This is a genomic window from Fervidobacterium islandicum (assembly GCF_000767275.3).
Taxonomy (GTDB): domain Bacteria; phylum Thermotogota; class Thermotogae; order Thermotogales; family Fervidobacteriaceae; genus Fervidobacterium; species Fervidobacterium islandicum.
On the sequence record NZ_CP014334.2, the window covers coordinates 1,292,916 to 1,350,586 of the forward strand.

General features: G+C 41.5%; 59 protein-coding genes and 8 tRNA genes (2 of these 67 cut by a window edge). 20 read left to right on the forward strand and 47 right to left on the reverse strand.

Translation table 11 applies throughout. The features are described from left to right. The 7 genes in view from NA23_RS06115 to NA23_RS06145 are tightly spaced (at most 45 nt apart) and all read right to left on the reverse strand, a layout consistent with a single transcriptional unit that may run on beyond the window. Positions 1–162: the beginning of a hypothetical protein gene (locus NA23_RS06115; RefSeq protein WP_033191877.1), read on the reverse strand. 630 nt of this gene lie to the left of the window's left edge; only the first 162 of its 792 coding nucleotides appear in the window; it begins with the start codon at positions 160–162; the stop codon falls past the left edge of the window. A 15-nt stretch (positions 163–177) separates the two neighbouring features. Then, positions 178–2,199 (reverse strand): glycine--tRNA ligase subunit beta, encoded by a 2,022-nt coding sequence (glyS, locus tag NA23_RS06120; protein WP_033191878.1) that lies wholly within the window; start codon positions 2,197–2,199, stop codon positions 178–180. Continuing rightward, a complete protein-coding gene (locus tag NA23_RS06125; RefSeq protein ID WP_033191879.1) occupies positions 2,192–3,046 on the reverse strand; it encodes a glycine--tRNA ligase subunit alpha in 855 nt (284 codons plus the stop codon). The genes glyS and NA23_RS06125 overlap by 8 nt, the downstream gene beginning before the upstream one ends. A 45-nt stretch (positions 3,047–3,091) precedes the next feature. Continuing rightward, positions 3,092–3,988: an AEC family transporter gene (locus NA23_RS06130; RefSeq protein ID WP_249476982.1), complete on the reverse strand. Its 897-nt coding sequence runs from the start codon at positions 3,986–3,988 to the stop codon at positions 3,092–3,094. 11 nt (positions 3,989–3,999) lie between these two features. Then, entirely contained in the window at positions 4,000–5,427 is a 1,428-nt protein-coding gene (locus NA23_RS06135) for a hypothetical protein (RefSeq protein WP_033191880.1), read from the reverse strand. Then, entirely contained in the window at positions 5,400–5,636 is a 237-nt protein-coding gene (locus NA23_RS06140) for a hypothetical protein (RefSeq protein WP_052107178.1), read from the reverse strand. The genes NA23_RS06135 and NA23_RS06140 overlap by 28 nt, the downstream gene beginning before the upstream one ends. Before the next feature lie 34 nt (positions 5,637–5,670). Beyond that, the gene (locus NA23_RS06145) at positions 5,671–6,441 is read right to left on the reverse strand and encodes a C40 family peptidase (RefSeq protein ID WP_236938330.1); all 771 of its coding nucleotides are present in this window, start codon (positions 6,439–6,441) and stop codon (positions 5,671–5,673) included. Between the two features lie 373 nt (positions 6,442–6,814). Here NA23_RS06145 and NA23_RS06150 point away from each other — a divergent pair, with 373 nt between their 5' ends. From NA23_RS06150 to NA23_RS06170, 5 genes are all read left to right on the forward strand, one after another. Beyond that, positions 6,815–8,074 carry an ABC transporter substrate-binding protein gene (locus NA23_RS06150; protein WP_033191882.1) on the forward strand — a complete coding sequence of 420 codons (1,260 nt, stop codon included), beginning with the start codon at positions 6,815–6,817 and terminating at the stop codon, positions 8,072–8,074. 80 nt (positions 8,075–8,154) lie between these two features. Then, positions 8,155–9,069: a carbohydrate ABC transporter permease gene (locus NA23_RS06155; protein WP_033191883.1), complete on the forward strand. Its 915-nt coding sequence runs from the start codon at positions 8,155–8,157 to the stop codon at positions 9,067–9,069. After that, positions 9,066–9,878, forward strand: coding sequence for a carbohydrate ABC transporter permease (locus NA23_RS06160; protein WP_033191884.1), 813 nt, complete (start codon positions 9,066–9,068; stop codon positions 9,876–9,878). Before NA23_RS06155 ends, NA23_RS06160 begins: the two co-directional genes overlap by 4 nt. A gap of 111 nt (positions 9,879–9,989) precedes the next feature. After that, positions 9,990–10,994 (forward strand): alpha/beta hydrolase family protein, encoded by a 1,005-nt coding sequence (locus NA23_RS06165; protein WP_084384060.1) that lies wholly within the window; start codon positions 9,990–9,992, stop codon positions 10,992–10,994. Beyond that, positions 10,988–12,007, forward strand: a complete 1,020-nt coding sequence (locus tag NA23_RS06170; RefSeq protein WP_033191885.1) for an alpha/beta hydrolase — start codon at positions 10,988–10,990, stop codon at positions 12,005–12,007. Before NA23_RS06165 ends, NA23_RS06170 begins: the two co-directional genes overlap by 7 nt. A 6-nt stretch (positions 12,008–12,013) precedes the next feature. On the opposite strand, the gene NA23_RS06175 is transcribed toward NA23_RS06170, so the two are convergent. From NA23_RS06175 to NA23_RS06275, 21 genes are all read right to left on the reverse strand, one after another. Next, a complete protein-coding gene (locus tag NA23_RS06175) occupies positions 12,014–12,484 on the reverse strand; it encodes a hypothetical protein (protein ID WP_033191886.1) in 471 nt (156 codons plus the stop codon). 18 nt (positions 12,485–12,502) lie between these two features. Beyond that, entirely contained in the window at positions 12,503–13,621 is a 1,119-nt protein-coding gene (locus tag NA23_RS06180) for a prepilin-type N-terminal cleavage/methylation domain-containing protein (protein WP_033191887.1), read from the reverse strand. A 36-nt stretch (positions 13,622–13,657) separates the two neighbouring features. Further along, a complete protein-coding gene (locus NA23_RS06185; protein WP_033191888.1) occupies positions 13,658–14,221 on the reverse strand; it encodes a prepilin-type N-terminal cleavage/methylation domain-containing protein in 564 nt (187 codons plus the stop codon). Then, on the reverse strand, positions 14,215–14,625 hold the full coding sequence (locus tag NA23_RS06190; RefSeq protein WP_033191889.1) for a hypothetical protein: 411 nt from the start codon (positions 14,623–14,625) through the stop codon (positions 14,215–14,217). Before NA23_RS06190 ends, NA23_RS06185 begins: the two co-directional genes overlap by 7 nt. A gap of 29 nt (positions 14,626–14,654) precedes the next feature. Then, positions 14,655–16,460, reverse strand: coding sequence for an FG-GAP repeat domain-containing protein (locus NA23_RS06195; protein WP_033191890.1), 1,806 nt, complete (start codon positions 16,458–16,460; stop codon positions 14,655–14,657). Between the two features lie 82 nt (positions 16,461–16,542). After that, the gene (gene pepV, locus NA23_RS06200) at positions 16,543–17,934 is read right to left on the reverse strand and encodes a dipeptidase PepV (protein ID WP_033191891.1); all 1,392 of its coding nucleotides are present in this window, start codon (positions 17,932–17,934) and stop codon (positions 16,543–16,545) included. Positions 17,935–18,003: 69 nt separating this feature from the next. Next, complete coding sequence (locus NA23_RS06205) at positions 18,004–19,050, reverse strand: LacI family DNA-binding transcriptional regulator (protein WP_033191892.1); 1,047 nt, start codon at positions 19,048–19,050, stop codon at positions 18,004–18,006. Further along, positions 19,050–19,532, reverse strand: coding sequence for an RpiB/LacA/LacB family sugar-phosphate isomerase (locus NA23_RS06210; RefSeq protein WP_033191893.1), 483 nt, complete (start codon positions 19,530–19,532; stop codon positions 19,050–19,052). The genes NA23_RS06205 and NA23_RS06210 overlap by 1 nt, the downstream gene beginning before the upstream one ends. Positions 19,533–19,556: 24 nt before the next feature. Continuing rightward, positions 19,557–21,005, reverse strand: a complete 1,449-nt coding sequence (locus NA23_RS06215; protein WP_033191894.1) for a hypothetical protein — start codon at positions 21,003–21,005, stop codon at positions 19,557–19,559. Continuing rightward, positions 21,005–23,026, reverse strand: coding sequence for an alpha-glucosidase (locus NA23_RS06220; protein WP_033191895.1), 2,022 nt, complete (start codon positions 23,024–23,026; stop codon positions 21,005–21,007). Before NA23_RS06220 ends, NA23_RS06215 begins: the two co-directional genes overlap by 1 nt. 36 nt (positions 23,027–23,062) lie before the next feature. Further along, positions 23,063–24,040 (reverse strand): transketolase family protein, encoded by a 978-nt coding sequence (locus tag NA23_RS06225; protein WP_052107179.1) that lies wholly within the window; start codon positions 24,038–24,040, stop codon positions 23,063–23,065. Continuing rightward, entirely contained in the window at positions 24,037–24,867 is an 831-nt protein-coding gene (locus NA23_RS06230; protein WP_249476986.1) for a transketolase, read from the reverse strand. Before NA23_RS06230 ends, NA23_RS06225 begins: the two co-directional genes overlap by 4 nt. Positions 24,868–24,947: 80 nt before the next feature. Then, entirely contained in the window at positions 24,948–26,066 is a 1,119-nt protein-coding gene (locus tag NA23_RS06235; protein WP_052107180.1) for an iron-containing alcohol dehydrogenase, read from the reverse strand. Between the two features lie 5 nt (positions 26,067–26,071). Next, entirely contained in the window at positions 26,072–26,959 is an 888-nt protein-coding gene (locus NA23_RS06240) for a DMT family transporter (protein ID WP_145974453.1), read from the reverse strand. A gap of 44 nt (positions 26,960–27,003) precedes the next feature. After that, positions 27,004–28,443 carry an MFS transporter gene (locus NA23_RS06245; protein ID WP_033191896.1) on the reverse strand — a complete coding sequence of 480 codons (1,440 nt, stop codon included), beginning with the start codon at positions 28,441–28,443 and terminating at the stop codon, positions 27,004–27,006. Then, positions 28,440–29,285, reverse strand: a complete 846-nt coding sequence (locus tag NA23_RS06250) for a carbohydrate ABC transporter permease (protein WP_033191897.1) — start codon at positions 29,283–29,285, stop codon at positions 28,440–28,442. The genes NA23_RS06245 and NA23_RS06250 overlap by 4 nt, the downstream gene beginning before the upstream one ends. Next, positions 29,282–30,091, reverse strand: a complete 810-nt coding sequence (locus NA23_RS06255) for a carbohydrate ABC transporter permease (RefSeq protein WP_249476987.1) — start codon at positions 30,089–30,091, stop codon at positions 29,282–29,284. The genes NA23_RS06250 and NA23_RS06255 overlap by 4 nt, the downstream gene beginning before the upstream one ends. 76 nt (positions 30,092–30,167) lie before the next feature. Then, the gene (locus NA23_RS06260; protein ID WP_033191899.1) at positions 30,168–31,439 is read right to left on the reverse strand and encodes an extracellular solute-binding protein; all 1,272 of its coding nucleotides are present in this window, start codon (positions 31,437–31,439) and stop codon (positions 30,168–30,170) included. Between the two features lie 339 nt (positions 31,440–31,778). Then, entirely contained in the window at positions 31,779–32,261 is a 483-nt protein-coding gene (locus NA23_RS06265; protein ID WP_033191900.1) for a GNAT family N-acetyltransferase, read from the reverse strand. A 23-nt stretch (positions 32,262–32,284) separates the two neighbouring features. Next, a complete protein-coding gene (locus NA23_RS06270) occupies positions 32,285–33,046 on the reverse strand; it encodes a TSUP family transporter (protein ID WP_052107182.1) in 762 nt (253 codons plus the stop codon). A gap of 44 nt (positions 33,047–33,090) precedes the next feature. Then, positions 33,091–33,927 carry a VIT1/CCC1 transporter family protein gene (locus NA23_RS06275; protein WP_033191902.1) on the reverse strand — a complete coding sequence of 279 codons (837 nt, stop codon included), beginning with the start codon at positions 33,925–33,927 and terminating at the stop codon, positions 33,091–33,093. Positions 33,928–34,174: 247 nt separating this feature from the next. Between NA23_RS06275 and NA23_RS06280 the strand changes: the two genes are divergently transcribed. From NA23_RS06280 to NA23_RS06350, 15 genes are all read left to right on the forward strand, one after another. Next, positions 34,175–34,250 (forward strand) — tRNA-Glu (locus NA23_RS06280). A 20-nt stretch (positions 34,251–34,270) separates the two neighbouring features. After that, a tRNA-Val gene (locus NA23_RS06285) sits at positions 34,271–34,345 on the forward strand. 44 nt (positions 34,346–34,389) lie between these two features. Then, a tRNA-Phe gene (locus NA23_RS06290) sits at positions 34,390–34,465 on the forward strand. A gap of 111 nt (positions 34,466–34,576) precedes the next feature. Continuing rightward, complete coding sequence (gene rpmH, locus NA23_RS06295; protein ID WP_033191903.1) at positions 34,577–34,711, forward strand: 50S ribosomal protein L34; 135 nt, start codon at positions 34,577–34,579, stop codon at positions 34,709–34,711. Beyond that, positions 34,693–35,088, forward strand: a complete 396-nt coding sequence (rnpA, locus tag NA23_RS06300) for a ribonuclease P protein component (protein WP_033191904.1) — start codon at positions 34,693–34,695, stop codon at positions 35,086–35,088. Before rpmH ends, rnpA begins: the two co-directional genes overlap by 19 nt. Then, positions 35,060–35,332, forward strand: a complete 273-nt coding sequence (gene yidD, locus NA23_RS06305; RefSeq protein ID WP_033191905.1) for a membrane protein insertion efficiency factor YidD — start codon at positions 35,060–35,062, stop codon at positions 35,330–35,332. Before rnpA ends, yidD begins: the two co-directional genes overlap by 29 nt. Before the next feature lie 21 nt (positions 35,333–35,353). Then, positions 35,354–36,700, forward strand: a complete 1,347-nt coding sequence (gene yidC, locus NA23_RS06310) for a membrane protein insertase YidC (RefSeq protein ID WP_033191906.1) — start codon at positions 35,354–35,356, stop codon at positions 36,698–36,700. Between the two features lie 53 nt (positions 36,701–36,753). Then, positions 36,754–37,419 (forward strand): RNA-binding cell elongation regulator Jag/EloR, encoded by a 666-nt coding sequence (gene jag / locus NA23_RS06315; RefSeq protein WP_033191907.1) that lies wholly within the window; start codon positions 36,754–36,756, stop codon positions 37,417–37,419. Then, on the forward strand, positions 37,382–37,720 hold the full coding sequence (locus NA23_RS06320; protein ID WP_033191908.1) for a cupin domain-containing protein: 339 nt from the start codon (positions 37,382–37,384) through the stop codon (positions 37,718–37,720). Before jag ends, NA23_RS06320 begins: the two co-directional genes overlap by 38 nt. Positions 37,721–37,831: 111 nt before the next feature. Then, a tRNA-Pro gene (locus tag NA23_RS06325) sits at positions 37,832–37,908 on the forward strand. Positions 37,909–37,913: 5 nt separating this feature from the next. Beyond that, positions 37,914–37,989 (forward strand) — tRNA-Gly (locus NA23_RS06330). Between the two features lie 37 nt (positions 37,990–38,026). Beyond that, positions 38,027–38,103: transfer RNA gene (locus tag NA23_RS06335), tRNA-Arg, on the forward strand. A gap of 30 nt (positions 38,104–38,133) precedes the next feature. Beyond that, positions 38,134–38,209, forward strand: a tRNA-His gene (locus tag NA23_RS06340). Positions 38,210–38,238: 29 nt separating this feature from the next. After that, positions 38,239–38,315 (forward strand) — tRNA-Arg (locus tag NA23_RS06345). A gap of 118 nt (positions 38,316–38,433) precedes the next feature. Beyond that, positions 38,434–38,697 carry a stage V sporulation protein S gene (locus NA23_RS06350; protein WP_033191909.1) on the forward strand — a complete coding sequence of 88 codons (264 nt, stop codon included), beginning with the start codon at positions 38,434–38,436 and terminating at the stop codon, positions 38,695–38,697. A gap of 64 nt (positions 38,698–38,761) precedes the next feature. Here NA23_RS06350 and NA23_RS06355 read toward each other — a convergent pair whose 3' ends face one another. From NA23_RS06355 to recG, 19 genes are all read right to left on the reverse strand, one after another. Continuing rightward, a complete protein-coding gene (locus NA23_RS06355) occupies positions 38,762–39,877 on the reverse strand; it encodes an ABC transporter substrate-binding protein (protein ID WP_033191910.1) in 1,116 nt (371 codons plus the stop codon). 30 nt (positions 39,878–39,907) lie between these two features. Beyond that, on the reverse strand, positions 39,908–41,164 hold the full coding sequence (locus tag NA23_RS06360) for a TrpB-like pyridoxal phosphate-dependent enzyme (RefSeq protein WP_033191911.1): 1,257 nt from the start codon (positions 41,162–41,164) through the stop codon (positions 39,908–39,910). A 350-nt stretch (positions 41,165–41,514) separates the two neighbouring features. Beyond that, positions 41,515–41,814, reverse strand: a complete 300-nt coding sequence (locus NA23_RS06365; RefSeq protein WP_033191912.1) for a hypothetical protein — start codon at positions 41,812–41,814, stop codon at positions 41,515–41,517. Positions 41,815–41,831: 17 nt separating this feature from the next. Continuing rightward, a complete protein-coding gene (locus tag NA23_RS06370; RefSeq protein ID WP_033191913.1) occupies positions 41,832–43,031 on the reverse strand; it encodes a TIGR04013 family B12-binding domain/radical SAM domain-containing protein in 1,200 nt (399 codons plus the stop codon). Between the two features lie 27 nt (positions 43,032–43,058). Beyond that, entirely contained in the window at positions 43,059–43,298 is a 240-nt protein-coding gene (locus tag NA23_RS06375) for an extracellular matrix/biofilm biosynthesis regulator RemA family protein (protein WP_033191914.1), read from the reverse strand. A gap of 32 nt (positions 43,299–43,330) precedes the next feature. Further along, on the reverse strand, positions 43,331–44,395 hold the full coding sequence (locus tag NA23_RS06380; protein WP_033191915.1) for a DUF933 domain-containing protein: 1,065 nt from the start codon (positions 44,393–44,395) through the stop codon (positions 43,331–43,333). Between the two features lie 3 nt (positions 44,396–44,398). Next, positions 44,399–45,391 carry a tRNA pseudouridine(55) synthase TruB gene (gene truB, locus NA23_RS06385; RefSeq protein ID WP_052107183.1) on the reverse strand — a complete coding sequence of 331 codons (993 nt, stop codon included), beginning with the start codon at positions 45,389–45,391 and terminating at the stop codon, positions 44,399–44,401. Between the two features lie 9 nt (positions 45,392–45,400). Further along, positions 45,401–46,393, reverse strand: a complete 993-nt coding sequence (pheS, locus tag NA23_RS06390; RefSeq protein WP_033191916.1) for a phenylalanine--tRNA ligase subunit alpha — start codon at positions 46,391–46,393, stop codon at positions 45,401–45,403. Positions 46,394–46,423: 30 nt separating this feature from the next. Then, complete coding sequence (locus NA23_RS06395; protein WP_033191917.1) at positions 46,424–47,260, reverse strand: DUF368 domain-containing protein; 837 nt, start codon at positions 47,258–47,260, stop codon at positions 46,424–46,426. Beyond that, the gene (locus tag NA23_RS06400; RefSeq protein ID WP_236938331.1) at positions 47,253–47,903 is read right to left on the reverse strand and encodes a metallophosphoesterase family protein; all 651 of its coding nucleotides are present in this window, start codon (positions 47,901–47,903) and stop codon (positions 47,253–47,255) included. The genes NA23_RS06395 and NA23_RS06400 overlap by 8 nt, the downstream gene beginning before the upstream one ends. After that, positions 47,903–50,002 (reverse strand): type I DNA topoisomerase, encoded by a 2,100-nt coding sequence (topA, locus tag NA23_RS06405; protein WP_033191919.1) that lies wholly within the window; start codon positions 50,000–50,002, stop codon positions 47,903–47,905. Before topA ends, NA23_RS06400 begins: the two co-directional genes overlap by 1 nt. Before the next feature lie 65 nt (positions 50,003–50,067). Next, entirely contained in the window at positions 50,068–51,051 is a 984-nt protein-coding gene (locus tag NA23_RS06410) for a 3'-5' exoribonuclease YhaM family protein (protein WP_033191920.1), read from the reverse strand. After that, positions 51,048–52,142: an alanine racemase gene (gene alr / locus NA23_RS06415; RefSeq protein WP_033191921.1), complete on the reverse strand. Its 1,095-nt coding sequence runs from the start codon at positions 52,140–52,142 to the stop codon at positions 51,048–51,050. The genes NA23_RS06410 and alr overlap by 4 nt, the downstream gene beginning before the upstream one ends. A 43-nt stretch (positions 52,143–52,185) precedes the next feature. Further along, entirely contained in the window at positions 52,186–52,539 is a 354-nt protein-coding gene (locus NA23_RS06420) for a hypothetical protein (protein ID WP_033191922.1), read from the reverse strand. Between the two features lie 41 nt (positions 52,540–52,580). Beyond that, complete coding sequence (gene rpmB / locus NA23_RS06425) at positions 52,581–52,802, reverse strand: 50S ribosomal protein L28 (protein ID WP_033191923.1); 222 nt, start codon at positions 52,800–52,802, stop codon at positions 52,581–52,583. 139 nt (positions 52,803–52,941) lie between these two features. Further along, positions 52,942–54,357, reverse strand: a complete 1,416-nt coding sequence (pyk, locus tag NA23_RS06430) for a pyruvate kinase (protein WP_033191924.1) — start codon at positions 54,355–54,357, stop codon at positions 52,942–52,944. 140 nt (positions 54,358–54,497) lie between these two features. Further along, entirely contained in the window at positions 54,498–54,935 is a 438-nt protein-coding gene (locus NA23_RS06435) for a hypothetical protein (RefSeq protein ID WP_033191925.1), read from the reverse strand. Between the two features lie 19 nt (positions 54,936–54,954). Continuing rightward, positions 54,955–55,308, reverse strand: coding sequence for a glycine cleavage system protein GcvH (gene gcvH / locus NA23_RS06440; protein WP_033191926.1), 354 nt, complete (start codon positions 55,306–55,308; stop codon positions 54,955–54,957). Between the two features lie 68 nt (positions 55,309–55,376). Continuing rightward, on the reverse strand, positions 55,377–57,671 hold the 3' portion of the coding sequence (gene recG, locus NA23_RS06445) for an ATP-dependent DNA helicase RecG (RefSeq protein WP_033191927.1). It continues 42 nt past the right edge of the window; 2,295 of the gene's 2,337 nt are visible here — the last part of the coding sequence; its start codon lies off the right edge, out of view; the stop codon is at positions 55,377–55,379.

Here is a 57,671-nt window from a genome sequence, read left to right on the forward strand (position 1 = left end):
TGTGTTTTCCAAAGCTTCAGGAACCAATGCTAATCTTATTAAATAAGGCTGAGCAACAACACTCGATGGTTTTGCAACATGTAATATGCCTTCAGAGCTTGATCCCTGAGCATAGAGAAAAACAGACGTAATACACAAAAACGCTATCACAAATTTCCTCATGTTTCTCGCCTCCATTTAAGAGTCTTTCTCACGGTTGACCTTTTCTATCAGGCTTAGGTCTCCGAATTCGGAAAAAAGTGTATCTATTGTTTTTAGTAACCCTAATCTGTTAAGCCTTATATCCTCTTGTTCCACCATTACGAATACTTTGTCAAAGAATTTATCTATAAACGGTCTAAGTTCTGTTATCTTCGCCAATGCATCCTTATAATTAAGGTGCTTGATGTTATCAAGTACGACCGGTTTTACTTCAATGTACTTTTCGAAAAGTTCCCTTTCTTCCTCTTGAACGAATTTTGCAGAATCAAAATATGTAGAATCATGTTTCTTGCTTATGTTATGAACCCTTTCAAAACCAACCAACAGGTGTTCAAATTCTTCGGTTCCGACTAATTCCATGATCGCCTGCGCTGATAAAATTCCTCTCAGTGGTCTGTTCCAAAGTTCTCTAACTGCACGAGCTATATCGTATCTCAAACGTGAGTTGTAAAGCTCAAACCTGTTTTCAAAGAATTCATAAAGTCCTTGTGGTATCTCCCTGTTTAGTTCCTCACACGCTGCAGCTATGACTGGTTTCAGGTCTAAGTCCCAAGAGAACTTTTCAATAATCGCATAGATATCATCAACCTTGCTTCTTAATCCGTATGGGTCCTTTGAACCACTTGGAATGTTCCCAATAACAAAATTTCCAACAATTGTATCAATCCTATCAGCAATACCTACAACCGCACCCTCGATTGTTCCTGGATCGCTTGAATAGTGTTCTTCTATACCCCAGGCAACGTCTTTTGGTTCTCCATCTTTAAGTGCGTAGATCCTGCCCATAATACCTTGCAGTTCTGGGAATTCGTAAACAACGTGCGAACCAATATCAGCCTTGCTAAGTTTCGCTGTCCTTAATATTGTATCACTTCTCTTGTGCAAACTCAAAATGTCAATTATCACCTTGGCTATCTTCTCTATCCGCAATACCTTGTCATATAACGTCCCAAGCTCTTTCTGAAAGACCATCTCTTTAAGTTTCTCGTTGAAACTTTCAAGCGGAACCTTTACATCTTTTTCGTAATAGTACCTGGCATCTTCTAACCGCGCGTTGATGACCCTTTCATAGCCTTTCCTTGCATTACCCTTCACATCTTCTGGCATATCGATGAAAGCCAAGAATAAATTTGTCATTTTTCCGTGCTTTTTAACCGTGAAAGACCTTTGATGATGTTTTATAGTTGTCCTAATCAATTCTTCAGGAAGCTCTAAATACTTTTCCAAGAACTCACCTTGTATCATCTTTGGATATTCCGTCAGTATTGCCACTTCTTCTATCAGAGACCTATCCTTGTCGATTTCATATCCTTGTTTTTCAAATTCTTCGAGCTGTTTTACGATGAATTCCCTTCTTTCTTCTATGTATGGGATAACGTAGTACTTTGTTAGCTTTTCGACGTAATCTTCGTAAGATCCAACCTCGAAGTATTCATCCACAACAAAGCGGTGACCAACTGTTTTGTTAGATGCTTTCAAACCAAAAATCTCCATGTCGACAACATTCGCATTGTATATAGCCAAGACGTGGTGCGGAATTCTTACGAATTCGTATTTCCCGTCTCCCCACTTCATCGGTTTCCTAAACCTCATACCTTGAATTATCTGTGGTACAATCCTTTTTAGAACATCCTCAGTCTTCGCACCCTTTTGTACTTTGGTGATATATACATAGTTCTCTATAATTTTGACATCGTCAAGTGTTGATTCGTTCGATTTCAAAAACCCAAGCAGCGCCTTCGTAGGCTGACCATCTTTGTCGTACGCTACATTTACAGCTGGACCTTTTTTCTCAACAACCTTGTCTGGCGTAGATTCAGAAAGTCCGCCCAAGACAAATCCAAACCTTCTTGGAGCCACGAAAATTTTAAACGTTTCAAATTTAACCCCTTCATTATTTAGCACCTCAGGTATTTTTTCGGAAAGTTGCTGAATTATGCCCGGAACTTCCGTAGTTGGAAGTTCTTCAACTCCTAATTCAAAGAGGAATTCACTCATTTTTACCACCCTCCGCTTCGATGAATAACTTTGCACACTGGCTTGCCATAGACCTTATATCTCGTATAAACGTCTGCCTTTGGGCAACGCTTATCGCATTTCTTGCATCGAGCAAGTTGAACGTATGCGAACATTTCAGCAGCTGCTCGTAAGCTGGGAAGATCAAACCTTTTTCTATCAAACGGTCAAATTCTTTCCGGTATATGTCGTAAAGAGTAAAAAGCGCATCCGTGTTTGCTTCCTCGAAGTTGTAGATAGAAAATTGCCTCTCGTTTTCTTTAAAAAGTTCACCGTATCTGACATCCTTGTTCCACATGACGTCGTAAACGTTATCAACGCCCTGCAGGTACATGGCTATCCTCTCAATTCCGTACGTAATTTCCAGAGGGATCTCGGGCAGTGAGATCCCACCTACTTGTTGGAAGTACGTGAACTGCGTAATCTCCATTCCATCGAGCCATACTTCCCAACCAATGCCCCACGCTCCGAGTGTTGGGGATTCCCAGTTGTCTTCCACAAAGCGTATATCGTGCTCTCTTGGATCTATTCCAAGTGCTTTCAGAGACTCCAAATAAAGTTCTTGAGACCTTTCTGGATGTGGTTTCAAAATCACTTGATATTGATAGAATCTCTGCATTCTATTTGGATTTTCACCGTACCTTCCATCGGTAGGTCTTCTGCTCGGTTGAACAAATGCAACGTTCCACGGTCTTTTTCTCAAAACCCCGAAGAACGTTGAGGTGTGGAACGTACCTGCACCCATTTCCATATCGTAAGGTTGTTCAATAAAACAACCTTGGCTTGCCCAGAATTCATCAAGCGTCTTTATCACGTCCTGTAAGTACACTTTGAGTTCCTCCCTTCAAGTTTATAAATTCTCCAACCATTATATTCAAAAAATCCTTTCAATTACATACGCCCACAACGGAAGTGTTATCAAGGAAAATAACGTTGTAATTGCAACTGTCATTCCTGCTTTGGAAACGAGCTCCTTTTTGAAAGCTCCTATCACAACAACGCTATTGACCCCTATCGGCATTGCACATTCTAAAAGAAAAACTTTTGCTTCCAGTGGTTCAAAAAGAAGCGCTATCGGTAGTAAGACCAGCGGAACTAACAACAGTCTTTCCAAGACAATAAAAACATAATCCTTGATTGTCGAAGTCTCAAAATTAATCCTGGAGATACCCAACCCAACTTGTAAGAGCAAAAATGGAATTGCCATTTCCCTAAGCCAGTTGAAAGCTGTAAGCACACCAACCGGTAGTTGCTTGTACGAAATTCCAGCCATCCCTAGTCCCCAACCTAAAATGATAGCGTAAAGAAACGGCAGTTTCAGAACATTTTTCAACTCAAACTTCCCTCTAATCAATGCCGGTAAGAATGTGCTACCAAAAAATACGTTTATGAAAGAGTAAACCACGCCCAGCGCAAGGGCTTCTTCTCCCCAAAGTGCAAGTAATACGGGATAGCCAAGATAACCTGAATTAACATACACATTTCCCGTAAAGAAGATTTCCCTTTCTTCTTTGTGTAATATCGAAAGCAGGAACGATAAAATAAACATCACAGAAAAGCCAAGCCCGTAACGTAGGAGCACACCCGTTGTGGGGATGTAATCGTTCATGAAAGCAAAGGTCACAACTGGTGCCATCAACCAAGTAGCGATTTTATTAAATAAAGTTATATCGTCTTTGAACAACTTTCCGTACATGTAACCAACGAACATCATTATAAAAGAAGGCACTACAGCATTGAACGCTTGCCTTATCAATTCTATTTCCCTCACTTTTTTGAAATTCAGAAAGACTTGCTGAGCAACACTCCTATATTAACCGAAAAGAACGGTATATTGTTGCCGTGTTGCGGTCTCAAAAGTGGCTTTTTTACGTTATCAGAATCGATTTCAACAAGAGTTGAAACATTCCAAATAAAACCTGCACTTAAAGAAGCGAATAATTTAACTCCATCTGAAATAACAGGAGAATAAGAAATCTCGCCAACAGCACGATATTCTCTTACTGGATCGTCGAGAAGATGTGTTCCGGGTATGTACGTTGTTCTGTCATTCCACGCATTAACAGGTGACCTCTCACCAAGGACAACAAATTCAAAACTCGTGTTCAAATCAGGAATATCAGAAGGTACGTAGCTGAACATAAACGCGATGTTATTCTCTCCGTATTTATATCCTGCGTACACGAATTCAAGTGGTAAAATCATGCTGGTGTTGTAAACAAAATCCGTATAGTACGTGTACCCGTAAAACCTCTGGTTGCCAGACTCTGCCGATGGCTGGAACGTATACTTCGTGGCTCCTGCATGATAAAACCCGAATGTTCCGATACTCGTTTTCTGAACAAGACCCAGCGACCAAGCGATCTTATCAGGATTTTGGTAACTTTCCGGATGAAGAAATCTGTTCATATTTATGTCATCTACAAGGACCTGTGCGCAGTAATAATTCTTTCCATCATCGTAATCTAAGAAAAATCCGCTTATATAATTCGTCTCCCCCAGACCCTCAGGATAAGGCCTTCCCGCATCGTTTACGTATTGGATGAAAAACGAAGGAAGAGGATTAGCAAAATATTCAAAACTAAAATTCTGACCAGCGTATACACTTACATCCTGATAACCAAAGCGTAGATTACCAAGTCTCAAAGCGTACACCTTATAATTCGCACTTCTTAACTTTTCTCTTGTGTCCAAGCCAGCTTCTGAACGATTACATAATTCTATCCATCTGGTCACGTAAAAGAACTTTCCGTCGTCGTAAGTGAAATCCAAAACATTCCTTGGGATAGGTACGGAAGATATAAAGAGCGAATATGGACTATCCACTACATCTTGCAAGTGTGTTTTACCAACAGAGATGGAAAGTGAATTATTTTTGAAGGTTATAGAGCCTTCTTTGAAATTAAAATAGTACCCTGCATAGTAACTCTCTGAAAATGGATCGTTGTACACACCATCGTTTCTTGCCGACATGATGGCTTTGAATTGGAAAGCTTCTGAGGAGTGATTTATTCCGATATCGAAGTTAAAAAATCCCGCAGGAGTATTTAGCCGCTCAAGGTTATAAATCGTGAAGATGCTCTCCCCGATGTTGTAGCTTGCTGTAAGTGAAAATTCCACAGCAAACCCTGTTAATACTAGCCAAGGTTGTAAAAGCAAGAAAAATAGAAGAAGTGCTCTTTTTATGCTTCTGATTCTGGATTCTTCCATATGGTCTTGCCCCCGTGTGTGATTAACTTTACTTCCGATGGTATCGAAATGCCTTGGTTGATAACTTCTATTATCAAATCAACCGGAAGCGAGGTTTCAAACCAGACCTCTTCTATCTTGATCTCCTCCCAGCCTCTATCAGCAAACCTCTGTATAACCTTTTCAACTGCCTTCCTGTATTTCTCAAAATCCATTTCGTACTTTCCCATAACCCCACCTCCAATGTACTTCTTGCACACAATTTTACCATGTGGAAGTCACTCTGCAAACTTTCCTGATTCGAGATTTCAAAAACTTACCGTAATCTTCCTCATCCAGATCCGTCACAGCCACACACATATCGTGCCCATTCGCATGTATAACCTTCCTGTCACCGATATACATCACAACGTGACCCTCCATGTACATCAAATCTCCTGGTAGTAGCTTTTCTCTTTCCTCGACTGTGGCAACTGATGGGAGTTTATCTTCTTGATCACCCGCATCCCTTGGAAGGTCTATATTAAATGCTACATCGTACAGGCGATTCACAAAACCAGAACAGTCAAACCCATACGAAGACGTTCCACCCCAAACATACGGAACTCCAAGCAATTCAAATGCGAGTTCAACCACGGATCGAAAATTAATAACTGGTTCATCAACTAAAGTATAGGTCTTCCCATTAGGTAACAGAAAATCCCTGTAATTTTCGGTATATAACCTACTTCCAAAAGGCAGTATGAAATTTACAAAGCCTTGAACTTTGCAAAAAGGAGCTGAAACTTTGAGAACTTCGAGGTTTACAAACTTCTTTTCCTCCTCATCACTTAGGAAATACAACGTATTCCGATTTACGTATCCTTTGTAATCCAGCCTCGCATCCCGAACCAGAATATAATCGGAATCTTTTGGACTGTTTATGTCTTCCAAGACTTCCACGATCTCTCCAAAAACAAGCTGGTGTACTCTTTCACTTCTGAACTTCCTTTCAGCCCGAACATCTGTTACTGGTATCACAACAAGAGCGTTCAAATTCTCATCTCCCCGTAGTGAAAACTCATAAGTATTATACCATACCCTCATTTTAACTTGTTTTGTGTCCCTATTAACAAGATTTAACGAGAAAATTTAACAGAGAAAAAGGTTTATCTTCTTTCCGAACCACTTTTTGCGAAAAGCGATTGTTTTTGATTGATAACATAACTGCGAATAAAAGGTAGCGTTTTGGTATAATATAAGTGATTTGTTTCGGTAACGTTACCAACACTCTCAACACTCCAGTTGTCTGAAAGGACACAAGCAATGCAGGGAGGTGTGAACTGTACGGAGTGCTTTTATCGAAAGCCGAGTGGTGAAAACCTTATCAGTTTGAAACAAAAAGTCAAAAACTTAGGGAGGTGGCCATATGAAAAGGATGTTTGTTAGGATTTTGGTTGTTCTTTTGATCGGACTGTCCGCTCTGTTGTACGCTGAAAAGGCGAAGATAACCATCTGGGCATGGGATCCAAACTTCAACATTCCGATCATGCAAGAAGCTGCGGCAAGATACAAGAAAATCAATCCAGATGTCGAGTTTGAAATCGTGAACATGGCAAAGGCCGATGTGGAGCAAAAACTCAACACGATACTCGCATCGGGAGTTAAGACAGGTTTGCCAGAAATAGTATTGATTGAAGACTACAACGCACAAAAATACCTACAGTCCTACCCAGGAGCATTTGCTGATTTAACAAAGCACTTCACCTGGTCAGAATTCGCACCATACAAAGTGAAACTTATGACCCTCAACAACAAAGTCTACGGGGTCCCATTTGACTCTGGAGTTGCAGGGTTCTTCTATAGAATAGACTACATCGAACAAGCTGGTTTCAAACCATCTGATCTTGAAAATATTACGTGGGACAGATTCATCGAAATTGGCAAGGTCGTCAAACAGAAGACAGGAAAATTCATGATCGCTGCTGACCCGTACGACGGCGGATTGATGAGAATACTCTTACAATCAGCAGGAACATGGTATTTTGACAAATCTGGTAAACCTTATATTGCAAATAATCCTGTTTTAAAAGAAGCTGTAAGACTGTACAAGGAGATTAAAGATTCTGGCATCGCAAAAGAAGTCTCCGGTTGGAACGAATGGGTCGGCGCATTTAATAGGGGAGAGGTTGCGGCAGTTGTTACCGGAGTATGGATCATAGGTTCCATAAAGGCTGAAAAGAGCCAGTCTGGAAAATGGAGAGTTGCCCCAGTACCAAGGATGAACATAAAAGAATCAGTCAATGCTTCCAACCTTGGTGGTTCAAGCTGGTACGTCTTGCAGAACAGCAAATACAGAGACACTGCTATAGATTTCTTGAAGAAGATATATGCGCGCGATTCCGACTTCTATCAAAAGATATTAATTGAGCGTGGAGCGGTCGGAACTTGGCTACCAGCACAGGGCGGTTCAGCTTACAAAGCAAAAGACCCGTTCTTTGGTAATCAACAGGTTTTCCAACTCTTCTCAGAATGGATGAAGAAGATTCCACCGGTGGACTTTGGTGTTTACACATATGAAGCGGATGCCGCAATAATGAGCGTTATGCCAGACGTTTATAGCGGTAAGCTTTCCATTGATGAAGCGTTGAAGAAAGCAGAACAACAGTTCTTGAACTCAATAAAGTGAACTTTCAAAGATCCGGGAAGGTCTCCGGAGACCTTCCCGGATTTTTAATACCTCTCAGAATTCTAAGGAGGATTGGAAAGATGTCTGAAAAAAAGAAGACGCGTGGATTAGAACACATCTGGAGTAAGTGGGGATGGGTATTTATCAGCCTTATGCTATTAGGTATTATTCTCTTTGTTTTTTATCCTATCGCTTACTCTCTTTACCTCTCAACCTTCTCAACAAGAGGTTTTTTAAAAACTTTTGTGGGTTTTGGTAACTACATAAAGCTTGTCCAGGATACGTACTTTGTGCTTTCGTTGAAAAACATCCTTACAATTCTCGTAATCCAAGTCCCCATCATGCTCTTTCTTGCTTTAATCTTTGCCACTTTGTTGAACGACCCAAAGATAAAATTTAAAGGAATATACCGAACTGCACTCTTTCTTCCGGCGGTTACATCCCTTGTTGCTTATACGGTGATCTTCAGAGTAATGTTCAGTAACGATGGACTTGTTAACCATGTTCTTATGTTTGTTGGAATAATAAAAGAACCTATTAGGTGGCTACTAGATCCTTTCTGGGCAAAAGTAACGCTGATAGTAGCACTGACTTGGAGATGGACTGGTTACAATATGATGTTCTATCTCGCAGGGCTCCAGAACATCCCGATAGAAGTGTACGAAGCTGCTGAAATTGATGGAGCTTCAAAAACTGTGCAGTTTTTCAAAATTACAGTTCCATTGCTGAAGCCCATCATCCTTTTCACGACGATTACCTCCACGATAGGTACCTTGCAACTTTTCGATGAACCGATGAACTTAGCGGCTGGCGTTGTAACAGGGTCAAGTGTAGGACCTGGGAACTCGCTTTTGACTCCTTCTGTGTATATATACAACGTATGTTTCAAGTACTCTCCTAATTTTGGCTACGCTTCGGCTATTTCGTACGTTATAGTTCTGATCGCTGCAGTCCTTGCTTTCATCCAATTCAAAGTGGTAGGTGAAAGAGAATGAGTAGAAAATTAAGGTACACCTTCATATACATATTTCTTACGATCTCGGCATTTATATCCGTATTTCCTTTTTACTGGATGATCGTCGGGAGCACGAACAAATCCGTCGATGTTTTAAAAGGAAAACTCTCCTTCGGTACTGAATTTGTAGAGAACTTCAAGAATCTTTGGGAAAATTACAATCTGGGGAAGGTACTTGTTAATTCAGCTAAGATTTCCATATTTGTTGTTGTATTTTCGATAATTGTTTCATCTATGGCAGGATACGGATTTGAAATATACTCCTCCAAAGTTCGGAACAAGGTTTACAGTGCCATTCTGCTCACAATGATGATCCCTTTTGCTGCACTTATGGTTCCTCTTTTTAGGCTTATGTACTTTTTCAATCTCATAGACTCGCACTGGGGTGTTATATTACCAATGATACCTTCTGTCTTCCTCGTCTTCTTCTTTAGGCAGAATTTCAAACAATATCCGAAGGAAATTATTATGGCAGCCAGAGTTGATGGAGCAAATGAACTAAGAATATTCTTCTCAATAGTCCTTCCATCAATGAAGTCTGCTTATGCTGCGGCGGCAATATATGCGTTCATGACGAGTTGGAATGCGTATCTTTGGCCGCTTGTTATTATTCAAAGTGAACAGAACAAAACCATTGTGCTTATGATCTCAAGTATTGCTTCCGGATACACTCCCGACTTCGGGGTCGTGATGATGGCAGTTGTTATAGCTACTCTGCCTATGCTCGTTGTCTTCTTTGCCTTGCAAAAACATTTCGTCCAAGGCGTCCTTGGTTCCGTAAAACAATAAAGAGCAAGACAGAAATATTAAAAGGTTGAAAAAGTGGGCTCGGCCCACTTTTTTTGTTCCCACCGTGGTATAATTTTTACGAAAGACCGTTGAACAAGGATTGTGGAATATATGGATGAAAAGCCCGCTGGTAGTTTCTTTAGAAAAATGGAAAGAGTAGCGAGAATTACAAGACTAATATTGTTACTAAAGGGAATTTTGATACTCTTTTCCCTATTTCTTGCTTTTTCCAATTTCTTGTTATTTTTTATAGTAACTCTGATTCTGAACATTCCACTTATTAGAAAATCTATTCTCGGAAGACTCCCTACCGATACCAAAGAATTAAGAAAATCAAACATTTTAAATTGCAACGAAACCTTTGAGTATGCACCTAATTTATATCTTGATGTCTTCTACCCACCACCTCTCAAATCGATGAAGAAAACCGAAAATATAAAGGGAATTGTACTCTTCGCACACGGTGGGGGATGGATAAGCGGGTACAGAAGACAACCAAACAATATCTCCTGGTACAGGTACCTTGTAAGCAAAGGATTTGTGGTAGCAACTATAGATTATGAAAGAGGATACAAAGCCGGTATAGAAAAATTAATCGAAGAACTTCTCGAGGCTATAGATTTTTTGGAAAGCTACACGACAAAAAGGTTCGGACTTAACCAAAAAGTGTCACTGATGGGACTCTCGGCGGGCGGACATCTTGCTTTGTTAGCTGCAAGTCGCGTGCCTGAGAAGATAAAGAATGTCGTTGCTTACTACTCACCTTGCGACCTACTTGACATCTGGAGCTCAGCTTCTATTTTTGCAAGATTCGCAGCTGCAACAACGCTTAAGAGATTACCAAACAGAGCAAAAGATGTTTACGAACGATATTCACCTATCAACAATATCACCGAGAATTATCCACCAACTCTTCTTGTGCACGGTTTGAAAGATTCTGTCGTGCCATATATCTCTTCTGTAAAGATGTTCAAAAGGCTCAGAGAAAAGGGGCTGGTGGCGAAGCTCTTGATTCATTCGAAAGGTGACCACGGTTTTGAATTCGTATTGAGAGATCAAAAGACAATTGATATAATTCAGAAAACAGCATCGTTTTTGGAGGGAAAATTATGGTGAGCTTTGATTATAGAGGCAAAATAACTGACTTTACACAAGGATACATTATGAAATCAAAAAGATTTCGCGGTATTTACACTCGTTTCCACACATTGTACCCGAACCCAGAAAAGGGGACAGAAATTGTTGAATACTACCTTTTTGATCCAAAAGAGGATCCAGTCGGAATACTATTCATTTTACACGGTCTTGGCACTTCAAACATACCATTTTTACTCTGGATGGCAACACACCTTGCGAATGCTAATGTTAGGGTCGTTCTCCCAATCCTCCCGGGAAATTTCACAAGAGTAGCCCACGGTTCTGTGAGTGGAAAGGATTTCTTCGATGCAGACGTGGATAGAGCAACAAGGTTTTGGGAGCAATCGGTCGTTGATGTTTTGTCAGTCGTTGATCATTTAAAGTCTCAGAACCTTTGGGTTGAGAATTCTCACCTTTTTGGCTTCTGTCTTGGTGGCATGGTTTCAGTCATGATAAATGCTATCCGAGATGACTTCAAAAAGACAATTCTCATGACCGTAGGTGGAGAAATGGCAACCCTTATGTGGCATTCTCCAACACTTGCGTACTTTCGAAGGAGCATCGAGAAACTTAAGTCAAGCGAAAAAACGAAAGGAAAGATAAAACACTTTATCGATGACCAAAAGAAGATAAAAGAGATTTTCGAAGAACAACTTAAGACCTTAAAACAATTCAAATATGTGGAAGAAATGCAAGCAAGTGATATACATCCTTACTTAAAATTAGACCCCATCGCATATGCCCAGTTCGTTAACAGAGAAAAAATCATCTTTGTGGAAGCGTTATTTGACAAAGCGCTTCCACGAAGAAGCAGAAAACTTTTATGGGAAGCACTTGGTAGACCGAAGAGGTACATAATCCCCAGTGGCCACGTCACTTGGCTACCGTTTGGCTTTCTCGTTGGACGTTTCATACTGCAAAATATGGGAATTCGGGAATTTAAGAAACAGATGGAGTTATTGAAGAAAATAGAGCTTGAAGAAAAAAAGTGAACACTATTAAAATCCCGGCCAACCGAAATCGAAAGTTGCGCCAAAAGGTAATTTTTCGCCGTCTTTTTTTAAACCAAATTCCACGGATATGTACTTATCTTCTACGGAGTGCATTACTGTAGTAGACTCAATTATATAATTGATAATTCTTTCCGAACCAGCCAAATTTACCTTCAAATAGTCATCATCTATTATCAAAGCACTCCCTACCTTCGGATTTCCAATCGCATCAACAGGTTGTATGTTATCCCAAAGACCTCCGTTTTCGGTAAGGAATCTCGACCAAATGTTTGCTGCAGACATTATAGCGATACGGCTTTTTTGAGAATCAATAGAAGCTTCTACTCTTTGGCTGATATCTAAGACTTCTTTCATAACCCCTGAAATCATGACCGCTGCAATGGAAGACAGCAAAAGTAAGAGGAGCGCTACCGATATGTTGATGATACCTTCTCTAAAATTTCTGTAATTGAGCATTCTATCACCACCTACTGCCTACTTTGATGCTTGAGGAAAGACTATGAATTTGGTTTTGACTATCTCTCCAGTATTGCCTACCAAAGATCCCCAAGACATTTTCCATTTTATCTTCAGCTCAAGCCCTATGATGTCATCCTTTATTGTTTGGATTGCAGGACTGTTTTTGTAAGTATTCCAATCTGCCATGTTGTCGAATCTTATCCTTCTTTCTTCAATCCCTCCTTCTTCATTTCTGTATCTGTAGACCAGACTAGCTTCGACTTGCTCAACGTTCTCAAGTAGTGTTATCGGAAAATAGTTATTAGTCAAATCCAATGCAGGCATGAATCTTGTCATTGTAAATTTCTTTTCAGTGGAATTGTACTCAATTATGACTTGTCTGAATGAACGCGTAACATAACCGTTGTTAAAGACAGCGTTTTTGAAACGCGCTACAGGGTATACAAACTTATCTTCAGAGAGTAGGTCTAAATCTGTCGATACAGACTGAACAGCAAGATTAATTTCTTTTAAAGTAAACTTATCCGTCGGTTTAACATATCCACCGTTGAAAACCTGACCATTCAAATAATACCTTAGTTTCGCGTACCTAGGCCTGTACTCGGAACTTGAAGGTGACAACGCATTTGTAATTATTGCCCAGCCGGAGGGCCCCAAATACCCACTTTGGAGTGGGGAATAAGTGGGAGGATTGTCGTTATTTCTCTTCAGCACAACGGGATAAGTTATCACATACGTTACATATATCCTGAAACCGTCAGCTGTTTTTTCAATATCTATGCTATCGTACAACCATAGATGATCAGTTATCTGTTTATAATTCTCCCCAGGTCGAGTGTAGCTGCTTGCAACTCCCAGTGTAAACTTCGGCTTTTGAAGTTTCTTGTTAGGATCGTCTTTATACCGTTGATTGACAAGCAAAGATGAACCACTACCAGCCCATTTTAGTTCTCCTTCCATGACGTCGAAAAGAAAATTCACATAGGTATTTGCATAAAGTGACTGGAGCGTAGCTTTCGAAACTTTGTACGACCTCAAAGTCATGTCCACTATCAAGGTGAGAATTCCGAAAAATATCGTTATCACAACCAGACTTATCAATACTTCAACAAATGTATAACCCTTTCTTTTCATAGTCACATGTACCTCCGCAAGTAAGAAGCATGATTTTTATTTTTCGATTATCTTTGGATAAGAATCTTCGATTTTTACAAAAACTGACTTCCCTTGAAGAGAGAATTCAAAGGTACAATTTGAGTACGATACGTCAAAATTAGAGCCTGACAAATGTTTTACAAATATTCCATCTATCGTGTATAAATCTGTAATTCTCGTTACTTCACTTTCGTTGAATTTAAAAATCATTCCTGAGTAATCAGAGTCGCGGAAATCAAATCGTGCGATGTACTCTTCCTTACCATTATTATCCTTCTTATCGGTTTGACCATCAAAATCGTTGTCTATAAACGCAAGAAACTCTCTATCTTCGTACTTGATACACACAATAGAATTACCGTTGAACCCTTCACGTCGTGCATCGGAAAGTAGGAAAAACAGTTTTTGGGAAACAGATGTCAGCTTAGCCTCTGCAGGAAGGTTCTTCGCAAGATTATAAACTATCGGGGTTGCTATTCCCAAAATTAAAGCTATGATAAGCATAGCAATTATCATCTCAGTTAAAGTATATCCACTGCGGAAAATGGAACGGCGCGAACGTTTAGAAAAAATTACCATTGTTTCGGCACCACCCTTGTCTCAATGTAACGTCCCTTTGAATCTGTCACCCTAACGATTACAACAACAGTGTTAGCTAGGCTGGACATATTCAAAGGAGTTGTATCCGCCGGTTCAGAAGTTTGGATGAACTTGCCACGGTAATTTACTGTTTTTCGCGTAATAGTTACCGTGAACTTTTTACCATGGTATTCGATTTGCTTTGACGAGTCAGAAATCTGTGATTGGTTCTGCGTAATTATCTTCTCACATTCGTTAAGAAGAATATCACCGAGCTCAACAAGAGCCTGGTTCTCGTACGACTTTTGGAGCAAGTTGAACGAACTTACCATAGCTATACCTATGGAGAAAGTTATAATGATCATCGCTACAAGAGCTTCAACAAGCAAAGAACCCTTTCTCAAACTATCACCCCTACAACTCTCAAGTGATCTCAAAACTCACTTTTTAACCATCTGAACCCCTTAATCTCTACTCTTGCCGGTGCAGTCCAAATTCTGTAAGTTATCCTTTTCAAATGGGGAGCAGTGTTCTCATTGGCTGGTTTTAAAACTATTATTATTTGTGGATCTGGTGATGGAGTCTCGAGAACTGCTCTGGCTTTCACGGTTTGAGCTGAGGTTATCTGAACTGGATCAAGCATTCTTGGAAAATTATTCGGATCGATAAGTTCGGGTCGGTTAATATATGTTTTAGAATACCTCAACTCAACAGTCCCTTGACCATCTTTGGTAAATTCTAGTTCAACTTCCATGGCTTGCACAAAGTGATTCTGTAGCACACTTCTTGGAATACCTTTTACTACTGTCCCATCCTGAAGTTTGTAATCCACAACATTCGTCAGCTTGTCACTAACAAGTATTCCGGGCTTGATTTCGTACTTTTTCACAGTCTTGGTTACAATTTTGTAGAAGTTTCCGGAATTGTTCCCATCCGCTGCAACAAAGTCCGGTATCCCATCGTTATCAAGGTCACCTATAGTCCCAGCATCAAAGTCAAATGGAGGTTTGTTTTCACTCGAATAGCTTCCCCTAACAAGTTCAAGACTCACAAAACGCGGTTTTCCAGTTGAATCTCTGTCTTTTCCTCTAAACAAGTATATCGAACCACCGAAATTTGCATTTTGTCGCCAAGCATCCGTTCCAACGAAGATGTCTGGATAACCATCTCTATCCACATCCGTAACTTTAATTATTGTTGGAGCAAAAGATGGAAGGCTTTTTGGATTTTTGGAGTTTGGGATTGAACCATCCACCATAGCGGCACTTCCTAAATCTCCGTCGGTTTTCACGATAGCAACTTTTTTTGAAGGATCGTACTTTATCTGATCGTTGACCTTTTCACCATAATATATGAATATACCTCTCTTGTCGGTATTACCTGCTACTATGTCCGGTATCCCATCCCCATTTAAATCCGCAATGTCCAAGACCGCAGCACCTTCAGAAGCAGTTGTACCAATTTCTGAATCAGAGAATAGTAAGTATATTTGTGAAGTAGTAAAAAATCTCCTGTTGCCTTTTGTTGGATCATTCTTCCAAAACCAAACCCTTCCACTCATGTCAGCGTATATGATATCCTTGAAACCATCCTTATCAAAGTCAAAGCTTGCCATTGCACTAACAGTCCAGTTAGTAGAGAACTTACTATCTATTGAAATACTTTCTACAGTAATAACAGGATTTTCAGTCGCGTCTTTGATGAAAGCTGCTTTATTACTAGACTTCTTGGAACTGTAGAAGAATAAGTCGATTTTACCGTCATTATCAAAGTCATCAACGACCAAACTACCCTCACCATTAGATATGGATGGAATGATGTAAGAAGTTTTATCATCGAAATTAATATTTCCCGTGTTTGGCATAGTGTTTCTTTTTACAAAAACTTTCGCGTCGTAAGTTATAGCAATCATATCAGCGTATCCATCTTTGTTAAAATCCACAGCATAAGTGTGTGCTACTCTGGCAAACGGTCCGGCACCTGGTTCAGCATTTATGGTGTCAATTTTGAATTTATTTACAGCCACCAGTGTATTCTGCACAACTCTTACAGATATTTCTTTAGCAAATACACAACCAAACGCACTCTCTGGCTTTGATTGATCATAATTAGAAATGGGATAGTTCCCAACAAACATCGGTTTGCTCCAGTCAATTCCGTGCAGTTGAACTGAAATAAATATGCACAAGGTCAGAGTTAATGTTGATAAAATTTTCAAATTGATTGAAAAGCTTTTCATGTGCTCACCCCTTTCTTTAAGCAATCCCCCCTTTTAGGGGGGAATTGCCTTCCATTCTTTGTTATGTTATCTTATTGATTTATCATTCACTAAGCCAACAGTATATTAACTTTGTGTATATTCGTATGAACTTTTTAAACGATTCCAAAGACCAACATTCGTCTGGTTGATGCATGTGCGTATCTTCCCCCGGGAAGACCGCACCGTAAGCAACACCGTATGGAACGCTCCTTGCGTAAGTTCCTCCACCAATAGAAATTGGCTCGCTCATATCGCCTGTTTCTTCACGGTATATTCTCAGTAAAAGTCTCATGAAATCACTATCTTTTGACACATAGAGCGGTTTGCTATAGCTCATCCTCTCGACTTCAAAACCTTTCATAGCTTCTTTAATCTGCATTGTTATCATATCGACGTTGAAGAATATCGGATGTCTGATGTTTATCACTGCTGTTATAGTGTCATCTTCCAGTTTTAAAATCCCGAGGTTACAGGTCAACTTTTTGCTCACATCGTCCTGACCAGATATGCCAAGACCTATACCGTAGTAATCTTTCCCAAGACGTTCGTACAACACCCTAATTGTCTCATTTTCTGGTCCGAAATCGATCCTTGAAAGTAATTCCAGCATACCAGCTGCCGCGTTGATACCAGCTTCTGGGTGCGCACCGTGGGCAGATTTTCCGAGCGATTTCACAATAATACTATCACCAATAACCTCATATTCATACTTGCAAGAGCTGACATAATTAGAAACAAGGTAGGCTATTTCGTTCACCTTATCTGTCTCAATTACCGCAACGCATTCTTCGGGAACGACGTTAGCGGCTGTTCCTGCCCTTAGCTCAAGTAATTTTGTGGAATAATGTTTTGAAATCTTTCGCCTTATGGAGTAAGTAACAATACCTTTCTCAGCAAAAACTGCTGGAAAGTCACCGTCTGGTGTCACGGCAGCGTCCGGATATGGTTCTTTCGTAAAATAATACTTCAAGCACTGGGATCCGTTTTCTTCATTTGTTCCGAATATAACTCTCACTCTGTTTTTTGGTTTATCGACCAGTTCCGAAGCAATCTTTAATGCAAAAAGTGCTCCGATACTTGGACCTTTGTCATCTGATACGCCTCTCCCGTACATCTTTCCATCACGGATTACAAGCTCAAAAGGATCATTCGTCCATCTTTCTCTGTCTCCTTCAGGAACAACGTCAAGATGCCCAAGAATAGCATAAAGCTTGCCACCTTCACCATATTCAACATGCCCAGCGTAGTTGTCCACGTTTACACCTTTGAAGCCCAGCTCCTCAGCTATTTTTAATGTTTCGTCCAAAGCCTTTGCAGGTCCTTCGCCAAAAGGCATTCCATCCTTCGGCTCACCCATTACGGAGTTAATGGCTATAACCTTCTTGAGAGCTTCCAAGATTTGATCAAAATACTCATCAACCTTTTTGTTGATAATTGTGCTAATGTCAGACATATCCATACCACCCTTTCGCCTATTATTTTTTCCCTGATAATATTTTAACACAAATTGAAGAGATAGTTGTTACAGATCTTGTGGTATGCGATTCAAAGTAGAGTTCCTTAACTTCAATTCAACAGGCAGAATAATTTGAGAAACCGAACCTGTTTCCATGTTTTTTATCAAACTCTTAAATGCTTCCGAACCAAGCTTGAGTTTGTCGGTAGCCACTGTGGTCAAAGGTGGTTCAATTATTGAGGAAAAGCTTATGTCATCAAAACCAACGACTGAAACATCGTCAGGGACTTTGAATCCGAGTTCTTTCAGTGTTTTGATAGCTGCATAAGCAAAGATGTCGTTGTAGCACAGCAGTGCATCGTAGTTGAACTTTTGACCTTTCCTGATAACGAACGTTTTGAAAGTTTCGTATGCGCTTTCGAAACCTTCGTTTGAGTATATCACTTCTAAGCTTATCTGTCCTTCTGACATCTCCGATTTAAATTCTTCTAAAGCCCTTCTCACACCTTCTTCCCTTACCCGCGAGGCATATTTATGTTTTTGTGCATTCAAAAAAAGAATGTTTTTGTGCCCTGTGTCTAAAAGATATTTCATAGCTATATATCCACCGCGTTCATCATCGCTGCAAACGTAGTTTGTTTGTATCTTTTCGAACCTTGCTCCTATTACAACGTTTGGTATCCCTTGCTGAACTAATCTTATAATGTCGTCTATCTTTGTTTGTACCGCGGTGATAATCAAACCATCAACTCGCCTTTGTAGTAATGTGTTTATCGCTCTTTCTTCGTTTTCGTAGCTTCGATCTGTGTTCACAAGTAATATGGTGTATCCGTAGTTCCGAGCTTCGAGTTCTATTCCTTTTATTACTTCCGCGTAAAAAGGATTGGTGTTATCAACAACGACAACACCTATTAAATGCGTCTTCCTTGTTCTGAGCGCACTTGCGGTACAGTCCCTTGTGTATCCTAACTCTGCCGCAACCTTGAGTATTTTCTCTTTCGTTTCTTTTTTTACATACCCACGACCACTTAACGCTCGCGATACGGTATTTATCGAAAAGCCTGATGCTTCTGCTACATCTTTTATAGTTGCGAATCTTTTTCTTTTCACCATTACCTGAAATTCTCCTCCTCTATTTTCTGAACCTCTTTATACGCGTTTCTGAGAAACTCTTGACGCCATTCCGGGAACCCTTCGGTAAAGGAAGCCTCAAGCCATTTGTCCACAATGTCACACGCTTGCTCGGGAGCTATCACCCAACCACCCATCGTTAATACATTTGCGTTATTAACCACTTTTGCCATCTTTCCGGTATAACTACCTTCAACAGCAACAGCGTATATACCTTTGAACTTATTGGCAACGATGGACATACCAGCACCTGTGCCACAAATCAAGATGCCCCTTTTGTATTCACCAGATTGTATTTTCTTAGCTACTCGTGGTGCAACAACATAGTATGGAAGCCAGTTCTCAGGATCTAATGTTCCTACGTCTTCTACTTCGTATCCTTTTTCCTGAAGGTGTTTCTTCACAGCTTCTTTGAGGTTGAAACCCGATTTATCAGAACCGATAACTATCCTCTTTTCATCCATTTTATATTCCTCCTCTGAATTTCATTAATCCAAGAGTTTATAGTTCTGATAATAGTCTTTGTATGGAACTTTCTTTACGCCAGCAAGTCCAAACCAGTTCATAACTTCAATAACTTCACTATCCCAAATCCCTTTCACAACTGGAAAGTGGTGCTCCAATTTCCTAACAAGCAACGTGTTCATCAAATCCAGCGCATTAATCTCTTCACCAAAGTACTTCACCTTTCCAAGCCAGCCCCTACTCCCAAAGTAATCCGGCTTGCTTTCGTCGTCTATAAACTCACCTGTCAAGACGAAGTACTCAGACAGATTGTTCCCAATCCTTGCTATCGTGGCCGCCATTTTTGAAAATTTCATACTCGATACCGGTGCCATCTCCAACCATCCTTTGCCTTCTATGTACGGTCCTGGATTGAAGTGCCTTTCCAGAACCAAGGGTGCGCTGCTATAGTATTTGCTTCCAATCCCGCAGTGCCACAAGAATATACTGTTATCCGACATGTCAAAGCTCGATAAGTCCATCAATATCGCAGGATAACCTGATATGTATTCAAGCATTTTCATACTTAGCAGACTGACAACATCTCCTTCGCAGACGGTCGTATGCCCTTCGTCAGAAAGGAAAGCGTATGCTCCGCAGGGAACCATCCCAAGCTCACTCCTAAACCTTGGCCAGCAGCTGATGGCAAGCCCATCGTAGTTGCCTTTCTGAACAAGTTCCCTCACCGAACTGACAAGCCTCGCCATCTTTTCTACGAAACCCTCCGTGAACGTATCCGCAATCACGTACTTTTCACGGATTTCTTTTTCGACCTCCCTGACTTTACTTTCACTCTGCTCAAAGAACAGTTTTTTCAAATCCCCAAACTCTATCTCATCAACAGAGACACCGAATTTGGAAAATAATATCCTCGGATCGTAGAATAGGTTGTCAAAACCCGGTGCACGTCCACCAACGAGTGCATAATTTGAGCCTTTCACATTAACTATGGCCCTGAGTGCCCTTATCGATACTTCAAATCTTCTTCTGAAAAGCTCATCTTCTACAAATCCATAGAACCACTTAGCATCCTTGCTTAAATAAGGCATGAACCTATCCATGATGCTCATGTTTAAATTCATATTGCAGAACGAATTAAGTGGCAGCGGACCAGACTTGGTTATCTCTGGAACTGCCCAAAGACCAAGGTAAGCCTTTGTTTGAGCCAATGTTTGTATTAAATATCCTGACGAGAACGATGTAGACTGTACTAGCAAGAAATCTACACCTTGGTCCTCAATTTCTCTAAGTGCCTCAGCAGCATCTTTCTTCGTTACAACAAAATCTTTGCGCCAGTAGAATTCAAACCCAAGTTCTTGTGACAGTTTATTCAAGCCTTCTACGCTTTTGTTATATACTTCTTGCTTATTTCCTCTGTAATTTAACTGAATGAGACCAACAAGGCCCACCTTGAGCTTTCTTTTTGCTTGCATCACTTCATATCACCTGCTTTTTCAAAAACATCTTTCCATTCAGAATCAGCCAGGTAAAAAACTGGAGGATATCCAATTGGAGCCTCTATTTCGTAAGTACCACCGGTATATCTTTTGCCGCTCCACAAGTGCACCCATTCATCATCTGGAATGAAGACCTTCTTTGTATCCTGCCCACTTTCTATAACCGGAGCTACCAGCAGGTCTTCCCCGAATAGGTACTGATATTTCAACTCTTCTGTGTTTTCGATTCTGTACCTCAAGTTCAGTGGCATTATTATAGGCTTTCCTTCATAAGCGTACTTTTCGACAAGCTGTTTTATGTAAGGTTTCAATGCATAATGCACCATGCTCATCCTGGCAAAGTGCTTTAAAGTTTCTTCATCGGAATCGAACTGCCAGTTCTCATCCGGCCAGTTACCCTCATGGGTTCTCATAACCGGCGTGAACGTCGACTGCTCTGCCCATCTCATGAAGAGCTCTTTCGTGCGCTTAGTGACGACGATATCGGGCACGTTTTTCGCCAATGTAGTGTAACCGCCAATATCTGAATGCGTAAGTCCAATACCAGACATGGTCATAGAGAGTGCTGCAACAATTACAGACGGTAATCCGTCGTCTTTTGACCAATTCACAAGTTGGTCTCCGTGCCAGAAAAGGGTTGAATATCTTGCACTGTGAAGATTACCTGCCCTCATGAAAAACACAACTTCGCCCATTTTTCCGGCCTCTTCGACAGCTTCTGCATTAATCTTCGCCCAATCCACGGGGTACCTATTGTGATATAGCTCTGCTGGTGTTCCATCGTACAACACCGCGTCGGTTGGTAGATACTCTCCAAAGTCAGCCATCCACCCAGAAAGTCCAATTCCTATCATGTTTGATTTAATAACTTTTTTTATCCATTCTCTGGCTTCTGGGTTTGTAAAATCGACAAGTGCTGCAGGGAACGTGGTTACAACAACATGGTATTCTTCCCCGTTTGGTTTTCTAACAAGGTATCCTTTTTTCGAAGCCTCTTGGTAAAGCGAACCTTCTAAAGCCAGGAATGTGTTTATGTAGCCAAGTGTTCTGATTCCCATATCTCTAAGCTGGTCTATCATCTCTGGTAAATTGGGATACATATTCTCATCGTAAACCCAGTTCCACATCAGTTGTTTTCCAAACGTTGTGATACGTTTGCCTTCCCAGTCTTGAATCCAAAGACCTGTGATTTTCAATCCCTTCTCAAGTGCGCGCATGATTTTGGGAACAACTACATCTCGCCCACCTTGGAGTCCTAAAATCACGCCATCGTATACCCAATCAGGCAGAGGATTTGGAAGACCTATACTCTTGGTCAGCTTTACGACGGTGTCAATAAGCGAATTTCCAGTACCAAATTCGATTTTCTGAGGTATCTCATGTATTTCTAACTCATGAAAGTTCCTATGAGAGAAATCAAATTCGCTGTAAGCATAGCTGTGCACTATCGAATAATAATTTCTGCTGGAAACAAACGTTGGTTGCGGGAAGTAAGTTGTGTGCCAATCTCCGCCCGCATCGTCCTTAAAATTTGCAAAGTGAGTTATAATGTCTCTTTTGTTTCTCCCAACGCCTTGTTCTGAGACCCACAGTGGAACTCTCTTACCTCTTAGATTCAGATACGAGTACTGTTCCCCACATCCGTATATCTCTTCACTCTCATAAGTAGGTATGTAAATCCAAAATCTGTTCAAATTCTTTGAAGCCGACAAAATCTCAATGGTTAATTTATCAGCAATAAGACTGAATTTGCTCTTCAGTTCCTCACCACTTGGGGAAAAGAACAGTATCTCGCATTGATTTTCATTTTTCGAAAGCACCTTGAACTTTCTCAGAGGTATTTTCTCATTATAGTACTTTGAAATATTGAAATTCCCGTGCGACATCTCGTACGTATTCTCACCTCGACCCACTGCAAATATGGGAAAATCTTCGCTATGGGCAAGTTCAAAGTTACCTATTCTTAGCGTAAGAGAATTTTCGCTGATTTCAATCATATTTTTTCACCCCTGAAACATCAACAGAGTCATTTTTTAAATATTTAAAAGCTTTTTAGCAGCAGTGTAGATATCTTTTGCCGTCATCTTGTACTTTTCCAGTAGAAAGTCCGTCAGTCCAACTTCCCCGAAATGGTCCCTTACCCCTATTCTCGCAACTGGAACGGGGTAGTATTCAGTTACCACTTCGCAGACCGCACTTCCCCAGCCATTTAATATGCTGTGGTTCTCAGCAACTACAATTCGGCCCGTTTCCTTAGCAGCTTTGACAATAGTTTCCTCATCAACCGGCTTAAGCGTGTGCATGTTCAAAAGCCTTACGCTGATGCCTTCATCTTCGAGCATATTCGTAGCAATTATCGATTGTCCAACCATCAAGCCAGAGGCAATTATTGTTATATCTTTTCCATCTTTCATCGTGAATATCTTTCCAATTTCGAAATTTTCGTTGCCATTGAAGAACCTGTCTTTTCTTCTTCTGTAAAGTCTCGTATAGACTGGCCGATTATGGTAGATGATCTGTTTGAATAAACTTCTCAGCTGGTGTGTATCGGCTGGTTCAACTATAACCATGTTCGGTAAATTTCTCATTATCCCTGCATCCTCAAAGCTCATGTGTGTGCCTCCGTTGAGTTCCGCAGTAACTCCCGGGTCTGTTCCCACTATCTTAACAGGTAATCCTGCGTAAGCAATGGATATCGTTATCTGGTCATACGCACGTCTTGTAGCAAACGGAGTAAAGCTGTGTGCGATTGGGATTAACCCCATATTCGCAAGACCAGCAGCTATACCCATCATGTTAGCTTCGGCCACTCCGACATCGATGAACCTATCGGGGAACCTTTCTTTGAATTTTAACGTACTGTCTGACCTTGCTAAATCTGCGTTTAAAACTACTATCCGTTCGTCTTCCTCTGCCAAACTAAGCAATAATTCACCGTATACATCTCTGATTTCCCTTTCATCCTGCGTTGGTAATGGCAATTTCCTCGCCTCGATGTTCTTATTGCTCATTTCGTATCAGCCCCTTTGAACTGTTCCATCTCTTTCTTTAAAGTTTCAACCGCTATCCGCAGTTCTTCTTCTTTAATCGGCATATTGTGAGACGCTACCTTACCTTCTGCAAAGAACGCACCCTTGCCTTTTATGGTGTGCAGTATTATCATGGTTGGTTTTTCCTGTTGAGCCATTCCTTCGCGAATGGCGTTATATATCTGCTCAACGTTGTGACCATCAACCTCTACGACATGCCAATTAAACGCTCTCCATTTATCTGCCAGCGGTTCGAGATTGTTGACCTCGTGAATGTAACCATCTATCTGCATCTTGTTATAGTCAGTGAACGCGATTAAATTGTTCAGTTTGTTATGGGAAGCGAACATCGCTGCCTCCCAGATCTGACCTTCCTGCGATTCTCCATCACCTATAAGTGCGAAAACACGGATGTCCATTTTTCTAATCTTTGCCCCAAGTGCCATGCCAACCGCCGCTGACAAGCCCTGTCCAAGTGAACCAGCAGTCATATCCACACCGGGAGTCTTAAGCCTATCGCAGTGGCTCGGAAGATTCGTATTTGGTTTATTTAATGTATATATCCAGTCGTATGGAAAGTACCCAAGGTCAGCCAGAACAGAATAAAGCGCTGGACCAGCATGTCCTTTTGACAACACGAACCTATCGCGTTCATCCCATTTGGGGTTTTTGGGATCGATTCTCATAACTTTGTAATAAAGCACGGCCAATACCTCGGCTATTGACAGAGAACCGCCAATATGTCCCACGCCAAGGTGACCTATCATCTCAAGAGTAATAATCCTTATCTGTGTGGCCTTCCTTTTCAAAAACCTGACCTCCTCAGGTGTTAAATCCAGCAGGTGAACGTTCAAGATGAATCCCTCCTTCAATACGCTACCAAGCGCAATTAATATATGGTTTTCAAAATCTCCAAGACGTCTTCGTATTTCGGATTCCCTGGTGTTAGGTTTATAATATTTGCTTCAACCGAAACTTTTGCTATTTTCTCAAGCTCGTCTTCTTTTACACCATAGTCATGCAGTTTCAATGAAAAACCTGAGTATTCCATCATATGCTCAATTCTCTTTGCGAGTTCCTCAACATCTTTAAATCCAACGTATCGGACAAAATCATCCATCTTTTCTGAGATGAACTTGTAAGTCCAGCGAATTAAAGTAGGCAACGTTAAAGCACATGCAAGTCCGTGTTCTACGTTGTAAAAACTCGTAATCGGGAAACTTATTGCGTGTGCCGCCGTTGTTCTTGTTTGACTGAACGCTATACCTGCTATTGTTGCCGCAATCGCCATCTCGTCTTTTGCCCACTCTTCACCGTTAAGTGAGGCTTCGTAACTTTCAAATATCATCTTCGCTGATCTCAGAGCAAGACCTTCCGTGTAAGGTTGTGTACTAGTAGCCCAGTAGCTTTCAATGGCATGTGTAAGTGCATCAAGGCCTGTTGTTGCAGCAACTCTTTTCGGCATCGAGTAGGTTAAGACAGGGTCAACCAGTGCGATATCAGCCCAGAACGTTGGGCTTGTCATTGGCTTTTTTATATCGTTCAATGTGTAAACCCCAACGTTTGTTACCTCACTTCCTGTACCTGATGTCGTAGGTATAAGCATCAAAGGTAACCTTTTCTCAAATTTCTTCTTTCCCTCAACATAATCAGCCAATTTACCTTCACTGACAAGCAAAGAACTTACCGCTTTTGCCGTATCAAGTGTGCTTCCTCCACCTATCCCTATCACTCCTTCAAATTTGGGGGCACCTTTTGAATGCTCGTATACCGACTCTATAATTTCATCGATTAATTCACAGGGAGGATTTGGAATTATCTTGTTGTAAATAAAAACGGAGTTAAATCCTGTCATCACCTCTTTGAAGTATTCGTTTGAGCTCACATAAGGGTCGCATATAACAAGTACATTCGATACGCCGAATATCTCCGCAGACCTTTTCAGCTCACCTTTGCCATAAATAACTCTAACAGGATTGTAAAGCTGAAATTGACCTGTTCCGAACATCCTCGTCACCTCTTTTCTCTGCCTTTGGTGAAATAATTACTCATAGTAAGCAGAAAACCACCAAAGAGTATCACCAGAACAGCTATTAATTGCTTTGCTGTTACGGACTCACCAAAGAAGGACATCACAAAAATCACGTACGCAGGCATAAGCAACAGCACAGTTCTCACAAGCCAGACTGGGAAGATTCTCAAATTCCTGTAATAGACCACGTATATCAGGTACTGGAAAATACCACCCATAACAAGTCCGGCGGTTTCAATGTTTGCACCCAGCAAAGTGAAATTTCTGGTTAGCTCTCGGACCAACGAGTTTATCGAAAAGAGGCAAAAGAAGACAAGCGTAAAAAAGTTGTTGTAGAACGCAATAACAAAATCCGAACCGGGATTTCTCTTGTCTTCTTGTACACTGCGAATAACAAAGGCGTTTAAACTTATGAAAAACGCACTGAGCAGAAAAAAGATATCTCCGTAGCTGAATTTTATTAAATCCGTACTGCCTGAAACAAGTACAACTCCAAAGAGCATCAATACCATTGAAAGGATATCCACAAAACCAGGTACTTCCCCCAAAAACATGGAAATAACTGTGGAAAAAAGAACATCAGTTCTCAACAGAACGGCTCCTTTGGACGCTGTTGAATACTTAAAACCAAGGAAAGCTGTGATATCGAGCGCAAAGCCAAGTAGACCTATCAGAACAAGCCTTGGAAAAATGTACCCTACTCTGAGTATTTCCTTGATTTTCCCGGTAAAAGTCCCAACTAACAACATCGAAAAAAGTACAAACGTTCTTATGAAAACACCGTTGAAAACAACACCAAACATAGACAATGCTAATTTATTCGCTATATAATAACTTCCCCATACAACTACGAGGACCGGTAAACTCAATGCCTTTATAAACACCCTCTCCTTTATCGAAACTCAACTGTCATCTAAATCAATTCTTTTTGCAGTTCTTCCAAGACATGCTTGTTAACATCTTCATCCTGCCTTTTAGCTTCGAGCAACTTAACCAAAGTTTTATGCACTTCAGGCCTGAGCGGATACTTTAATGCAGAGTAAATTCCAAACAAAAGTAAGAGTATAGGTCCCACAAAGACTATCAACCGAATGGCTAAAATAACACTTTCAGGTTGCTGGGGAATCTCGTTCCCTTTGGGATTTACGTACCCCACTAAGCCAAGTATCAATAAAATAACTGCTTGAACGAGTGCAGATGCTACCTTTCTCAAGAACGTTGCCATTGAAGAAATATTTCCTTCTCTTCTTTCACCGAACTTCAACTCAGCTACGTCTGTAACATCTCCAAGTATCGTGTGTGGCATAACGGCAACTGCGGAAACACCGGCGCCTATGAGCGCAGCTACAGCTAACAGCATCTGAGATGGCCATTCAGGTCTGAAAAAGAACGTTAATGTAGCACCAACCATCCAAACTAAAGCACCTACAATATATGCGAAATTCTTACTTTTCTTTCTTGCAATCATAGCGTACACAGGAACGAAGATGATTTCTGTTATAAGCAACACACCCAAAACCGCTGAAACGAAATACGGCTTACCAATGTAGTATTTCATATAGTATGGGAATATAACAGAAACGGTGTCTATAGCAAGATAGGCAAAAAGGAACATACCAAGATAGAGCCTGAACGTCTTTATCTTGAGTGGTTCAATAATCAGTTCCTTGAAGTTCAACTTGGTTGTAGCAGGCTTGAAGTTCTTTTCCTTTGTGAATGCGAAAACCCCAAGGTAAGGCAATGCAAAGAACGTTCCAAAGATGATCGACATCGTTAAATACCCTTTCCTTGGATCGCCTGCACTTTTAACAATCATCATCGGTAGAACTGCGCACAGCAATGACGAAAGTAGCGAAAACGTTAACCTTAGCGAATTAATCGCTGTTCTTTCATTATAATCAAGCGTAATTTCTGCACTCATTGCTGTATATGGTATGAGAACCATCGTTACGACTGTATTGAGGAACATATATGAAAAGAGTGCATATAGAAACCTTGCAAAGGTGCTCTCAAAAGACACTGGATACCAAACCATAACAAAAGAAAGGAAGATAAACGGTACGCCGAATAAGAAGTACGGTCTTCGCCTTCCCCACCGCGATTTAGTCTTGTCACTTATATATCCCATGATCGGATCCGTCACGGCATCCCATATTTTACCGACCAGGAAAATCACCGATGCATACGCCGGAGGTATTTTAACCACATCGGTCAAGAAAATCGCATAGAAGAAGTTGATGATGTTGAATACACCACCGCCGTAAACATCGCCAAAACCAAAGAAAAACTTTGTTATGAAAGGAACCTTTTCGTTACCGTTTTCTCTCCTAACTTCCTTTGTAACCTTGCTCATCCCTTAATCCCCCCTGATATAAGCCCCTTTATGATGTACTTCTGAAGAGTTAGAGTTATCACAAAAACAGGAATTAACATAATTGTGCCTGCAGCTGTTAATTGCCCCCACTTTGGCGCATACTGACCGAGCAACCCATTAACAGCGACAGGTGCTGTTCTTGCGTTCACTGATGTCAAAATGAGCGCGTACAAAAACTCGTTCCATGACATCAAAAATGCAAAGACACTTGCCACTACGAGTCCTGGCGACACGAGAGGAAAGAAAATCCGCCAGAAAACTTGGTTTTCCGTAGCCCCATCAACTCTTGCTGCTTCCTCATAATCACGGGGCACTGCTGCAAAGAAAGGCAGAAGTAACCATACAACGTACGGAATATTGAAGCTGACGTGCGCCAAGACTATTCCCGTTAGTGTATCTCTCAATTTAAGGTAGTTGAACATCACGTAAAGCGGGATGACAAGCGAAATTTGAGGAATCATTCTAAAACCAAGAAACGTGTAAGCGATTATCTCTTTGAATTTGAACACATATCGAGTTAGTCCATAAGAAGCCATTGAACCAACGATGATAGAAATCGCAGTTGAAATTAAACCAACAACCAAGCTGTTTTTCAAGCTTAGCAGAAAATCTCTGTTTGACAGTACCTGCTTGTAGCTTTCCAGTGTTGGTTTGAAGTAAAACGGACCGCGTGCCCAGATATCGATATCCCTTTTAAATCCGCTGGTAACGACAACCATTATAGGCATTAATTCAATCATTAAGACGAATAACGAGACGATAAGAATCAAAAATGGAATAAGTTTTTTCCTTAATCTCTTTACACTCTGATTCGTTTTCATCCACGCTCACCTTCAAACTTCACGTTCCCTCTAACAATGAAGAAAGACAAAAATAGGGCCAAAATCAGTAAGACAACACCCATCGACGCTGCGTATCCGATGTTAAAAAACTCAAACGCTTGTTTATTGATGTAGAGAGACAGCAGCATAGTTGCGTTCCCAGGACCTCCACCGGTCATCACATAAACTTCTGAGAAGATTCTCAATGCGTCAACTAACCTGAGCAGGAATGCCGTTGCAATTGTCGGTCTGAGCTGAGGTAAAATAACCTTAAAGACCTTTGTCCAAAACGAAGCCCCGTCAATTTCGGCAGCTTCTATGATCTCCCTTGGCAGTCCGGTCAATCCAGCGTATATGAACATGAACATAAATGGCCACATGCGCCAGACATCCTGGACTATCACCATACCATAGGCAAAATCAGGTTCTGCAAGCCATGCCTTTATACCAAACCCGAGCTTTTCAAGAAAGAAACTAACCATACCGTACTCCGGTTGCAAGAGCAGTCGCCAGGTTAAGCCGGAGATGACAGGGAGTATGAAAACCGGTAGCAATAGCAAAGACCTTACTACAGCGTAGAACTTACCATCTCGATTTAGCAAAAGTGCCACGAAAAAACCTATTACCGTTTCTATTGGCAGAGCAATAACAACAAAACCGAACTGCAGCCACAACGAATGTAAAAACTCTCTATCTTTGAATAGTTGGAAGAAATTTCCCAGACCGATAAATTTCCTTTCGGCACTGTAAAATAAGTGCCAGTCAAATGTTGACATATACAGAGAGTATATTACCGGAAATATCAAAATTGCAAACACAATCACTAAGGCAGGAGTTAGGAAGAACCAATGGGGGCTTGCGCCCCCGAAATTCTTAATCTTTTTACTTCCCGACAAGCTCGTTGAGTTCATCTTTCATCTTCCTTACTGCTTCTTCTGGACTCATCTTTCCGCTGATAGCAGCTAACCAGTAATTTCTTATTATCTGGGAAGCCTCAGGATACTTTGTAAACCTTGGTCTTGCCACTGCATTTTTCATGGAATCGAAAATAGCTTTGAACCATGGTCTTTCTTTGTTGTAAGTTGGATTTAAGAGCAAGTCAGACCTTGCCGGTGTAAACCCTTTCGGTATGAGGTTTTGCCCAGTCTCATACGAAGCCCACCAATATGCAAATTCTGCTGCTGCCTCCTTATTTTTCGAAGCATTTGGCATAGCTAACACCCAGCATCCTCGGATAGCAGCGCCCTTTGCTGGACCAACTGGTGGTGCTGAATAGATGATTTTACCAGCTACAAGTGAGTTGTTCGGATCCTCATGTTGAGGAACAAGTGCTGGCCACTGGAACATGGTGAAGACCTTTCCTTGATTGAACGCTGCAATACGTTCGGAATGTCCCATATCAAGTGCACCCGGAGGTGAGAATTTTAACAACTCCTTGTAGAAGTTGATCGCTTCCACTGCCTTCTTCTCGTCAAGTGAGACGATAACCTTGCCGCCTTGGACGGTTAAAGGACTCGTTCCAAATGATTCAAACATGAATATCGCTTCTGCGGTAGAGCCTTCAGTTTGCTTTGTAAACGGTGCAAAACCGTAGATACCTTTCGAATGGAAAAACTCAGCCATGTCTCTGAGTTCTTTAAACGTCTTTGGTACACCAAGGTCGTATCCGTACTTTGATTTAAACTCGTTTCTGTACTTCGGATCGTTAACTAAATCTTTCCTAGTTATCCAGATGTAGACGTTTGCGTTGATTGGCATCCCTACAAAAACTCCGCCCCATTGAGCTGCTTCGAACGCATTAGGTGCAAACACACTAAGGTTTGGCTTCTTGTATATCTTTCCCATGCTCCAGCGGTCAAATGGTAACATAAGATGAGCAAGTGCTGGTATGAATGGCTCGTCTACCGTTACCAAATCGTAGTCCGTCTTGTCGACACTCACACTTACGCCTATCTTTTGGAGCAAGTTACCAGATGGTATCAGCTCAAGAATAACTTTAATCCCTGTCGCCTTCTCAAAATCTGGTATACCACTCTTGAGCGCCTGTGTAAGTGCATCATCCCAAGCAAGCACTTTAATCGTTGTGTTGTACGGTGCCGCAAAAACAACCGCAAAAATACTTACCAACCAGAGCACTAGAAATACCCTTTTCATCCACACCACCCCCTTGGAAGGTTGAGAACTAAGAAACTGTTTCCGAATACCAAATTACCGTTGCGTACCGTTTGTTTAGCTGGTTGTGAAAATATGTGGTAACGTTATCATATATATTTAACCACAAATACAACCTTAAAAACAAAAACTCGTATACACTAAAAAGAACGGAAAATCTCGCCTTGAAGGTTTGAATCGCTATTTATCTGTTCATTTGGCCTATATTCGTTGAATTTCACGAAAACATGGTAACGTTATCATATGTGAGAAAATGAAAAACATCGAAAAATCCTTACGCTTTGCCATAAGGGGACTTGTGTAGGTATAGAAAATTCGAATTCAAATTTCCCGGACCATGTATTTGTAGACCCCTGGGTAAGAGCCTTCGATTTCTATCGCATTTACGGTCTTTTTATAATATTCTACTGGTCCTGGGTCACCGATAATAGCGTATCCGTACCCTACATTCAACATATCGTGCAAACAGGCAAGCAGAAGTGCTTTGCCTACTCCTTTACCTCGGTAGGCTTCGTCTACTCCTGTTGGTCCAAAAAAGCCGCGGACTGTAGCATCGTAGCAGGCAAACCCAACAATTTTGTTTGTCTTCTCATCTATAGCTATGAAGGACGAGATGGGCTTGTTAGAAAACGTCATATCGGTTTCACTTGCCCAGTGATTACCAAACTTTTCCCTAACCCATTCAACGACAAAATATTTCTCAGGGCCTATGGGACGCTTGATGATTATTCCGTGTTTCCTCACTTCTTCCAATGCACTTTCAAGTTCTGGCAATTCGTACAATTTCACCAACATATCACCCATAAATCTCACCCCTTGCAGATCAATCAAACTAAGTCCATTAGGACCTTGGTGAATAGAATTATAAGAACAACTATCATGACAGGTTTGATAATCTTTGCCCCTTTTTTCAACGCAAGACCTGAACCAATCCAATTACCAGCAATTCCAAAGAGCGCTGCAGGCAACCCGATTGCATACATGACCTTGCCACCGACAATGAAAGTCAAAAGCGCACCAACGTTGGAAGCCAAGTTCACTATCTTCGCAGTCCCCGATGCACTTATATGATCCAGGGATAATACACTAACGTAGAGTATTATCAAAAATGTGCCAGTCCCCGGTCCAAAGAAGCCGTCGTACATTCCTATGGTTAGGCCAATGAGTCCAGAAATTAAAATGGTGCGGATTTTGGAAATATTTTCTACTTCATACGTTGCAGATCTCTTCGGATTTGCTAAAAGCACAACCACAGCCGCAAAAGGTATTAAGAAAGCCAAGATAACTTTCAAAACGCTATCACTTAGTACAAGAGCAAGCCTTGCGCCGATATGTGAGCCTATGAGTGAACCAATAACAGAAGGAACAGCAACAACGTAAACTATGGCTCTACCTTTTGCATACCTCAACGTGCTGAAAATCGTTCCAATCGTTGACGAAAGTTTGTTCGTTGCGAGTGCATTGTGACTCGGAAGGCCTATAAAAAGGTAAGCTGGAAGGGAAATGAGCCCTCCACCCCCGGCGATAGAATCGACAAATCCAGCTAAAAAAATCAAAGGATAAAGCACTATTAAATCTTTCAGGTTCACGCTAACCACTCACCTTATGTGATTAATGTTTAGTATTCAGCGTTTTATAGTGTAGTAATATGAACGATCTTCTCCAACACCCAACCTATCAGATACGCAACCGCTGCCGAAAGACCACCCACAAATAGCATTTCGATACCGCCTTTGTACCACTTTACACCGGTAACAATTTGGCGAAGCGCCCCAACAAAGAACAAAGTTGCAGCGGTTATGATACACGATGCCAAGAACTGATTTTGCGCCAAAATCTGGGATTGCGAAGCAAATACATACGCAATCAACGGCATGAAACCAGCGATGACAAAAGACAAAAACGTCACAACGGCACTTTTCAGAGGATTAGTGTCGTCCTCAAAGAGCCCTAGTTCTTCATGCAACATCGTATCTACCCAGATCTCCTTATTACTCGTAATTGCATCCACAAGATTTTCCAACTTCTCGCCACTTAGACCTTTTCTTTTGTATATCTCTTTGACTTCCAGCTTTTCGGCTTCTGGCATGTGTTCAACTTCCCACATCTCACGTTCTTTCTCGTATCTTATGTAGTCCTTCTCTGATTTCTCTGAAAGATAATCGCCTATTGCCATAGAAATACCATCCGCAAAAAGGTTCGCCAAACCAACGATAATGGCGATTTTCGGATTCAGGTTAGCTCCCGCTATTCCGGAAATTGCGGCAAACGTTGTCACGATACCATCACTTGCCCCGTAAACGGCTTGGCCAATGTACTTGCCTTGCTCAGTTTTGTGCCATGGTTCTTTTCCTATCTGTTCTGGTGAGTGGAGTTTTCTGTGAGTTTCCAGATCACCTTTTCGAAAAGCATCACTGGCAAGTGCTGGTCTTGATTTTGGTCTTAGCTTGGAGAACAACACTCTAAACACATCCAATACCTCCCTTCCATAGCACAGTTACAAACTTAATTTCATTATACCACAGGTCCGTCTCTTGAAACGTCAAAAAAGAAAGCAAAGAATATTTTCTCAGCTATCCGATACAAAATGTTAACCTTTTCTTTTCATACGAACATATTCAAACCCACTTGACAAAAATTTTTTCTTTGGTATTATTGGTAACGGTCACTGATTTCACGGACAAATCACGTGAAAAAAGTGAAGTTGTCAAATGAACGCCCCCATCGTCTAGCGGTCTAGGACACTGGCCTTTCAAGCCAGCGGCACGGGTTCGAATCCCGTTGGGGGCGCCAGTTTTTAAACAGGATTGGTTGGGTGCGTAGCTCAGAGGGAGAGCGTCTGCCTTACGAGCAGAAGGTCGTAGGTTCAAGTCCTGCCGCACCCACCAGGTGGAAAAAATGAATCGAAATGATTATATAAAAACTTAAAGGTGGCCAGGTAGCTCAGTTGGTAGAGCAGTGGACTGAAAATCCACGTGTCGACGGTTCGATTCCGTCCCTGGCCACCAGTTTTTTGTTTATATTAAGTGAAATAAATCAAAAAATCACGTGTTGAATAAACAGAAAGATTTGGTATAATCGGAATTAGACCTACTATAGAAAGAAGAGGAGGAAGTGCTATGAAGAGAACTTACCAACCGTCTCGCATTAAGAGGAAAAGAACACATGGATTCCTTGCAAGAAAGTCCACGCCTGGTGGAAGAAGAGTTTTGAAGAACAGAAGAAGAACAGGTAGATGGAGACTCACGGTCTGAAAAGGTATACGTTCAGAAAGAGAGAGCGCCTGAGACTCAGGAGGGATATATCCCTCGTTTTTAGATTCGGAAAGGCAATTCAGAGTGAGAATTTTGTAGTCCTTTACAAGAAAAACGGACTTGATTACAGCAGATTGGCTATTATCGTTAAACGGAAATTTGGAAAGGCGAACCGCAGAAACAAATTGAGAAGATGGATCCGTGAATGCTTTAGGCTGAACAAAGATATTATTCCAAAAGGGTACGATTTTATCGTTATAGCGAGGAGAGCCTTGTCTGAAAAATTTGAAAACAGCAGTTACAAAAGCGTTTGTGAATCACTTTTGGAGAACTTTGAGAGGTTAATTGATGCGGAAAGCAATACTGGCAGTTATTAGATTTTACCAAAATTACATTTCTCCTCTAAAACCTCCGACATGCAGGTTTGAACCAACTTGTTCCACATACACGTATCAAGCTGTGGAAAGGTTTGGTGTTTTCAAGGGACTCCTCCTGGGTTTCTGGCGCATTCTCCGATGTAATCCTCTCTCAAAAGGTGGATACGATCCTGTCCCTGAAGAGTTCTCAGTATTCCATGTACACCAAAAGAACGCTTCGAAAGAACATCAAAAAAATAAATAGCATCCAAAGGAGGCGGTCGAATTGAGAAAACTAACCGTCATTTTTTTGTTGTTAATAACGATGATAGTGGGGTTGACTGGTTTTGCTGGATTCTTTGTTGAAGAACGTGTTGATTCTATTGTCATCACGTCGAAATATCTTCAGGTAGAATTAGGTAAGGATGGTAATTTGCAAAAGGTTTCACATATGCTCGGCAGAGCATACCTGTTTTACGTAAACGACAACGATGGCTTCGATCTGTTTGACTCACAAGGCGAAAAACTCTCAGTCGCGACACCAACGTACCATATTCAGTACGCAGAACGATCAAAAGATTCGAAAGATTCCTATGAGAGTGTAAAAGTCATTTTCAACTACGAAAACGGGATTGAAAAGGTCTATTCTTTTGACAAAAGGTTTTACACTTACACTTTCGATGTAGAGATTCACTCTCCAGAGGAAATTAAAGTAGCACTACCATTAATTTGGGACAAATCAACGATTCGCTCAGCGGTAAATTTCTTCGTCTCATTTAGACCTGATAGGGATTATTCATCGATCGTTAAATTCTCAGGTAAATTGGATCAGACACATGTTGTCGGAAAAGACTTCAACTTCACAGTTTACATGGGACCTTACAAGAAAGTCGTTGTGAAACATGTTTTCAAAGAAGACTACGAAAGGCTGGCAACGCTTGTAAAAACTATTCCAGGTGTTGGAAACTGGTACAGTTTTATATCCGATGGCCTCAACGAGTTCTTCAGCTGGATAAACTCGTTCACAAAAAACTTTGGTCTAACGATTATCATATTCACCATTATAGTTAGGCTGGTACTTTATCCCTTCTACCACGCGCAGACCAAACAGATGATTCAGATGAGAAAACTACAGCCAGCCGTTGAAGCTATCAAGAAGAAGTACAAAGATCCACAAAAGCAGCAAGAAGAGTTAATGAAGCTTTACAAGGAAAACAAAATTAACCCCTCAAGTGGTTGTTTGATGTTACTTATCCAACTACCGATCTTTATGCTACTTTACGGAGTAATTCAAAGCTACCAGGAACTCTTCTCCGTATCCCCAGGTTTCTTGATCTGGAAAGACCTTTCCACTGGTGGATGGGCAAATAACTGGCTGTTCCTTGTGATAACGATAATTACAAGTTACTACCTTGCACTTATCACAAGTCAAGACAGCAGGACAGCATGGCAACAAATACTCATGGGGGCCATATTCCCATTCTTCTTCATAAGTTTACCAAGCGGTATATTCTTGTACTGGACTATGAACTCAATAATTCAGCTTGGTATAACTTACTACATCTACAAGAGGTACAAGATTAAAGGCATTACTCATCACGAACTCTGGGGAGTCCAGAAAAAGAAGGCATAAACCAGAAAATAAACATGAGAGAAAGTACGCAGTAAGACAAAGGGGTGGGTGACTTGAAGACGATAAACTACGTAGGAAAAAGTGTTGATGAGATACTTCAGCAGTTCAGAACCGAACACGACGTTCTGGACGGAGAGTACGAAATAAACGTTATCGACAAAGGAACTCATGGAATATTTGGACTTTTTGCAAGAGATGCGGTAGTAGAAATCACGATAACAAACAAGTACTATGAAAGAAAGCTCAGAGAATTTCTGGAAGAAATTTTCAAACGCTTCGGTGTCGATTACTTTGTCGAAATAGCAAGTCGCGGTAAAACATTCATTGCAACGTGTCACAGCGAAGAAATCGGAAAGCTAATCGGCAAGCACGGAAAAGGATTGGGCGCACTGCAACACCTTGCGAACATATATCTTAACAGATTAACAGACACAAAAGTCACTGTTATCATCGACGCAGGAAATTACCGCGAAAAGCGAAGAGAACAATTAGAAAAGATCGTTGAAACGGCGATTGAACGTGCTCGAAAATTCGGCAAGGTAAAACTGGATCCAATGTTTGCATTCGAAAGAAAAATCGTACATGAGCTTGCCAAGAAACACAAAGATATACATACTTACTCCGAAGGTTTGGAACCTTACAGGTACGTAGTAATAGAAGCAAAAAGGAGGGGGAAGAATAATGAAGATAGGAAACATTTCAGAAATGCAACCACTTGAAATTGACGGTGGTAATATATTGAAACGTGTTCTTATAGGTCCGAGGGATGGCGCACCAAATTTTGTGATGAGGCTTTTTACCTTAAAACCAGGTGCCTCCACACCGTACCATACTCATCCGTGGGAACACGAAGTATTTGTGGTTGATGGGGAACTCGAAGTTGTGAAAAAGGATGGTAGGATAAAGGTTTCAAAAGGCTCTTTCGTGTTCGTTGAACCAAACGAGGAACACCAGTTCCATAACTTCACTGATAAAGAAGCGTCCTTTATCTGCGTCATTCCAAAGGAAGGCGGCGAATAACACAACTTAATTAGTGCTCCACAATCAACACAAAATTAACGTAGTTTTATCTCTTTCGTTTACTTGACACTCAAAAACGACTGTGCTATAATAACTTTCGGTCTTTCGTGTCGGGGCGTAGCGCAGTTGGCTAGCGCGCCGGTCTTGGGAACCGGAGGACGCTGGTTCAAGTCCAGTCGCCCCGACCAGCGATGCGGGTGTAGCTCAATTGGTAGAGCATCGGCCTTCCAAGCCGAGGGTTGCGGGTTCGAGTCCCGTCGCCCGCTCCAGAATCTTTTGGTAAGCTTTGCACCAAAAAGTTGGTTTGCGGCCGTAGCTCAACAGGATAGAGCATCGGACTTCTAATCCGAGGGTTGTGGGTTCGAGTCCCGCCGGCCGCGCCAAAAGAATAACTCAATAGAAAACTATCTGTGGTGGCTATAGCTCAGCTGGCAGAGCGCCTGACTGTGGATCAGGTGGTCGAGGGTTCAAATCCCTCTAGCCACCCCAGTTTTTTATATAACATAATCATCAGGGACGCGCTCGTAGCTCAACTGGATAGAGCGTCGGACTTCGGATCCGATGGTTGCGGGTTCAAGTCCTGCCGGGCGCGCCAGATTTTGAAAAACAATAGCGTTCTATTTGCAAACACGGTCGAGAAGTACGGTTGCCATTCTCCAGTGCTTAAAACAAACTACTGAACTATCAGGCGCCAGAAAAGGGGAGGTAGAACTATGGAAGTACTAAAAGTCTCTTCAAAATCAAACCCAAACAAGGTAGCAGGTGCTTTGGCTGGAGTTATTAGAGAAAAGGGCAAAGCCGAGATCCAGGCAATCGGTGCTGGTGCTGTCAACCAGGCAGTCAAAGCAGTTGCAATTGCAAGAGGTTACCTTGCACCAAGTGGCTATGACCTCGTCTGCGTTCCAGCATTCACGGATGTAACGGTAGAAAATGAAACAAGAACAGCACTTAAGTTCATTGTCTTCCCCAGAGAATAAAACTAAAAATTAAAACTTACTAAAACAAAGCGGTCCAAACGGACCGCTTTTTGTTTTTGAAATACTATTTCAGAGATAAGGATGATACCTTGCTAAAGAATTTCATGCCATCGCTTTTGACAACCAGAATAACTACATCCTTCGTTGCGTTCCCGTCTTTGCCGATGCTGATTAAACCAGTAACTCCGTCAAAGTTCGTTATCTGCCTTACAGCAAGCGCTATCTTTTCAGGATCCGTGGACTTGGCATTTTCAATAGCTTTCAGCAAAATCATGTAAGCATCATATCCAAGTGCAGAAAGTGTTGATGGTTTTTCACCGTACTTTTTTTCATACAAACTCACAAATTTCTTTGCCGTACTTGTCTTTGCTGCGTCTGGATGGTAGTGGTCAGAAAAGTACAGCCCCTCAACTGCGCTTCCTCCTATCTTAATTAAGTCTGGAGCATTTGCCCCGTCCCCAGCAAGAATGGCTCCTTTGAATCCCAAAGACCTTGCCTGCTGTGCAACTAAGGCAATTTCATTGTAATAACCGGCAATCAGGATTGCTTGGCTACCAAAAGCTATCGCTTGGGAAATCTGTGCGCTAAACTCCTGGTCACCTGTCTTATACTGAACCTGTAGTACTTTACCGCCGTATTTTTTGAACCGCTCAATAAAATAATTCGACAATCCGACACTGTAGTCTTGTTCGATATCTGTAAAGACAGCTATTTTATCCAGCTTCAGATTCCTTGCAGCAAATTCCGCCAGTGCTGTTCCCTGAACGGGATCTATGAAACATACCCTTGAAACGAACCGTTTTCCCTGCGTAACGAGTGGGTTTGTGGATGCAGGGCATAGAAGTGGAACCTTCCTGCTCTCAGCTATCTCTGCTGCAGCCATAGAATTTCCACTCATTATCTCTCCTATCACGGCTACAACTTTATCTTTGTCTATCAATCTCGACATTGCGTTTGCCGCCTCTGTCTTCTCACTTCTGGTATCTGCATAGACAAGTTGGATTGGATCACCAAGAACCGTACGTTTTTCCTCGTGGGCAAGTTCTATACCCTTTCTCACCAAATCACCTGCAGCTGCAAGTGGACCTGTTAGCGGCAGTAAAACTCCTACCTTCACAACTGCAAAAATATTCAGACATATTAACAAGAAAGGTACTACAATCGATTTTTTAGCAACCATACAACAAAAGCCTCCTTTCTCAGCGTTTAACTATGCGTTAATATAAGCACTCAAGTCAAAATATCCATGACCAGAAAGTGTAAAAACAATCGTCTTTTTCTCGTTTTTCTTAGCTTCCTTAATCACATACGCAACCGCGTGCGCCGATTCGGGTGCTGGGACGATCCCTTCAACTCTTGCAAAGAGTTTCCCCGCTTGGAATACCTCATCTTGACTCACGGCAACTGCCGAAATGAGTTTTTCGTGAAGTAGTTTGGAAACGATAGGTGCTGCTCCGTGGTATCTTAATCCACCTGCATGGATTGCCGGAGGGACGAAATCTTTGCCGAGCGTGTACATCTTCATCATCGGTGTCAGACCTGCTGTATCCCCAAAATCGTACCGATATTCGCCCTTTGTTAGAGATGGGCAACTCTCTGGTTCAACCGCAATGATTTTTATGTCTTTTCCGTTAAGAACATCTGGGATAAATGGAAGTATTGTACCACCAAAGTTCGAGCCTCCCCCATGGCAGGCAACGACCATATCGGGTATGATTTTCAATTTTTTAAGCTGCTCTTTCAATTCAAGACCAATCACCGTTTGGTGTAACAACACGTGATTTAAGACGCTGCCCAATGCGTATTTTGCATCATTTTGCTTAAGTACAGTCTCTATCGCTTCAGAGATGGCTATTCCAAGTGTTCCGGGATGTTCACCATCAAACTTTTGGCCAAATCGCGTCAGACTACTTGGACTAGGGACGACATTCCCATCGAAAATGTTCATTAGCAACTTTCTGAAAGGTTTCTGGTAGAAGCTGACTTTAACCATAAAGATACGAACTTCTAAACCGAACTTCGCACCAGCGTACGAAAGAGCGCTCCCCCACTGCCCCGCTCCTGTCTCAGTAACCAGCGTCTTTGTCCCACTAATTTTGTTGTAGTACGCCTGCGCAAGTGCCGTGTTTGTTTTATGACTACCGGTTGGGCTTACTCCTTCGTATTTGTAGTAAATTCGCGTTTGAGTTCCGAGGTATTCTTCCAAAAACCGTGCTCGAACAAGCGGTGTCGGTCTGTAGACGGCGTATTCTCTCAGAACAGGTTCTGGAATGGGGATGAACCTTTCGTCACTCATTTCTTGCTCAAGCAATGGCTCAGGAAATATCGCAAGCAGCTTTTCAGGTTTCATCGGCTCACCCGTTGCAGGATCAAGTGGCGGATCAAGTTTGAACGGCAAATCTGCAAGCACGTTGTAGTAACTTTTAGGCATCTCCTCAGGTTTTAAATACACAACTTCTCTAAACATAAAACCCCCTCCTTCTCAAGCGTTAGTATCATCTTTTAAATAAAAAAAGCCGGGTACGATGTCTTAATTCGTACCCGGCGATTGTCCACATGATTTCGTTTTGTCGTTGCCTACAGTTTGCTACGGCAACAACAAGCTGGCGGACAACCACCGGTTGTCCACCACCACCAGAAATTCTTGGAAAATATTGGTTTTTGATTAACCGTTAGGTTCGAAGTGTTCTTTCCCATAATCATCCCGCCTTGAAGCATTATGAACTGATTTGCGCTGATTTGTTCGTTTTACGTATTTTATCACAAGGCTCTGAAAAAAGTCAATATAGGAAAAATTTCTTGGTTCACAATACATTCTCACGATTGTGCTTTGCATTTCTCAATCAATTCATTCATGTATTTATCCATCATCTCTTCAACCTTTTCTTTCATACCAGGCATTCCAAGGAAGGAAGAGTCAACCGTTATTATGATTCTGTCATTCTGAATTTCTATAGTGCCTTTCCCAAATATACTCACCTTCGCCTCGAAGATGTTCTCGCTAACTCTTGTTATCTTCACATTGAACTTGGAGATGTACGGCTCAACTTCTTTCATAGCAATTTCGTAAAGTCTTTCTGGATCGCAAGAATGAACGTACTCTCTTCTAATCGTCATACCTGCCTCCTACCCCCTCAAAAAGAGTTTCCCGCCTTGAGTTTTATATTTTGAGCCGCCTTCTTGGCTAGCTCCTCTTGTTTTAGCCAGTAACCATCGAGGATACCTTTGGCTGCGAGCTGTCCTAAGAATTTGTAGTGGTAATCTTGTAAAATACCGGGTCCGACACTGGCAAGTGGAGTACCTGGAAGTGGCATGAATGTGTGTGCGTGAATCTTAGAGTTGTACTTTTTCACAATTTTCTCTATGAAATTAAACGTCTGCTCTACGTCCTCTTTTGTTTCGAACGGAAAGCCAAAAATGAAGTCTACCTTCGCGTAAAAACCGTTTTGGGCCAAGATTTCAAGTGCTTCTTCGACTTTCTCAATGGTGTGACCCCGACGTATAAGGTTGAGAATCCTGTTGCTACCGCTTTGAGCACCTATTACAACATAATTATGGTTTACGTACTTCTTAACGACCTTGACCATCTCATCTGTGACACTCTCGGGCCTGACGTCAGATGGAAACGTGCCGAAGTAAATTTCCTTAACACCTGTGGACTTTACTTTGAAAAGCAATTCATCCACAATATCCGGTCTTGGTGTGACACCGTTCTTACTGCCGTATCCAAAGGCATTCGGGGTGATGAATCTAGCGATGGTCTTACCGTGTTTTACAGAAATTTTCTCGTATTCAACTATCTGTTCAATATCCCTGTGTCTTACTACCTTTCCCGCCAACCTCGGTGTTTGACAGTAACCACAATCAAAGGGGCATCCTCTTGAAATTTCTATAGGCATAAATAACTTCTTTTTCTCGCATATGGGCGGAAATTTATTCAGGTCAACTCGATTCTTTATCCCATCGAACATCCTGTTCTCAGGCCTCTCGCCCTTTAGGAACCTAACGATGTTCTCTTCTCCATCGCCAAGGAATACATAATCGAACCCGAGTTTCAACATTTCAAAAGGTAAAGCCGTCGTGTGAGGTCCACCTGCAATTACCGTGTAACCGTGGCTCTTAAGTAGCCTTAACTCTTCAACGACTGTATCCAAATCGAATGTCATAAATGAAAAAGCAACTGCAGTATCCGTTACCGGATACTGCAAGATTTCAGCAACATTTTTAGTTTCTAAGATTTCTATGTCGTTGACCTCACTTAGTATGGCTCCAACGATTGCTGTTACACTGTACCGATTATGCTTTGTTGTTCTGAATACAAGTCGTTTAAACATACTTTCCCTCTTTTGAAATACCTCCTACTAACCCCATATCTTCTTCCTTACTTCGAGTGCTGGTTCTGCAAGAAGTAGTGAATGCCCACTGTCCATGAAAATTATCGATTTGCACTCTTTTCCATACGACAAGTTAACCATCTTACCACCGATTTGGTTACTTGCCCTTATGCGCCTCGAAACCGTCGACGTGACAGGTACTACGGCGACCACCCTGTCTCTTACAACGTAGATGTTCTCGTTTATCCTCGCAACTGCTTCGGACATATTCCTACCCCCATTTCGCCGTCTTTACTTTTCTATACATTGAACCTTATTGTTATTATATCACCATCTTCAACGATGTAATCTCTTCCAACAAGCTTCATCAATCCTGCATCCTTTAGCGCCTTTTCAGAACCAAGTCTTATTAAATCGTCGTATTTTATAACCTCTGCGCGGATGAAGCCTCTTGCCAAATCACTGTGAATCACACCTGCTGCATCGACTGCAGTTGCGCCCTTTCTAAGGGTCCAAGCTCGGACTTCGTCTTTACCAACTGTGAAGAACGAAATCAGTCCAAATTGGGTGTAAAGTGCTCTTGAGAGCCTTTCGATCCCAGTTTCTTCTGTTCCCAGTTCCTTTAGAAACTCCATCTTCTCTTCTTCGCTCAACGAGTTCAGTTCCATCTCCAATTTTCCGCACAGTTCGACATAGGCAAATCCGTTGTCCTGGCAAAGTTTTAAGACTTCATCTTTTGTTTCGTAATTCTTTTCAGCGAATTGTTCTTCATCAACGTTGACCACAACACCTATGGGCTTCAACGTAGCGAGGGAAAAACCGCCAAGCATCTTCTTTTCTTCGTCTGTAAGCTCTATCTTCGACAACAGTTGCTCGTTTTCCAAGGTCTCTTGCAAACGTTTCAAGAGTTTGAGTTCTACTTCTTCTTTTGGCTCAAGCTTTCTCTTTGCGTTTTCTAATCTGCTGATTCTATTTGTTACCACGTCGAGGTCTCTGAATAAGAACTCGTCCAACGTGGCTTTAAGTTGATCTATTGGCTTTTCTACTTCGGGATACGGAACATTGTCACTTCTGAACGCTCGAACAACTATGAGCATTGCTTCGACGTTTTGAATAGCATTGAACACGGCTGTTCTTTCCTTTATGTCTTTTATCTTCAAAGCTGGTGTGTCGAAGAATTCCAGCGTTGCGTACGTTACCTTCTTTGGTTCGTACATTTTTGCAAGGATATCGACCCTTTTATCGTGAACTTTTGCGGTTCCTTTTTGATGCTCCTGAGAAAACAGGTCCACTTCAATCCCGGTGAGCAATGAAAATATCGTTGTCTTACCAACTTGGGACAGACCAACGATTCCTACCTTCATTTTCTATTCCTCCTTGAATACCTTTAATAATGTTGCGATTCGTTCGTTTCTATTGTGTCTTTTCAACGTCTCGATAAAATCCGAATTCCTCTCGGCCCGTGCAATTGCAATTAGTTTCCCGTTGTAAAACAACTGAACTAACTGGTCCTTCTTAAAGGTTTCATATTCCATAATGTCTTCCACTTTCGGCTGAACACCGTTGTATACTTTCTCCTGGCTTCCTACAATTATTTTTGGAAAATCAAGCACTCTCTCCAACGGGATTAAATTTTCCAGCACCACCCTTTGCAAATTCTCGAAAGTTTCAGAATCAAAATTTTTAGGTTCTGGAATCATAATTGCATCTTCAACTACGAACTTTCCAACGGATATCCTCCTAAGTTCCACCGCCGTTGCTCCGCAACCCAACTTGTAGCCTATGTCCATACACAGACTTCTTATATACGTGCCCGAAGAGACCTTCGTTGTAAACTCTATTTCAGGTAAGGAAATTTTTATGCCCCAAATATCGTATATCGTTACTTCTCGCGGAGGAAGGTTTATGATCTTCCCTTTCCTTGCAAGTTCATACAGCTTTTTTCCTTGATATTTCTTAGCGGAATACGCTGGTGGAACCTGTTTGTACGTACCCACAAAGGATCTTATCGCATGCAACACATCTTCTTCAGAAAGCTTCGATACTTCTTCAGAATGGTCTTCCATAACTTGACCGGTTATATCAAACGTATCTGTGATTATTCCCAATCTGAACTTTACTTTGTAGACTTTGTCTTCATGTTGTAGATACTCAAGTAGTCGCGTAGCTTTTCCTACACCAACGATAAGAAGTCCAGTAGCAAACGGATCCAATGTCCCGGCATGGCCGACTTGTCTTATTCGGAGTAACCGTCTTATTCGTTCCACAACGTCATGAGACGTCGGCCCTTTTTCCTTGTCTACCAAGAGTATTCCAGAAACTGTAGGTAGCACAACATCACTCCAAGTCTTTCTGCTCATGTTTTAAACTTACCAATTTTCCAGAAACCTAACATCGTTTCGCACCAAGTCTCTGATATCTTTTACACCGTATTTTACCATTGCAATCCTTTCTATTCCAAGCCCAAACGCAAGTCCGCGCCATTGTTCTGGGTCGTATCCGACGTTCTTGAAGACATTCGGATGGACCATACCTGCACCAAGAACTTCGAACCATCTGCCGTTAAAGTATATATCAACTTCGAAACTCGGCTCGGTGAATGGGAAGTAGCTCGGTCTTAACCTCACTTTTGTGTTTTCGCCCAAAAGTCTTCTTGCGAACTCTTCCAAGAAATACTTCAGGTGTTTTACCGTCACATCGTGATCCACGTAAAGTCCTTCCATTTGGGTAAACATCGGAAGATGTGTAGCGTCGTAATCCCTTCTGTAAACTCTACCTGGTGCAACGATGGCAAGAGGTGGTTTTCTTGAAAGCATCGTTCTTATTTGAACAGGAGAGGTGTGTGTTCTAAGCATGTATTCATCGTTGATGTAGAATGAATCGTGTGAATCTCTTGCTGGATGCCATTCAGGTGTATTGAGTGCATCGAAATTGAACCATGGCTGTTCAATTTCCGGACCTTCTACAACAGAAAAGCCCATGGAAATGAATATATCCTCAAGTTCTCTTTGAACTTTGGTGATTATATGCAGGTGTCCACGCGACCTGCGTGCCCCCGGCATCGTCGGATCAACCCACAGCTTTTTGTAAAGCAACTGTTTTTCATTTTCTATCAACTCGTCTTTTCTTTTTTCAAGCAAGCTTTCTATTTCATCTTTCAGCTCGTTAACAACCTTTCCAAAGTTAGGTCTCTCTTCTGGTGGTAGTTCTTTCAACTTCTTCATCAAAGACGTAACAATTCCAGATTTTCCCAAGTACTTTACCCTTAAATCGTTGAGCTGTTTACTATCCGATGCACTTGAAATCTCGCTTTTCGCACGTTCAAGTATACTTCTAAGCTCTTCAGAGTATCCTGAAACCATTTGTATTCCCCCTTATGAATTCTTTTTAAATTATCTCTCAAAATTACCAAGTGCGTAGACAACTATGCCTCCTACCGCAATCCAGATGAACATTCCCAAAGTACTCCCTGTACCGTGATACGCTGGAGTTATCGGGTACAAAGATCCGGCAAGCAGACCAAGTATGAAGTTCAATATGGATACCTTTGCCTTTTCAAACCAGATTTTCAATAGCTTCGAAATGGCTCCAACACCTATCAATACACCTGTTCCGAGAACTAAAAGAAAGAAGATATCGGAAGACGTAAATCCACCACTGGTGATTTTTGTCAATTTAGAAACCGTTTTTACTGCAGTCTCGTAGTATCCGATGAGCATGAGCATAAGTGAGCCGCTCAAACCGGGCAATACCATAGAAGCCCCCGCAATCGCACCGGAAAGTGCCAAAAGAAGGTAATCAGTAGCAGTCTTAACCGAAAGCGTGTGGTAGCGCTGGGCCTTTTCAAAAATGTAGGGAATTACAACTATAGATAGTCCTATTATAAACTCAACAAAACGGAAATGTGAGAACATCTTTCTGAAATTCCACAACGATAAAAGTATGAGACCGAAAAAGAAACTGTAAGTGTAGAACGGATAGTTTTGAAATGCCCATGTGAGTAACTTGCTACCCGTTACGATACCGATAAGAATCCCAATACCTAGGGTTACGATGAAAATCAAGTCTTTCTTATTGAATTTGAATCCCATTATGTCGTTTATAACATCTATGAACCTCTCGAAAATCCCCATTATCACGGCAATCGTTCCACCGCTAACTCCCGGGATCACATTTGCCCATCCCATAAAAACACCTACTATTATTGGTCTGATTATTTCATCATACATTACTGCACACCTCCTGAACAACAGTTCCCATTTTTAGCTCAATAGCTGTTAGTTTACCTCCGTAGACACATCCGGTGTCGATGCCTATCTTGTCTGCGTCCTTGTACACATCTTCAAACGGGGTATGACCAAAGATTACTATAAAGCCAAGATTGTGCCTTTTGCGTATGAACTCTTCCCTAATCCAAATTAAGTCCCTTGGTTCTTGCCTATTAATCAAAACATTTGGTCTTACACCACCGTGGACAAAGAGGTAATTTCCCTCTATGTGGTAATACTTCGTGTTTCTGTAAAAATTCATGTGCTCTTCACTTGTTTCAAGTTCCAGAAGATTTCCGTAACTTCTAATCGTAGCCTGCGCTCCGTTTAAGTTCCATAAAAAAATGTCGTCGTTATTGTCTACAACATCAAGTAACATCTGCTCATGGTTACCTCTCAAAAATACGCACTGTACTCTCTTGGAAAGATGGATCAGAAAATCAACTACGCCTTTAGAATCTGGTCCTCTGTCTATGTAATCACCAAGGAAGATTAATTTATCACCTTCACCTGGTGATATCTTCTCTATCAGTCGCTCCAAAGGTCTTAGACAACCGTGGATATCACCAATCGCCCAGAGTCCCATTCGAGAAACACCTCTCATTATTTCTTCTTCGCTTTTGATGAGGCACTTTTGGTACTTGATTTTTTGCTTCCTGAAGTTCTTCTCTTTCGGTAGAATTTTCTATTACCAGAGTTGGCTGACGATTCTTCACTTTGCACACTATTTTTTTCACCGTTCTCTTCTTGACTCTCTTGTTCTTCTAAAACGTACAACTTGTTTCCATCTATGACGCCGAACACATCCGATTTCAACGCCTTGTTCGTTTTGCAGTTTGGACAATGCAAATACAAGCCGTACTTCCCAACCTTGAGTTTGTAATTACCTGAGCAATCCTCACAAGTTATATCGGTGTCAAAGTCTATTGCAAAGAACTCGTTTTTGGCTCTCTCAAGGTCTTTGTTGAACTCCTTTAGGAACGACTTAACGACTTCTTTCCAATCCTTCTTGCCGTTCTCTACCTCGTCGAGTTCCTTTTCCATCTCAGCCGTAAACCCCTTGTCAACTATATCTGGAAACCTTTGCTCGAGATAATGGTTCACAACGAACCCAAGGATTGTAGGTATCAGTGTCTTTCTTTTCTTAACCACATAACCTCTGTCCAGAAGCGTTTGAATAATAGTTGCGTATGTACTCGGTCGTCCTATTCCTTCCATCTCGAGCGTCTTGACAAGAGAAGCTTCTGTATATCTATCCGGAGGTGTCGTCTGCGCTTCTGCAGATTTCGGTTCGACTAAGTATTCTTGGTCTACTTTCAACTCCTTGTGTTTTTCGCTCGGTTCGTTATCTATCGTGTACACTTTCTCAAAACCGTCGAATATACGTTCCCTTATGCTCGCTTCAAAAACGTACTTTCCACTCTCGAAATCGTAGCTGTACTGTTTGTAAATAGCGCTGCTCATCTGCGATGCGATGAACCGTTTCCAGATGAGTTCGTACAACTTATGGTGGTCCTTATCTAGTAATTCTTTCGCCTTTTCGGGTGTAATATTCACATCGACAGGTCTTATACATTCGTGTGCATCCTGCATCTTACCTTTCGTCTTTGAGCCCTTCTTTGATGCAACTTCTGAACTTTCGTTGAGATATTCTCTTCCGAAATTCTTCAAAATAAACTTTTCCGCAGCTTCTTTAGCCACGTCTGACACCCTTGTTGAATCTGTTCTCATGTAAGTTATGAACGCGGTATGACCTTCTTTTGTATCCACGCCTTCGTACAATTCCTGGGCAATTTTCATCGTTTTGGAAACTGGAAAACCGAGTTTGCTTGCAGCGTCCTGCTGCAAAGTACTGGTTATGAATGGTGCAGGTGGGTTCTTTCTTACTTCCTTGACATCGATGTCTACCAATCGTACGCTCTTAACTTTTTGAAGTACATCTTTCGAGATTTCTTCAGTGATATCGGTAGGTTTTATTTTCTTTCCATCGACCTTCGTTAAGTACGCTTTCAAACCAGCGATATCTATCCAGACCTTGAAATATTTTTGCGGGACAAATCTGTAGCGTTCCCTTTCACGTTCACAAATTATCTTCAATGCAGCTGATTGGACTCTTCCAGCACTCCTTGCATCCTTTATGATACGCCAAAGTAATGGGCTAATCATGTAGCCCACAATTCTATCAAGTACCCTGCGTGCAAGTTGTGCGTTTACCTTGTTCATATCTATCTCTCGAGGATTCTTAACCGCTTCTTTTATTGCACGCTCGGTGATTTCTGTAAACGTAATTCTATTCTTTCCTTTAACTCCGAGGATTGTTGAAAGATGCCAAGCTATAGCTTCACCTTCGCGGTCTTGGTCAGACGCAAGTAGTACCTCTTTCCCGGAAGTCATCTTCTTTATCTGCTCAACTACACTTTCCTTGCCTGGAATAATCTCAAAATCCAGTTTGAGTGAATTCAGGTCTACTCCAAATTGCTTTTGAGGCAGGTCTCGGATATGACCTTTTGAGGATATGACTTGATAATCGTTTCCGAGAATTCGCTCTATTGTCTTCGCTTTCGCAGGTGATTCAACGATAATTACTTTCTTCTTACCGCCTTTGGATTCTTCGTTCTTGCTTTGTCCTTTCAATTCAATATCAGCGCTCTGGTTATCCAATTCGTTTTTCTTATCTTTTTCAACGACTTTAGATTTTGCCATAGCTTCCACCTACTTCCTATCTTTCCGCGTCATAAGATATAAATCGAAAATCAAATTTTATGCTATTATTTGAGGAAGAACCTTCTACTGAGATTGGAATCGTATTCACTCCAACTCTTTTCTCTATCTTCCTTATCAATAATCTGCATCACTCTATTCACTTTAGAATCCATGTTTTCAACAAAATGGAGTACGAGTGCCTCGGGGGTTTTCGGCAAGACAGGCGAACCCCATTCAAATTCGCCGTGATGCGATGCGATAAGGTGCTTTAGTTTCAGCAACTTTTCGTATGGTATTCCCTTAGCTTTTTGAGACAACATTTCAACTCCGATGACTATATGCCCCATCAATTCACCTTCGGTTGTGACCTCTATGCCGTTGTAATTGACCATATACTCTTTGACTTTCCCAATATCATGCAGAAGCGCTCCTGTAACAAGAAGGTCTCTGTCGAGTTGGCCATAAATTTTGCAGATACTATCCACAAGTTTTGCGACGTTTAAAGAATGTTCCAGTAACCCGCCTTTGTATGCGTGATGTATCCTCATACCCGCAGGTGCACTTTTAAACATCTCTACAAAGTTTTTATCCTCAACGAAGAACCTTTGCAGAATCGTTTTGTAGTCCTCATCCCGAATGGTGTCGATTAGCCTGAGCAGTGATTTATACATCTCATCAACGTTTTCAACACTTTTTACAAAGCGTTCTATATCATATTCATTCTCGGAAAGTCTTCTTACAGCATCCTGTTCGTTCAAGACGTTAATTTGCACGCGCTCTTCGAAATATACCACTCTTCCTCTCACATTGACAACATGACCAACCTGGAGCTTTTCGTCATTTGATTCAGCGTTGTACCAATCGATCGCTCGAACACTCCCGGTTCGATCTTCCAAAGTCAAAAGCAAGAATTTTTTTCCGTCCTTGGATTCCTGAAGCTTCTTGCTTCTAATTTTGTATATCCCATCAATTTCTTTATCGATCCAGTTTTTTAATTCCTCCACATAGGGAGATCTGAGCTTTTCGAGAGCCTCTCTAAATCCGTTCACAATTCCAACCCCTCGTATTTTCTCGGTACCCGCTCTGAAATTCTGCAGGTTACCTCGTAATTTATAGTCCCTACCAATTTTGCAATCTCTTCCGCAGTAATCTGATTTGAACCTTGTTTGCCGATGAGAACAACTTCGTCTCCAATCTTTACGTCATCTAAATGGCTGACATCCACCATGAACTGGTCCATACAAACCCTTCCAACGATTGGGCATCTTTCTCCATGAATTAGAACGTATCCTTTATTGGATAAACTCCTCCAGTATCCATCAGCGTATCCAACAGGAATAGTCGCGATTTTCATTTCACTATAAGCTGTAAACGTCCTACCGTAGCTCACAGTATCACCAGGTTGTATGGTTTTCACATGCGAAACGATGGTTTTCCAAGTCAGCACGGGTTTCAATTTTTCACTCTGAACCGTGTCCCCTGGTTGCAGACCGTAGCTCGCTATTCCTACCCTGACGTAGTCAAAGCAATTCACAACTTTTGAAATCCCTGCTCCACTGTTGCAAACGTGTTTTATCTTAACATCGAGATCAAGTCTTGAAAATTCTTCTGCTTGTTTTTTAGTGAATGCAACATCCGACTCTTCCAAGCTGTCTGCTACAGCAAAGTGAGTATATGCCCCTTCGACCTCGAATCCTGCTTTTCTTACCGCTTCAAGAAATTCCTGCGCTTGTTCAGTAGGAACTCCCAACCTACGCATCCCCGTGTCTATCTTAATGTGACATCTTGGTTTCAGCACTTCCTTTGAATACCTCCAAAGCTGTTCCCAAGAGTAAAGTGTGATTGTGATGTTATGTTTGTAAGCTATCGTTAGCATATCTGGTTCTACGTAGTTGAAAACCAAGATGTTGGATTTCAAACCATGTTCACGCAGCTCAAGTGCTTCTTCCAAAAACGCCACGGCAAAATAGTCTATCCCAGCACGCTCAGCTGCCTTTGCCAAAACCACGGCACCATGTCCATACGCATTTGCCTTGACCACAGGCATAACTTTTGCCGGCGCGCAGTGCTCTTGGAAGAACTGAAGATTGCTAAGATAATTTCTAACATTTATCACTGCAAATGTCCTTCGACTTTCCACAAACAGCGCCTCCCAACCCTCGTATTAAGATGCAATTTCCCAATTAAAACCGACTTTTAGAAGTTTTACTGGGAATCATATGTATGTTTTCCATAGGAGGTAACCTGTACACCCTCCATCTTGTTCTTATCTTCGTTGCAAACAATCCATCCTCAACCTCAATTATATCACTTAACGGCACAGAAAAGTATATCGTTGAAAGTTCGCTGTTTGAGACTTCCAGCTTTAAGATAAGGCTTTCTACTAAAAGTAATAACAGACCGGCGTAGCTGGACATAACTAGAAAGAGCACCAAACTCGATAACTGCAAAGAAAAAAGATAGAGCACAACTGGTGTGCTCGATATAACTGATGATAATATTAGCAATTTATACCACTTCTTCACTCTCATGACCATAATCATCTACCTTCAAAAAAAGCGGGGTGTTTCCCCGCTTTTTATGCCTCCACTGAAACGGATTGTGATTTGCTTACGTACCTTTTGACCTTTCCAGCCTTCAGACAGCTTGTGCAGACGTTCATCCTTTTTACAGTTCCGTCATCAAGCAAAACTCTCACTTTCTGGACATTTGGCTTGAACCATCTGTTCGTGTGTCTGTTGGAGTGGCTGACGTTTTTACCTGCTCTTGGTTCTTTTCCGCAAATTTCGCACTTTGCCATGACCGCTTCCTCCTTTATTTTGATTTTAATTGCTTTATATTTCCTGTGTTTCAAACAACACGGTAGAAACCACTACGTGGTATATTATACCAATTCTCTTTGCAAATTCAAGTAGGATTTTTTGTAGCTTTCGTTAATTTTATTTGATTTCTTGGACTTGGACTGTATTAGTTGTTCCGGGTTTTCCCCATGGAATACCGGCAACGATAACAACCTTATCACCGGTCTGGACAAATCCGAGTTCTTTTGCCTTTCTTGTAACCTCTTCTATCATCTCGTCCGTTGTTAAGCTCCTTTCGAGCATTACCGGAACCACACCCCAAACCAAAGACAACCTGCAGAAGGTTTCGTAGCAGTTTGTTGCAGCCATTATAGGTATCGATGGTTTGTATTTAGAAACATGTATAGCAGTTGCCCCTGTACCCGTTGCCGTTATTATGAGCTTTGCATCGATGTTCTTAGCCAGATTCGTCGCTGCATAGGAAATGGCACTTGGCAAATCCAAACTCGAGGAATACTCTTTTAACCAGTCGAGCCTAAACGTTTCGTACTCTTCCATGTAAGCCTCCGTGTTCTTAGCAACCTCATCCATAACTCGGACCGCTTCACATGGATACTTACCGATGGAGGTCTCCGCTGATAGCATTACCGCATCTGTTCCGTCCAAAATAGCGTTGGATATATCCGTTACCTCGGCTCTCGTTGGAGTTGCACTATTTATCATACTTTCAAGCATCTGCGTTGCAGTTATTACGGGCTTTTTGTAAAGATTGGCAACCTCTATTATCCTTTTCTGAGCGATTGGAACCTGCGCTATCGGTATTTCTACGCCTAAATCTCCACGCGCAACCATAACAGCATCAGCCTTTAGAACAATTTCTTCCAAGTTGTCTAGCGCTTGAGCAGTTTCTATCTTAGCTACGATGGGAATACTTGTTAACTTCTTCGCATCTTCAACGTCTTTCGCCTTTCTGACAAATGACAGTACGAAGTAATCTATGCCTTCCTCGTTCCCGAGTTGGATGAATTCTTTATCCCTTTCTGTGATGGATGGTATAGAAACATCGACGCCCGGAAGATTAACACCACGCTTGTGAGTGATTGTTCCTCCACGTTCAATCGTGCACAATATCGTCTTACTTGACTTATCGACACTCTTTACACTTAATGCCACAGCTCCGTCATTTATTAGAATCTTCTCGCCTGGCTTGATTTCTTCATACAACTTATCGTAATTTATCCAGAAACGCTGTGCGTTCCCGACGAATTCTTCGCCGCAGATAACCTCAACCTCTTTTCCATCCTCAAGCGTTACATATTCCGTTTCAAACTTACCAGTTCTTATCTTCGGACCTGCCAAATCAAGAAGTATAGCGAACTGATATCCTCCTTCTCTTACCCTCTTTAGTCTCTTAATTCTTTCCCTGTGGACATCGATAGTTTCATGAGAAGAGTTCAACCTAAAGACATTAACTCCGCACTCTAAGAGTTTAACGATATTCTCTTCTGATTCACTTGCTGGTCCTATAGTTGCAACTATCTTCGTTTTTCGCACGTTTACACCTCCAATCTACGTTTTTCTAATGTATGCTTTACATTTCCAGTTCGTACCTTTTTCATATTATACCACAAAAACGAAAGAAAAAAGCCCGCATTTAACAAGATGCGGGCTTTCATTTCTATCGAAACGCAAAGTTACTCTATGTTCCACTTCATTATACCAATAACAATCACAGCTACGTAAGTCCAAGTGATTGAGAACAGCGGTATGAGTGCTGCGCTCTTCACCCAGAAGAAATCAATGATATTCAGAACTATCATTATCACACTCATCAAAACCGCTTTCCTCATACCTTGCCTAACTCTCAGCTCTCCAAAATCCCTTGCGATAAGGAACGTAAAAACTGCCAAAATCACGTAGGCTACAGGTGATATGGAGAGTCCGAGTTTAGTGAAGAAAGCTTTGAAGTCTCCTGAAAAGAACCCAACGGAAATAAGTATGTACACTGCGGATACAACGTTTGCAATATTCATTGAAGCCTTGGCTTGCTGTACCACGGCAAGTAGTATAGGTACCGCTAAGACGATGTTGGCAATGAACATCAAGACAGAATAAGCATTCACGTTTGTCATTTGACCACATCCTCGAAACTTACAGTGTAGCTTTGTACTCGTCTTCTGTCAAAAGCTCATCAAACTCAGCTGGATTAGATGGTTCGATTTGAACTAGCCAGCCCTCGCCTTCTGGGTCTTGGTTTATTAGTTCCGGAGTTGCGTTAACTTTATCGTTAACTGCTACTATCTTTCCACTGACTGGTGCGTATACATCGCCAGCAGCTTTGACACTCTCAAGAGATACTATTCTTTCTCCTTTCTTAACTTCTTTACCAACAGCTGGAAGTTCAACGTAGACAATATCCCCGAGTTGTTCCTGAGCGTAGTTCGAAACTCCAACTTTTCCTGTTTCGGTATCAATCCATTCGTGAGTTTTTGCGTACTTTTTCATCCCGTCATACCTCCCTTGAGTTTTATTGTGAATTAAGTTGCTAATTAATTATAACATACTTTGAAAGTTCATCCAACATCTAAAAATTTGATTCGCTCACCGTAAATCTTGTATACCTCTCTTATTATCTCACTATCTGGATAATTTTCAACTATACGCTTGGCATCTTCACGAGCTATGAGCATCAGCTCTGTATCCGACACGATGTCTGCGACCTTAAACTCAGGCAGTCCGTGCTGACGTGTACCGAAAAATTCACCAGGTCCTCGCAATCTTAGGTCGTATTCTGAGATTTTGAAGCCATCGTTGGTGCTCGCGAAGAACTGGAGTCTATCCCACGCCTCTTCGCCAGCTTCACTCACAATAAGGAAACAGTAACTTTGCTTCTCACCTCTACCAACACGTCCCCTAAGCTGATGCAGTTGCGCAAGTCCAAATCGCTCGGCGTTCTCGATAACCATTATGGTTGCATTTGGAACATCTACTCCGACTTCTATAACCGACGTTGAAACCAAGATCTTTATTTCGCCTCGAGCAAACTTAGCCATAACATCGCTTTTCTCTTCATCCAACATTCGTCCGTGAAGCAATCCCATGGGGATATCGGGGAATGCCTCTTTACTGAGAGTTCTGTACATATCTTCCGCAGCTTTTGCATTGATGGCTTCCGATTGTTCGATTAACGGGTATACAATGTAGGCCTGGTCTCCGTTTTCAAGGACCTGCTCTCTAACGAATTTATAGACTTCTTTCGCCCTTGTATGTCTCAATGTGAACGTCTTGATTTCTTTCCTACCAGGTGGCATCTCGTCTATAACGGAAACGTCTAAATCACCGTACAGAGTGAGTGATAGTGTTCTTGGGATGGGAGTTGCCGTCATGATGAGTGTATCCACAACTTTACCTTTCGATATCAATTCTTCCCTTTGTTTTACTCCAAATCTGTGCTGCTCATCTATTATCACAAGCCCGAGGTTTGCAAAGTGTACGTCCTCTTGGATGAGTGCATGTGTTCCAACCACAACGTCCAAATCACCGTTTTTTAGAGCGAATTTTATCTTATCTTTTTCTTTCTGAGAAGTGGATCCTATGAGTAGTGCAACCCTTATACCGAGGTCTGTTAAATGATTGAAGAGCTTTTGAAAATGCTGAATGGCAAGGATTGAAGTTGGAACCATAAATGCACTCTGATAACCGGCTTCGTAGTTATCTATTATCGCAAGCTCAGCAACCAGCGTCTTACCACTGCCAACATCTCCCTGGAGTAACCTGTTCATTGGATCTGGGCTGCGCATGTCTCCACGGATCTCCGAATGCGCCCTTTTTTGAGCATTTGTGAGTTTGAATGGTAATTTTGAGATGAATTCTTCGGCAAGTTTTCCAGAAAAATTTTTTGCAATACCGCCAACTTGTTTGACGTTTTGCTTTGACAGATACAAAGCAATTTGGAACAAAAGCAGTTCTTCGTAAGCTAAGCGTCTTCTGGATATTTTGTAATGAAAGGCACTCTTTGGAAAATGCATTCCAGTGTATGCTTTCCACACATCGATAAGTCTTCTTTCCTCAATTAGTTCCTTAGGTAACATCTCCTTCAAGTTACATATGCTCGGAAGATTTTCATATACGATTTTTCTAATTGCCTTTTGCGTTAGATTTTCCGTTAACGGATATATCGGAAGGATCGCCCTTTCGGGTGTTTCACTTACAGAAACTTCCGCGTTTTGGATCTCCATGGCTCCAAAAAATCCTCTTTTAACAGTACCAGTAACGTAGATTTCCTTACCCACAAGCTGTTTCAACTCCAGCTCTTTGAACTCCTGATTGAACCACTTTAGAATCACCTGATTGATTCCATCCTGCAAGAGTGCACTGATAATTACCAGGTCTCCCTTCTTGGTTTTTTCAATGCTCTTCAAAATGCCTTTGGTTGTTATTTTCTCGTTCTCGCGAACGTACATCAAAGGGATAATTTTTCTTCTATCTTCATAATCTCTCGGGAAAAAGCTCACCAAATCCCCTATGGTTTGGATGCCGAGTTTTTTGAGTAGTTTCTCACGCGCTGGTCCGACACCTTTTGCGTATTTTATCGGCACTTCCAATGGCTTACCAGCTTCTGTACCTTCGCATGTAATAGAATACGTCAGGAAATTGTACTTAAAGCGTTCCACCATTCCGCACACCTGGGAAAGCCTTTTCAATGCACGCTCTGTTGAGAGTTTTTTGGCTTCAATTATATAATTCTTAAAATCTTCGAGCTTACTGCGGATTTCATCTTCAAAAAGAAGAGGGTCATCTATCCTTTCGTAATTATCTTCAATGTACTCTACTAGTGCGTTGAAAGATTCTTCACTTACGTCTCTGGC

What these genes read in the sequence shown, in the direction of transcription:
- glyS (WP_033191878.1), bottom strand. Translation starts at nt 2,199, where the DNA reads ATGAGTGAATTCCTCTTTGAATTAGGAGTTGAAGAACTTCCAACTACG.
- NA23_RS06135 (WP_033191880.1), bottom strand. Translation starts at nt 5,427, where the DNA reads ATGGAAGAATCCAGAATCAGAAGCATAAAAAGAGCACTTCTTCTATTT.
- NA23_RS06140 (WP_052107178.1), bottom strand. Translation starts at nt 5,636, where the DNA reads ATGGGAAAGTACGAAATGGATTTTGAGAAATACAGGAAGGCAGTTGAA.
- NA23_RS06150 (WP_033191882.1), top strand. Translation starts at nt 6,815, where the DNA reads ATGAAAAGGATGTTTGTTAGGATTTTGGTTGTTCTTTTGATCGGACTG.
- NA23_RS06155 (WP_033191883.1), top strand. Translation starts at nt 8,155, where the DNA reads ATGTCTGAAAAAAAGAAGACGCGTGGATTAGAACACATCTGGAGTAAG.
- NA23_RS06160 (WP_033191884.1), top strand. Translation starts at nt 9,066, where the DNA reads ATGAGTAGAAAATTAAGGTACACCTTCATATACATATTTCTTACGATC.
- NA23_RS06165 (WP_084384060.1), top strand. Translation starts at nt 9,990, where the DNA reads ATGGATGAAAAGCCCGCTGGTAGTTTCTTTAGAAAAATGGAAAGAGTA.
- NA23_RS06170 (WP_033191885.1), top strand. Translation starts at nt 10,988, where the DNA reads ATGGTGAGCTTTGATTATAGAGGCAAAATAACTGACTTTACACAAGGA.
- NA23_RS06175 (WP_033191886.1), bottom strand. Translation starts at nt 12,484, where the DNA reads ATGCTCAATTACAGAAATTTTAGAGAAGGTATCATCAACATATCGGTA.
- NA23_RS06180 (WP_033191887.1), bottom strand. Translation starts at nt 13,621, where the DNA reads ATGAAAAGAAAGGGTTATACATTTGTTGAAGTATTGATAAGTCTGGTT.
- NA23_RS06185 (WP_033191888.1), bottom strand. Translation starts at nt 14,221, where the DNA reads ATGGTAATTTTTTCTAAACGTTCGCGCCGTTCCATTTTCCGCAGTGGA.
- NA23_RS06195 (WP_033191890.1), bottom strand. Translation starts at nt 16,460, where the DNA reads ATGAAAAGCTTTTCAATCAATTTGAAAATTTTATCAACATTAACTCTG.
- pepV (WP_033191891.1), bottom strand. Translation starts at nt 17,934, where the DNA reads ATGTCTGACATTAGCACAATTATCAACAAAAAGGTTGATGAGTATTTT.
- NA23_RS06205 (WP_033191892.1), bottom strand. Translation starts at nt 19,050, where the DNA reads ATGGTGAAAAGAAAAAGATTCGCAACTATAAAAGATGTAGCAGAAGCA.
- NA23_RS06210 (WP_033191893.1), bottom strand. Translation starts at nt 19,532, where the DNA reads ATGGATGAAAAGAGGATAGTTATCGGTTCTGATAAATCGGGTTTCAAC.
- NA23_RS06215 (WP_033191894.1), bottom strand. Translation starts at nt 21,005, where the DNA reads ATGCAAGCAAAAAGAAAGCTCAAGGTGGGCCTTGTTGGTCTCATTCAG.
- NA23_RS06220 (WP_033191895.1), bottom strand. Translation starts at nt 23,026, where the DNA reads ATGATTGAAATCAGCGAAAATTCTCTTACGCTAAGAATAGGTAACTTT.
- NA23_RS06225 (WP_052107179.1), bottom strand. Translation starts at nt 24,040, where the DNA reads ATGAGCAATAAGAACATCGAGGCGAGGAAATTGCCATTACCAACGCAG.
- NA23_RS06235 (WP_052107180.1), bottom strand. Translation starts at nt 26,066, where the DNA reads ATGTTCGGAACAGGTCAATTTCAGCTTTACAATCCTGTTAGAGTTATT.
- NA23_RS06245 (WP_033191896.1), bottom strand. Translation starts at nt 28,443, where the DNA reads ATGAGCAAGGTTACAAAGGAAGTTAGGAGAGAAAACGGTAACGAAAAG.
- NA23_RS06250 (WP_033191897.1), bottom strand. Translation starts at nt 29,285, where the DNA reads ATGAAAACGAATCAGAGTGTAAAGAGATTAAGGAAAAAACTTATTCCA.
- NA23_RS06260 (WP_033191899.1), bottom strand. Translation starts at nt 31,439, where the DNA reads ATGAAAAGGGTATTTCTAGTGCTCTGGTTGGTAAGTATTTTTGCGGTT.
- NA23_RS06265 (WP_033191900.1), bottom strand. Translation starts at nt 32,261, where the DNA reads ATGGGTGATATGTTGGTGAAATTGTACGAATTGCCAGAACTTGAAAGT.
- rpmH (WP_033191903.1), top strand. Translation starts at nt 34,577, where the DNA reads ATGAAGAGAACTTACCAACCGTCTCGCATTAAGAGGAAAAGAACACAT.
- rnpA (WP_033191904.1), top strand. Translation starts at nt 34,693, where the DNA reads ATGGAGACTCACGGTCTGAAAAGGTATACGTTCAGAAAGAGAGAGCGC.
- yidD (WP_033191905.1), top strand. Translation starts at nt 35,060, where the DNA reads ATGCGGAAAGCAATACTGGCAGTTATTAGATTTTACCAAAATTACATT.
- NA23_RS06320 (WP_033191908.1), top strand. Translation starts at nt 37,382, where the DNA reads ATGAAGATAGGAAACATTTCAGAAATGCAACCACTTGAAATTGACGGT.
- NA23_RS06350 (WP_033191909.1), top strand. Translation starts at nt 38,434, where the DNA reads ATGGAAGTACTAAAAGTCTCTTCAAAATCAAACCCAAACAAGGTAGCA.
- NA23_RS06355 (WP_033191910.1), bottom strand. Translation starts at nt 39,877, where the DNA reads ATGGTTGCTAAAAAATCGATTGTAGTACCTTTCTTGTTAATATGTCTG.
- NA23_RS06360 (WP_033191911.1), bottom strand. Translation starts at nt 41,164, where the DNA reads ATGTTTAGAGAAGTTGTGTATTTAAAACCTGAGGAGATGCCTAAAAGT.
- NA23_RS06365 (WP_033191912.1), bottom strand. Translation starts at nt 41,814, where the DNA reads ATGACGATTAGAAGAGAGTACGTTCATTCTTGCGATCCAGAAAGACTT.
- NA23_RS06370 (WP_033191913.1), bottom strand. Translation starts at nt 43,031, where the DNA reads ATGTTTAAACGACTTGTATTCAGAACAACAAAGCATAATCGGTACAGT.
- NA23_RS06375 (WP_033191914.1), bottom strand. Translation starts at nt 43,298, where the DNA reads ATGTCCGAAGCAGTTGCGAGGATAAACGAGAACATCTACGTTGTAAGA.
- NA23_RS06380 (WP_033191915.1), bottom strand. Translation starts at nt 44,395, where the DNA reads ATGAAGGTAGGAATCGTTGGTCTGTCCCAAGTTGGTAAGACAACGATA.
- truB (WP_052107183.1), bottom strand. Translation starts at nt 45,391, where the DNA reads ATGAGCAGAAAGACTTGGAGTGATGTTGTGCTACCTACAGTTTCTGGA.
- pheS (WP_033191916.1), bottom strand. Translation starts at nt 46,393, where the DNA reads ATGGTTTCAGGATACTCTGAAGAGCTTAGAAGTATACTTGAACGTGCG.
- NA23_RS06395 (WP_033191917.1), bottom strand. Translation starts at nt 47,260, where the DNA reads ATGTATGATGAAATAATCAGACCAATAATAGTAGGTGTTTTTATGGGA.
- NA23_RS06400 (WP_236938331.1), bottom strand. Translation starts at nt 47,903, where the DNA reads ATGAGAGGTGTTTCTCGAATGGGACTCTGGGCGATTGGTGATATCCAC.
- topA (WP_033191919.1), bottom strand. Translation starts at nt 50,002, where the DNA reads ATGGCAAAATCTAAAGTCGTTGAAAAAGATAAGAAAAACGAATTGGAT.
- NA23_RS06420 (WP_033191922.1), bottom strand. Translation starts at nt 52,539, where the DNA reads ATGGTCATGAGAGTGAAGAAGTGGTATAAATTGCTAATATTATCATCA.
- rpmB (WP_033191923.1), bottom strand. Translation starts at nt 52,802, where the DNA reads ATGGCAAAGTGCGAAATTTGCGGAAAAGAACCAAGAGCAGGTAAAAAC.
- NA23_RS06435 (WP_033191925.1), bottom strand. Translation starts at nt 54,935, where the DNA reads ATGACAAACGTGAATGCTTATTCTGTCTTGATGTTCATTGCCAACATC.
- gcvH (WP_033191926.1), bottom strand. Translation starts at nt 55,308, where the DNA reads ATGAAAAAGTACGCAAAAACTCACGAATGGATTGATACCGAAACAGGA.